This is a genomic window from Pelotomaculum isophthalicicum JI (assembly GCF_029478095.1).
Lineage (GTDB): Bacteria > Bacillota > Desulfotomaculia > Desulfotomaculales > Pelotomaculaceae > Pelotomaculum_D > Pelotomaculum_D isophthalicicum.
In genome coordinates, this window is the sequence record NZ_JAKOAV010000025.1 from 1 (window position 1) to 54402 (window position 54402).

At 44.4% G+C, this 54402-nt stretch carries 51 protein-coding genes and 1 tRNA gene; 8 read left to right on the forward strand and 44 right to left on the reverse strand.

Annotated elements, in window-relative coordinates:
• The coding region (locus L7E55_RS12460) for an acyltransferase family protein (protein WP_277444600.1) at positions 1-264 on the reverse strand (264 nt) is incomplete at its 3' end.
• Between the two features lie 246 nt (positions 265-510).
• Here L7E55_RS12460 and L7E55_RS12465 point away from each other — a divergent pair.
• The 5 genes from L7E55_RS12465 (at position 511) to L7E55_RS12485 (ending at position 6020) form a co-directional block, all read left to right on the forward strand.
• On the forward strand, positions 511-822 hold the full coding sequence (locus L7E55_RS12465; RefSeq protein ID WP_277444601.1) for a hypothetical protein: 312 nt from the start codon (positions 511-513) through the stop codon (positions 820-822).
• A gap of 639 nt (positions 823-1461) precedes the next feature.
• Entirely contained in the window at positions 1462-2844 is a 1383-nt protein-coding gene (locus tag L7E55_RS12470) for an FAD-binding oxidoreductase (RefSeq protein WP_277444602.1), read from the forward strand.
• Positions 2845-3274: 430 nt separating this feature from the next.
• Complete coding sequence (locus L7E55_RS12475; protein WP_277444603.1) at positions 3275-3586, forward strand: NHLP leader peptide family RiPP precursor; 312 nt, start codon at positions 3275-3277, stop codon at positions 3584-3586.
• Positions 3587-3814: 228 nt separating this feature from the next.
• Positions 3815-5125 carry a radical SAM/SPASM domain-containing protein gene (locus tag L7E55_RS12480; RefSeq protein ID WP_277444604.1) on the forward strand — a complete coding sequence of 437 codons (1311 nt, stop codon included), beginning with the start codon at positions 3815-3817 and terminating at the stop codon, positions 5123-5125.
• A 184-nt stretch (positions 5126-5309) separates the two neighbouring features.
• Entirely contained in the window at positions 5310-6020 is a 711-nt protein-coding gene (locus L7E55_RS12485; RefSeq protein ID WP_277444605.1) for a rolling circle replication-associated protein, read from the forward strand.
• Between the two features lie 729 nt (positions 6021-6749).
• On the opposite strand, the gene L7E55_RS12490 is transcribed toward L7E55_RS12485, so the two are convergent.
• The 29 genes from L7E55_RS12490 to L7E55_RS12625 form a co-directional block, all read right to left on the reverse strand.
• A tRNA-Pro gene (locus L7E55_RS12490) sits at positions 6750-6826 on the reverse strand.
• Positions 6827-6884: 58 nt separating this feature from the next.
• Entirely contained in the window at positions 6885-8237 is a 1353-nt protein-coding gene (locus tag L7E55_RS12495) for a 5'-deoxyadenosine deaminase (protein WP_277444606.1), read from the reverse strand.
• A gap of 27 nt (positions 8238-8264) precedes the next feature.
• The gene (locus L7E55_RS12500) at positions 8265-8783 is read right to left on the reverse strand and encodes a methylated-DNA--[protein]-cysteine S-methyltransferase (protein WP_277444608.1); all 519 of its coding nucleotides are present in this window, start codon (positions 8781-8783) and stop codon (positions 8265-8267) included.
• Positions 8784-9506: 723 nt separating this feature from the next.
• Complete coding sequence (gene groL / locus L7E55_RS12505; RefSeq protein WP_277444609.1) at positions 9507-11156, reverse strand: chaperonin GroEL; 1650 nt, start codon at positions 11154-11156, stop codon at positions 9507-9509.
• 24 nt (positions 11157-11180) lie between these two features.
• A complete protein-coding gene (gene groES, locus L7E55_RS12510) occupies positions 11181-11468 on the reverse strand; it encodes a co-chaperone GroES (RefSeq protein ID WP_277444610.1) in 288 nt (95 codons plus the stop codon).
• Positions 11469-11747: 279 nt separating this feature from the next.
• Positions 11748-12251 (reverse strand): MogA/MoaB family molybdenum cofactor biosynthesis protein, encoded by a 504-nt coding sequence (locus L7E55_RS12515; protein ID WP_277444648.1) that lies wholly within the window; start codon positions 12249-12251, stop codon positions 11748-11750.
• Positions 12252-12376: 125 nt separating this feature from the next.
• Positions 12377-12871 carry a cyclic pyranopterin monophosphate synthase MoaC gene (gene moaC / locus L7E55_RS12520; RefSeq protein ID WP_277444611.1) on the reverse strand — a complete coding sequence of 165 codons (495 nt, stop codon included), beginning with the start codon at positions 12869-12871 and terminating at the stop codon, positions 12377-12379.
• Positions 12872-12901: 30 nt separating this feature from the next.
• Entirely contained in the window at positions 12902-14854 is a 1953-nt protein-coding gene (locus L7E55_RS12525; RefSeq protein ID WP_277444649.1) for a molybdopterin biosynthesis protein, read from the reverse strand.
• A gap of 46 nt (positions 14855-14900) precedes the next feature.
• Positions 14901-16142 (reverse strand): molybdopterin molybdotransferase MoeA, encoded by a 1242-nt coding sequence (locus L7E55_RS12530; protein WP_277444612.1) that lies wholly within the window; start codon positions 16140-16142, stop codon positions 14901-14903.
• A gap of 32 nt (positions 16143-16174) precedes the next feature.
• Positions 16175-16351 (reverse strand): hypothetical protein, encoded by a 177-nt coding sequence (locus L7E55_RS12535; RefSeq protein ID WP_277444613.1) that lies wholly within the window; start codon positions 16349-16351, stop codon positions 16175-16177.
• Positions 16352-16354: 3 nt separating this feature from the next.
• The gene (locus L7E55_RS12540) at positions 16355-16798 is read right to left on the reverse strand and encodes an MOSC domain-containing protein (RefSeq protein WP_277444614.1); all 444 of its coding nucleotides are present in this window, start codon (positions 16796-16798) and stop codon (positions 16355-16357) included.
• 33 nt (positions 16799-16831) lie between these two features.
• The gene (moaA, locus tag L7E55_RS12545) at positions 16832-17809 is read right to left on the reverse strand and encodes a GTP 3',8-cyclase MoaA (RefSeq protein WP_277444615.1); all 978 of its coding nucleotides are present in this window, start codon (positions 17807-17809) and stop codon (positions 16832-16834) included.
• 75 nt (positions 17810-17884) lie between these two features.
• Positions 17885-18577, reverse strand: a complete 693-nt coding sequence (locus tag L7E55_RS12550; protein ID WP_277444616.1) for an ABC transporter permease — start codon at positions 18575-18577, stop codon at positions 17885-17887.
• A gap of 302 nt (positions 18578-18879) precedes the next feature.
• Positions 18880-19662 (reverse strand): nickel pincer cofactor biosynthesis protein LarB, encoded by a 783-nt coding sequence (larB, locus tag L7E55_RS12555; RefSeq protein ID WP_277444650.1) that lies wholly within the window; start codon positions 19660-19662, stop codon positions 18880-18882.
• Positions 19663-19703: 41 nt separating this feature from the next.
• Complete coding sequence (locus L7E55_RS12560; protein WP_277444617.1) at positions 19704-20630, reverse strand: polysaccharide deacetylase family protein; 927 nt, start codon at positions 20628-20630, stop codon at positions 19704-19706.
• Positions 20631-20684: 54 nt separating this feature from the next.
• A complete protein-coding gene (locus L7E55_RS17760; protein ID WP_420852046.1) occupies positions 20685-20888 on the reverse strand; it encodes a 4Fe-4S binding protein in 204 nt (67 codons plus the stop codon).
• A gap of 104 nt (positions 20889-20992) precedes the next feature.
• Positions 20993-21577 carry a 5-formyltetrahydrofolate cyclo-ligase gene (locus L7E55_RS12565; protein WP_277444618.1) on the reverse strand — a complete coding sequence of 195 codons (585 nt, stop codon included), beginning with the start codon at positions 21575-21577 and terminating at the stop codon, positions 20993-20995.
• 61 nt (positions 21578-21638) lie between these two features.
• Entirely contained in the window at positions 21639-22991 is a 1353-nt protein-coding gene (locus L7E55_RS12570) for a DUF512 domain-containing protein (protein ID WP_277444619.1), read from the reverse strand.
• A 150-nt stretch (positions 22992-23141) separates the two neighbouring features.
• Positions 23142-24194: a tRNA (adenosine(37)-N6)-threonylcarbamoyltransferase complex transferase subunit TsaD gene (gene tsaD / locus L7E55_RS12575; RefSeq protein WP_277444620.1), complete on the reverse strand. Its 1053-nt coding sequence runs from the start codon at positions 24192-24194 to the stop codon at positions 23142-23144.
• A 267-nt stretch (positions 24195-24461) separates the two neighbouring features.
• On the reverse strand, positions 24462-25223 hold the full coding sequence (locus tag L7E55_RS12580; protein WP_277444621.1) for a lipase family protein: 762 nt from the start codon (positions 25221-25223) through the stop codon (positions 24462-24464).
• Between the two features lie 459 nt (positions 25224-25682).
• Positions 25683-26240, reverse strand: coding sequence for a rhomboid family intramembrane serine protease (locus L7E55_RS12585; RefSeq protein ID WP_277444622.1), 558 nt, complete (start codon positions 26238-26240; stop codon positions 25683-25685).
• Between the two features lie 316 nt (positions 26241-26556).
• On the reverse strand, positions 26557-27657 hold the full coding sequence (locus L7E55_RS12590) for an ABC transporter ATP-binding protein (RefSeq protein WP_277444623.1): 1101 nt from the start codon (positions 27655-27657) through the stop codon (positions 26557-26559).
• Entirely contained in the window at positions 27638-29035 is a 1398-nt protein-coding gene (locus L7E55_RS12595; protein WP_277444624.1) for a diguanylate cyclase, read from the reverse strand. The genes L7E55_RS12590 and L7E55_RS12595 overlap by 20 nt, the downstream gene beginning before the upstream one ends.
• A 48-nt stretch (positions 29036-29083) precedes the next feature.
• Positions 29084-31390 carry a hybrid sensor histidine kinase/response regulator gene (locus tag L7E55_RS12600; protein WP_277444625.1) on the reverse strand — a complete coding sequence of 769 codons (2307 nt, stop codon included), beginning with the start codon at positions 31388-31390 and terminating at the stop codon, positions 29084-29086.
• 18 nt (positions 31391-31408) lie between these two features.
• Positions 31409-33049: a methyl-accepting chemotaxis protein gene (locus L7E55_RS12605; protein ID WP_277444626.1), complete on the reverse strand. Its 1641-nt coding sequence runs from the start codon at positions 33047-33049 to the stop codon at positions 31409-31411.
• Between the two features lie 31 nt (positions 33050-33080).
• Positions 33081-33680 carry a chemotaxis protein CheW gene (locus tag L7E55_RS12610; protein WP_277444627.1) on the reverse strand — a complete coding sequence of 200 codons (600 nt, stop codon included), beginning with the start codon at positions 33678-33680 and terminating at the stop codon, positions 33081-33083.
• Positions 33681-33739: 59 nt separating this feature from the next.
• On the reverse strand, positions 33740-35023 hold the full coding sequence (locus L7E55_RS12615) for a CheR family methyltransferase (RefSeq protein ID WP_277444628.1): 1284 nt from the start codon (positions 35021-35023) through the stop codon (positions 33740-33742).
• A gap of 182 nt (positions 35024-35205) precedes the next feature.
• On the reverse strand, positions 35206-35664 hold the full coding sequence (locus tag L7E55_RS12620; protein ID WP_277444629.1) for a chemotaxis protein CheW: 459 nt from the start codon (positions 35662-35664) through the stop codon (positions 35206-35208).
• Between the two features lie 4 nt (positions 35665-35668).
• The gene (locus tag L7E55_RS12625; protein ID WP_277444630.1) at positions 35669-36424 is read right to left on the reverse strand and encodes an SIR2 family NAD-dependent protein deacylase; all 756 of its coding nucleotides are present in this window, start codon (positions 36422-36424) and stop codon (positions 35669-35671) included.
• Positions 36425-36684: 260 nt separating this feature from the next.
• On the opposite strand from L7E55_RS12625, the gene L7E55_RS12630 reads away from it, so the two are divergent.
• A complete protein-coding gene (locus L7E55_RS12630; RefSeq protein ID WP_277444631.1) occupies positions 36685-37536 on the forward strand; it encodes a polysaccharide deacetylase family protein in 852 nt (283 codons plus the stop codon).
• Positions 37537-37582: 46 nt separating this feature from the next.
• Here L7E55_RS12630 and L7E55_RS12635 read toward each other — a convergent pair whose 3' ends face one another.
• Complete coding sequence (locus L7E55_RS12635; RefSeq protein ID WP_277444632.1) at positions 37583-38542, reverse strand: restriction endonuclease; 960 nt, start codon at positions 38540-38542, stop codon at positions 37583-37585.
• Between the two features lie 144 nt (positions 38543-38686).
• On the opposite strand from L7E55_RS12635, the gene thrC reads away from it, so the two are divergent.
• Complete coding sequence (gene thrC / locus L7E55_RS12640; protein ID WP_277444633.1) at positions 38687-40192, forward strand: threonine synthase; 1506 nt, start codon at positions 38687-38689, stop codon at positions 40190-40192.
• A 137-nt stretch (positions 40193-40329) separates the two neighbouring features.
• Here thrC and L7E55_RS12645 read toward each other — a convergent pair whose 3' ends face one another.
• Complete coding sequence (locus L7E55_RS12645; protein ID WP_277444634.1) at positions 40330-40656, reverse strand: hypothetical protein; 327 nt, start codon at positions 40654-40656, stop codon at positions 40330-40332.
• A 308-nt stretch (positions 40657-40964) separates the two neighbouring features.
• On the opposite strand from L7E55_RS12645, the gene L7E55_RS12650 reads away from it, so the two are divergent.
• Positions 40965-42110 (forward strand): HD-GYP domain-containing protein, encoded by a 1146-nt coding sequence (locus L7E55_RS12650; RefSeq protein ID WP_277444635.1) that lies wholly within the window; start codon positions 40965-40967, stop codon positions 42108-42110.
• Here L7E55_RS12650 and L7E55_RS12655 read toward each other — a convergent pair.
• The 12 genes from L7E55_RS12655 to L7E55_RS12710 all read right to left on the reverse strand — a co-directional run bounded on the left by L7E55_RS12655 (position 42098) and on the right by L7E55_RS12710 (position 54166).
• Positions 42098-43162, reverse strand: a complete 1065-nt coding sequence (locus tag L7E55_RS12655) for a C40 family peptidase (RefSeq protein WP_277444637.1) — start codon at positions 43160-43162, stop codon at positions 42098-42100. The two genes, L7E55_RS12650 and L7E55_RS12655, sit on opposite strands and share 13 nt — an antisense overlap.
• Before the next feature lie 393 nt (positions 43163-43555).
• Positions 43556-44767, reverse strand: a complete 1212-nt coding sequence (locus tag L7E55_RS12660; protein WP_277444638.1) for an aspartate kinase — start codon at positions 44765-44767, stop codon at positions 43556-43558.
• A gap of 65 nt (positions 44768-44832) precedes the next feature.
• The gene (thrB, locus tag L7E55_RS12665) at positions 44833-45735 is read right to left on the reverse strand and encodes a homoserine kinase (RefSeq protein ID WP_277444651.1); all 903 of its coding nucleotides are present in this window, start codon (positions 45733-45735) and stop codon (positions 44833-44835) included.
• Positions 45736-45743: 8 nt separating this feature from the next.
• Positions 45744-47036 carry a homoserine dehydrogenase gene (locus L7E55_RS12670; RefSeq protein WP_277444639.1) on the reverse strand — a complete coding sequence of 431 codons (1293 nt, stop codon included), beginning with the start codon at positions 47034-47036 and terminating at the stop codon, positions 45744-45746.
• Entirely contained in the window at positions 47029-47157 is a 129-nt protein-coding gene (locus tag L7E55_RS12675; RefSeq protein ID WP_277444640.1) for a hypothetical protein, read from the reverse strand. The genes L7E55_RS12670 and L7E55_RS12675 overlap by 8 nt, the downstream gene beginning before the upstream one ends.
• 188 nt (positions 47158-47345) lie before the next feature.
• On the reverse strand, positions 47346-47516 hold the full coding sequence (locus tag L7E55_RS12680; protein ID WP_277444641.1) for a hypothetical protein: 171 nt from the start codon (positions 47514-47516) through the stop codon (positions 47346-47348).
• Positions 47517-47522: 6 nt separating this feature from the next.
• Positions 47523-48794 carry a Ger(x)C family spore germination protein gene (locus L7E55_RS12685; protein ID WP_277444642.1) on the reverse strand — a complete coding sequence of 424 codons (1272 nt, stop codon included), beginning with the start codon at positions 48792-48794 and terminating at the stop codon, positions 47523-47525.
• A complete protein-coding gene (locus L7E55_RS12690) occupies positions 48781-49878 on the reverse strand; it encodes a GerAB/ArcD/ProY family transporter (RefSeq protein ID WP_277444643.1) in 1098 nt (365 codons plus the stop codon). Before L7E55_RS12690 ends, L7E55_RS12685 begins: the two co-directional genes overlap by 14 nt.
• On the reverse strand, positions 49871-51697 hold the full coding sequence (locus L7E55_RS12695; protein ID WP_277444644.1) for a spore germination protein: 1827 nt from the start codon (positions 51695-51697) through the stop codon (positions 49871-49873). The genes L7E55_RS12690 and L7E55_RS12695 overlap by 8 nt, the downstream gene beginning before the upstream one ends.
• Positions 51698-51918: 221 nt before the next feature.
• Positions 51919-52962: an NAD(P)/FAD-dependent oxidoreductase gene (locus L7E55_RS12700; protein WP_338091223.1), complete on the reverse strand. Its 1044-nt coding sequence runs from the start codon at positions 52960-52962 to the stop codon at positions 51919-51921.
• A 94-nt stretch (positions 52963-53056) separates the two neighbouring features.
• A complete protein-coding gene (locus L7E55_RS12705) occupies positions 53057-53509 on the reverse strand; it encodes a hypothetical protein (protein ID WP_277444645.1) in 453 nt (150 codons plus the stop codon).
• 180 nt (positions 53510-53689) lie between these two features.
• Positions 53690-54166 carry a hypothetical protein gene (locus L7E55_RS12710; RefSeq protein WP_277444646.1) on the reverse strand — a complete coding sequence of 159 codons (477 nt, stop codon included), beginning with the start codon at positions 54164-54166 and terminating at the stop codon, positions 53690-53692.
• Positions 54167-54402: the final 236 nt, after the last annotated feature.

Genomic DNA, 54402 nt, shown 5'->3' on the forward strand with positions numbered 1-54402 from the left:
AAATATTGTTGTTGCAACCACATAAGGTATTAATATTTTAAGTAAGCGAGCACTTAAAAAACTCCAAGTTAATCTCTCCTGACGATTATATGAAATATAAATATTTACTCCACCCATCAAAACAAACAATGGTACATTAAATAAGGTTTGTACTGAAATAATAATATCAGTAAAGACAAATTTCCATAAATGGCATACGACTACAGCAATTATGGCCAACCCTTTCGCAAAATCAATCCAATATAGTCTTTTTTCAAAGTCCATCTATTTATCCCCCAAACATTATTAAATTTAAGAATGCTATAGTAAGTTTACTCTAATGCTCTATATAAGGTTACAGTTTTCATATAGGCATTACATCCTTATTTCCAATTATGTTTAATATTAACACCATTATAAATCTATAATTAATTTAACGTAAGGTTATTTTATCTACTTATAATGGGTTGCTATTGACGCTAGGGGATGTATTTGATACCATATCAAAAAAAGATAAGGGGAGTCCAGAGAATGATAGAGAGGGTAAATTTATACGTCGATAAAGATGATTGGAAAGTCTTGGGGGAAATATCCCGGCTGTTGGACAAAAATCGTAGTGAAGTAGTACGTGACGTTATTTCTTTGTTTCTAGCAAATTTAAAAGCATCATTCGGAGATGAACTAAAAATAACAAGGGAAAATCTGTCCGGGTTCTACCAAGCAATGTTGGCAGTAGGGAAAAAGGATATTGTTAAAGAAAATACATCCGAAGAAATAAAACTTACGGAGCAGTACCAAACTACAAAGAATAAGAACAAGAAGAAGAAAAATAAACGCAAATAACGTATAAAACAGTCTCAAACACAGTTAGCTTCCATTTTAACTAAGTGAACCATTTTCACTATAATAATCTCAATCAATATGTTCCGAAACTAATTAAAGGTAGGTCAGACCCGGAGCAGGAGGGCACGGTTTCAAGTAGTTAGACCGGCTGATTAGTCAAAGTCGGTAGGACAGGGCGGCCTCCGGACATGATCCGGTCTGAGTGACCTGCTGCGGAGCCCGACCGGCTAGAAAGCAGAAGCGTTTCTCTTACAGCCATGTTCGGAGGTGTTAAACATAAGGAAAACCTGTTAGAAACAAGCTTCCTTCGAGATTATTCATAGTCGTTGTCATTATAGCCATAAGCCGGAGTTCCTTAGTGTACAGGAAATCCGGCTTGTTGCTTCATTGTATTGCTTAGCGTACGAAGTATTGCTTAGCGTACTAAGTATTGCTTAGCGTACGAAATCCGCGTTTTGGCGGCGGTACCCCTAAATATATTATTCGCGAGTACAGTAAAGAATTAATAAAATTATAAAAAATGGATGAACAAAGAAAATAGAAGCACTGTCCATAGCACTCAAAAACACGTATTACACACCTTTTCCATTAATGGAATATTATATCATACACCGATTTCAGATAGGGAGAGATGTGTGCATGTCCCACAAAAAGGAACCTGAACTAACTGGACGTATCGTTTTACCAAATGACCCGCAATACGACGCAGCGCGCCAGGAGTTCAACACCTTTTTCAACAGGTTCCCGCTGGTCATCGTCTTTGCCCAGGAGACGCAGGACGTAGTCAACGCCGTGCGCTGGGCGCGTTTTTATGACGTGCCGATCCGCATGCGCTCCGGCCGTCACAACTACGAGGGCTTATCGGTCGTCGACGCCGGTATCGTGATCGACATCAGCGAAATGAAGCGGGTGGAGGTGGATCGTAAGCGAGGCACCGCCACAGTGCAGACAGGCATACGGGACTTCGCGTTTTACGAGGCTCTTGGATCCGAAGAGTTGGTAGTACCGGTCGGTCTCTGCCCCACCCCGGGCATCGCCGGACTCACCCTGGGCGGTGGCGCAAGCATGCTAGTTCGGCTGTATGGTCTAACTATCGACAGTCTGCTTGAGCTGGAGATGGTCGACGCCAAGGGCCACTTGCTCCACGCCAATGCCGACCACCACTCCGATCTGTTCTGGGCCTCACGCGGGGGTGGCGGCGGCAACTTCGGCATCTGCACCGTCTTTCGTTTCCGCACGCACCGCATTGAGACTGTCGCTTACGTCGAAATCGGCTGGGATCTGCGGGACCTGGAGCCGGTGCTGCAAACCTGGCAGGACTATACCACCCCCGGTGCCGACGAGCGGCTCACCCCCGTCCTCACGGTAGCTTCGGGACTGCAGCCGATGTTTCCAGCCCACCAACCTCAGGAGACTTTCCCGCTGTTGATGCAAGGGGTCTTCCTGGGTCCCGCTGAAGAACTGCGCCACCTGCTGCGGCCTTTGCTCCGGGCGGGCACGCCACAGAAGGTGACCATTGAAGAGATACCCTGGCTCGAATCAGTTGCCCGGGTAGCTGCCACCCAGCCGGGTTCTCCTCTGCCTTTCAAAAGCGTGGTCCCCTTCATCCATGAACGGCTGCCCGGCACCGCCATCGCCGTGATCCGGCGCTTCATCGAAGCTCCACCCACCTCTATGGCCGGTGTCTTTTTCCACGGCCTGGGTGGGGCGGTGGCCAGAGTGCCGAGTCAGGCTACGGCCTACTTCTACCGCCAGGCCCGGTTTAATATGTCCATCCTTGCTTCCTGGAACGTGCCGGAAGGGGCGGCCCTTGGCATCCACTGGGTGGAGGACTTCCGCCGGGCGATGCTCCCCTTTACCCGGGGTGACTACGTCAATGGACCGGACCTATCGATCAAGGACTGGCCCAAGGCCTACTATGGTAGTAACTTTAAACGGCTAACCGAGGTTAAGGCCAAATACGACCCGGAGAACGTCTTCAATTTTCCACAGAGCATCCCTCCCGCCTGCAAAGATGCGTAAACAGGCGATATGCGAAACACACAAACCTAGGCAACGACGCTAATAATGAAGCAAAATACACTACCACGCAAAGTGTAGTGTATTTTTACGCCTGGAATAATGAACCCAGCACTTTGCCATGTTGAGCGTGGAATACTGGTTGTTAGACGTTGGCGTTAGTGATGCCTCCTGCTATTGTTTCAACTCTTTGGACATTGCTACAATTAAAAAATTTAACATATATGTCATATATAAAAATATATTATAAAATATCAGCTTTCCACAAGCTTCTAGCCTGTGAGATCACTCTTCTTAGAGAATGCAGAAATTTGTATTTTGGCAATGATTCCACTAGCTCAGATGGAAATTAATTTTGGATTATCTCGGGGATATAACGATAGAACCAGCTATAGAAAAACAATAATAATCAAAAAAAGGAGGCATAAAAAATTTGAGTAAAAACAAGCAAACTATGACTCTAGGGGAGGAGGTAAAGGAAAAAATCAAAGCGGTCGTACAAGACACAGACTTTAGGAAAGCACTAGTGAACAATCCAAAAGAAGCTCTTGCCCAAATAGGTATTCAATTCCCTGAGGAAGTCGACATTAAAGTCGTTGAATCGGCAAAATCAGAAAGTAAAGTAACATACCTGGTATTGCCAGTTAATCCTGACGAGTTAACCAATGAACCCAGGATTTCAAAGCACGATTGCCGTGGCCCCTCCCTTCCGCTCGTTGTTTGTCTTTATTGTCCCTTTCATTAAGAACCATACATACTAGTCTGGTCGAATTATTGCCTTAGTTTCGCTATCATGTTAGCTAGAATGAAAATACGGGCAATCTCGGTAACTTTGGGCTCATCCATTACCTGACACACTGTTCTGGCCACTCCGGTGAGTAATTACTCCATAGAGACATGCCCGGAGGGGAGGCTTTCTTCTCCGGGTCTCCTTTTGTCCATAGTTGACGAGCAGTTTAAGGAGTTGAAATAAATGATACCGTCCAGGTACAACTTTATCTGGCCCACTGATGACTCTGAGAAGGTAATGATCTTTAATAGTCTTACAACTTCTTTGGCCGAGGTAGAGAAGACCTATATAGACTTACTGAACGTTCAGCAATTTGATTATGATGCCCTGCCTAAAGATAAAAAGCAGTTTATCGACGAGTTAATGCTGGGAGGATTCGTCTTAGAACACGCAGCCGATGAACTAAAAATACTAAAGTTTGCATATAACAGCAATAAATACGACAGGATTGGGCTGGGATTTACCATCGCTCCCACCCTAAGGTGCAACTTTGATTGCACCTATTGCTATGAACAGTCTGGAATAAGCCAGGACAAGCGAAACGGGCAAAATGCTTTCATGCCTGAAAATGTACAGCAAAAGTTGCTGAAGCTTATTGAAAAGGCTGCTAAGACAGTAAGGTTCGTATCCGTCACCTGGTACGGTGGAGAGCCGCTTTTGGGCAAAGATATTATCTTCGATTTATCTCAAAAAATACTCGCTATTACTAAGGAGAACAAGATAGGCTATTTTGCCGATATGGTTACCAACGGTTACCTGCTGACCGGCGATCAGGATATAGTGCAAAAGCTGAAAGGCAGTCGAATTGGGACTTTTCAAATTACTCTTGACGGGCCGCCTGATGTACATAACAACCGCAGGATGCTTAAAGGCAATAGCGGCCCAACATTCGACCGAATCCTGGAAGGCATCCATCTCTTGACTGCCAATGATTTAAAAGTTAACCTTCGCATCAATGTAGACCGTTACAACTCGGACGAGGCGTTAAAACTTTTAGATATACTGGAGGACAACAATCTTAAAGACATCTCCATCAACTTAGGCCATGTTAGCGCAATCACAGCAGGATGCAAGTCTATTTACGAAATCTTAAGGCAAAGAGGCTTCAAAACAGGCCAGACGCCCTATTACCCCCGTATTGCCCTTGCCTGTGGCGCTGTACGGATGAACACCTTTGTGCTCGATCCGGACGGCGACATGTACAAGTGCTGGTCAGAAATCGGCGATAAGCCCGCCCGCATCGGTAATATTGTAGACTTCCAGCAACTAGCCAAAGATGAACGCATGCACGAAATACGCTGGTTGACCTGGGAGTCTTTCGAGTATGCCGACTGCGTGAAATGCAAGATGCTGCCCATTTGCATGGGAGGCTGTGGCTATCGGGCCATGTTCGTCAACAAAGACAGGCCCGATTGTGTGGAATGGAAATACAGCCTGGAACATTACGTCAGGGCGCGCTACCGCAGAGAGATAGAAAATAATAATAAAATTTAAAAAAATGAAAGGTAGGTGAACAGCCCTTAGCTGTTTAAAAATAATATCCTCATGGAAAAGAGCAGGGCAAAGAAAGTCCCATTAAACGCATAGGGCGCAATAAAGACCCATTAAAGCTTGAAAAAGTGAGGGAATGGATAACTTATTCATTCGTTTTTGTCAAGCAGTGTATGGGTTTTTTATTATGTCCTTTTCTAATGCCCGTATATATGATTTGGATGGGGACTTTGAAGCAAAGTTTTTTGATGCAGGTTGGTCAACCAGCGAGCTAAAAGAAAAAACTAAGATTACGGAAAGAAGAAGAAAATTATCAGCAAAAGGTGAATCACCTGATTATGAAAAGAACAGTCAAAAAAATGTTACTAAAGCAAGGGGAAATGTCAGGCGCAGAATAAAGAAATATAAGCTGATTCGCAAGTGGGAATTAACTTTTGCTGATAATATCCAGGAAGTCAAAGAAGCCGATTATTACTTTCGTAACTTTATGAAACGAATAAACAGGAGATTTCCGGGGTTCAAATATGTTGCCACCAGAGAATTCCAAGATAAAAACGGTAGGGGAGCCGTTCATTATCATATTGCCGTAAATATGTTCATCCCTAAAAAAGAACTGGACGAAATATGGGGGCAGGGTTTTACCTGGGTGAGAGCCTATATAAAAGACGAAAAAGCAGGCCGGAAAAACATTTATAACTATCTTACCAAGTACCTTACAAAATACAGCAACGACGAAAGATTAAAAGGGTATCACCTGTATCTGTGTTCCCAAGGATTGAATGTCCTTTTTACCGATATGCACAATTTGAAAGCGCGGAAGCCTTTTTACAATACCTTTTTCAGAATTACAAAAACGCAGGGGAAAAATTCATTAAATATTATGAGGATACTGGCTTAACCATTGTAATCTGAATGCGGGCGGCTCTGAAGGTAACACTACCGTTCCTAGGAAGCACCAACGGGAGCTACAATCCTTTTTCGGGCACTCCTCTTTAAACAAACTGCTGCCAGCCACCGTCAGGCACAATGATTAGCGACGCCGCGCCGGATGCGGCGAAGTAACCTATGCAAGAGAGTTTGCGGGTTGGCGCTAGTTATGTAAACTTACCACTTTCACCGCACAGGCCGCCCAGGGTCCCGGCATAAGGGGTTCTCAGGGGTCCCTGTGCCGGGTATGGACGGCCTGCCGGTGAAAAGGTAAAGTATATCATAACACCGCCAGGTCCAAAACTATCACCGAAGGAAACACCACCGGACCGGGTAGCAAGCTGACGCCGTAGTGTTTTTCTTTTATGCAGAAGTCCCTTAAATATTATGTAATACCCGCTGCGGTACAATAACACCTAAGAAACCAGTACGGGCGACGATAAAATTTTACTCAAATGTAACGTATTTTACTCAATGTATCTAATCGGCACCCAAGGTAACGCACCGCCCAGCGTGAAGGCACAAGGCCGTAGCCTACCTCTCAGCGAAAGGGCGGGTTTACATAATATCTATTATCGGAACATAGATACTTGGTGCCGTTGGTAAGGTAATATGGTTATACTGGTTATGATATAAAAAAATAATTCCTGAAGTCCTCTAAAACTTCAAGAATTATATTTAGTATTCCGGTGTTAATTTCTGGTCGGGATGACACGACTTGAACGTGCGACCTCACGGTCCCGAACCGTGCGCTCTACCAAACTGAGCTACATCCCGTCAACAAACTATATTATGCAATAAGTTATAAACGTTGTCAAGCTGGATTTCGTTCAATCTATGATAACCCAATCCTACTATTAACTCGCTTTGTGGCAATATTTGCTTGTTTAATTGTGTCATCCTCATCAATAGTAGTTAGGTTACCTTTTTCATAAACCACCCGCCCATTCACCATGGTAAGGGTTACATCACTACTTCTTGCCTGGTAAACTAACTGAGAATAAATATCAACATTATCACTAGGACTGCAATGAATCTTGTTAAGATCAATCATAGTTAAATCAGCTTTTTTGCCTACTTCCAATGAACCTATTTCCTTTTCCAGTCCCATGGTTTTGGCTCCTCCCAAAGTTGCTAGTTCAAATGTTTGCTTTGCGGACATGGCTGTAGGTCCATATAATGGCTTCTGTATCAATGCGGCAATACGCATTTCAGTGAACATGTCAAGATTATTGTTACAAGGGGCACCGTCAGAGCCCAAAGAAACATGAATATTTTTAGATAACATTTCCGGAATTCTGGCAATGCCAGAGCCAAGCTTTAGGTTGCTGACAGGACAATGAACTACCCTCACTCCACGTTGGCGCAATATCTCCATTTCTTTATCGTCCAACCAGATACAGTGAGCCATAATTAAATTTTTACCGGTTATTCCCAGATGATCGTAGTAAACAATATTTCGCATCTTTCTTTCCTGCTGTATAAGAGTTATTTCTGTTGTATTCTCTGAAGCATGAGTATGGATTTTGACATTATATTTTTGAGCCAAATCCCTTACTTGTATTAATAATTCTTCGCTACATGAAATAGCGAAGCGGGGCGCAAACGCATAATGCAAGCGGCCATTATCACTACCATGCCATTTTTCTAACAGATCCACACTTTTCTGAAGAGACTCCCCTGTACTTTCAATTAAACTATCCGGTACTATATCGCTACTATCCATCATACATTTGCCGCTTATTGCCCTGATTCCAGACGTAATAATTGCTTGAAAATTTGATTCAGTGTAATTCACCGTTCCCATGTCAATAATTGCAGTGGTTCCATTTCGGAACAATTCCCCAATTCCTAATAATGCTGAATAATATAAAGAATCATGGTCGTGGGCTCCTTCCAAAGGCCATATACGTTTTTTTAACCAGTCTAATAACTCAAGGTCATCAGCCTGGCCCCTGAATAGAGTTTGACATAGATGAACATGCGATTGTATGAATCCTGGGATTACTATCTGTCCCCTTGATTCAATAACTTTTGATGTATTTAGATCAAATATTTGCACAATACGCTGGATATCTTTTTCAATGGCTTTAATTGTATCATCTTCAACTAATATATTACCTCGAAAAATATCCCTGTTTGGGTTCATTGTTACTATCAAAGCATCCTTTATTAGGATAGATGACATATTTTATCCTCGCTTATCGATTGTAAATCAAAATGCAGGTATCATTTCTAACTTTAATAAATCTTTTTTTAATTCTAGTCCATCGCTAAAACCGCCCAAGGAACCATCAGAGGCGAGAACACGGTGACACGGGATAACTAAGGGTGTGCGGTTTGAACGCATAACTCCTCCCACAGCCCGGGCTGCCTTAGGAAAACCAGCTTTTATGGCAACTTGTTTATAAGAACTGACCTTACCATACTTTATTTGCTGTACTACCGATAGAACGCGTTGTTGAAAAGGGGTATAACCAGCCCAGTCTATCTTAGCTGTAAAACTGACAACTTCACCTCTAAAGTATCTTTCAATATCTTGGATAAGTTTCTTTTCATCACTTCTTAACTGTTCAAATATATGCATTGTCAAAGATTCAGCCTGCAATCTAACCGCCAATTTCTCCAAAGCTTTTTCATAACTTTTCTGAGGCAAGACTAATCCCCTTAACCCTTCAATGGACCATCCGGCAGCCAGCCAACCATGTTTGGTATGAATGGTGACAATCTTCATAAATCTACACTACCTGTCCGATAAATGTCATTAGATCTCAATGCTCATATTAGATTAAAAAGAAATGCATGACATTATATTTAAGAATTCTTTTTTATTATAGTAATATTCTCCGTAGAGCGTGATTAACCTCCTGGAGATATACTTGATATGGAAATATAAACCACTTAAAAATATGCGCTGTGGCAATTTATTAATATCTTTAATTTTACATATTATGTTATTAGGCATTCTGCCTAATAAGGTCAGAAAATATTTATTATCCACAGAAATATTAACAATACATAAGGATTCTGTTGATAAATAGTTCATTTATCCTAGAGATAGGTCATTTGTCCTGGCCGCAATCAGGACCGTGAAAGATAGAATATGGCTTTCGCCATAATTTGTTTCAAATGCTTTTGTGCATAGTGATTAATAAAATGGGGACAATTTATACCATGGAGATCAGAGATAACATCAAAATTTATTTGGGGTATGGAAATTTTGTACGTATAGATTAAGACAACCGCAGAATTATGCTCCCGATAAATACTATAACGGCGATGGCCAAATAAAGGAAAACGATAATCATATTAAAGAGAAATCAATACAAAAGGACAATAAAAGTAATAAAAACTGAAGCTCCTCAAAAGTTCTGATAACCAATGAGAAACTTCAGTTTTGATATTTTTTTATATAGGTTTTACAGGCTCTTATAATCAGGGCTTATCGGCAATTCTATTACATCATGCCGCCCATGCCACCCATGCCGCCCATGCCACCCATAGCTGCCGCTGCCGCCATGGCGTTATCCTTATCAACTTTTTCAGCGACCAGAGTCTCGGTAGTTAAAATCATGGCCGCGATGCTCGCTGCGTTTTGCAGAGCCGACCGGGTTACTTTAGCAGGGTCAACAATACCTGAGTCGATCATATTAACAAACTCGCCAACCAGGGCATTAAAGCCTACACCTGGTTCAGAGTTCTTTACTTTTTCGACAATGACAGAGCCTTCGAGACCGGCGTTGTTAGAGATTTGACGGAGAGGCTCTTCCAGTGACCTGCGGACGATATCTATTCCTGTCTTCTCGTCAAGGTTATCGGATGTAAGGCTTTCCATACCTTTAACTGCATTAATAAATACTACACCACCGCCGGGCACAATTCCTTCCTCGACTGCCGCTCTGGTTGCGTTTAATGCGTCGTCGATACGGAGCTTTTTCTCTTTCATCTCGGTTTCGGTAGCCGCGCCGACCTGGATTACCGCTACACCGCCAGCTAGTTTGGCCAAACGCTCCTGCAGCTTTTCTCTATCGAAATCAGAAGTGGTATCTTCTATCTGGTTTTTAATTTGGGCAACCCGTTTGGTAATATTATCAGTATCGCCTGCCCCACCAACGATAATTGTTTCTTCTTTCTTGACGCGGACTTTGCTAGCCCGTCCAAGTTGTTCAATCGTAACGCTATCAAGCTTCAAGCCAAGATCTTCTGTAATCACACTACCACCGGTGAGGATAGCAATATCCTCCAACATTGCCTTGCGCCTGTCACCAAAACCAGGAGCTTTCACCGCAACACACTGGAAGGTGCCGCGCAGTTTGTTCAGCACCAGGGTGGCTAACGCTTCCCCTTCCACATCCTCAGCAATAACTAAGAGCGGTTTGCCGGTTTGTACGATTTTTTCCAGAACCGGCAGGAGATCCCCAATAGCCGAGATTTTTTTGTCAGTGATCAGTATGTAGGGATCATTTAAATTAGCTTCCATCTTGTCTGTATCAGTAACCATATACGCGGAAGTATAACCCCTGTCAAAGTTCATGCCTTCCACAACTTCCAGGTTGGTTGTAGTCCCTTTTGATTCTTCAACGGTAATAACACCGTCTTTGCCAACTTTTTCCATGGCGTCGGCAATCAAGCTGCCGATTACTTCATCGTTGGCTGAGATTGTGGCAACTTGGGTGATTGCTGATTTGCTTTCAATTGGCTTTGCCTGTTCTTTAATTACTTCTATCGCTTTTTCAACAGCTTTTTCAATACCGCGTTTAATAATCATCGGGTTAGCGCCGGCAGCCACGTTCTTTAAGCCTTCCCGTACGATGGCTTGAGCCAGCACGCAAGCGGTTGTAGTACCGTCACCAGCGACGTCGTTAGTCTTGGTGGCAACTTCCTTTACCAATTGAGCGCCCATATTTTCAAATGGATCAGCCAGCTCTATCTCTCTGGCAATAGTAACTCCGTCGTTTGTAATCATCGGAGAACCAAATTTTTTCTCCAATACGACGTTCCGTCCTTTGGGACCTAAAGTAACCTTGACGGCTTCAGCCAGGGCGTTAACACCCTTTTCCAGAGCGCGCCTGGCATCTTCCCGGAAAATAATCTCTTTGCCTGCCATTTTTTCGAACCTCCTTTTAATATCCTATTTCTCGATTACGCCGAGAATATCGGCTTCACGCATAATCAAGTATTCCACATCATCAATTTTAACTTCGTTTCCGGCGTATTTGGAGAAAAGGATTTTATCTCCCGGTTTTAAATCAATAGGCACACGCTGGCCGGTTTCCAACAATCTGCCGTTGCCAACTGCCACAACTTCGCCCTCCTGTGGCTTTTCTTTGGCGGTATCAGGTAAAACAATACCACTTTTGGTTTTTTCTTCACTCGGCATCGGTTTTACAACGATCCGGTCGCCTAAAGGTCTAATCACATAAACCCCTCCTTACTGGTTAGTCTGTTTATTGTTAGCACTCATTGTTAACGAGTGCTAATATCAACGTAAATATAATATAAAATAAGAAAATCAAAAGCAAATAACACCATCGCATAATTTCATTCAAAATATATAAAATAAAGAAATTAGCAGGATCTGCCTTTAATTATCTCCCTCTAATTTAATTTTACCTTGGTTCCTGGTCTTTCTTCAGGCCACCTAGAAATATTTTCCCACTTTATAATGTTTTTATACATGTTTATCAATAAATTCCTATTAATTTTGCTCACTATTATTTTCGCCACAATCACTGGCCCTGCCGGATAAAATTTCAAGTCCATGCGGCAAAACGGGCATGATTACCCCCAGGCACTCCCGGACAGCTTTAACGCTGCCAGGAAGGTTGATAATCAAGGTGCTCCGGCGCACTCCCGCTACAGCCCTGGTAAGCATAGCCCTGTTGGTCTTTTTTAAGCTTTCCATTCTCATGGCTTCGGCCAGTCCAGGCACTTCACGCTCTATAACCGCCAAGGTAGCTTCCGGCGTGCTGTCACGAGGGCTCAAACCTGTCCCGCCAGTGGTTAAAATTAAATCTACTTTTTCCATATCAGACAAGCTAATCATCAATTCTTGAAGTATCTCAGGCTCATCAGGAACCACGTGGGAACTTACAACCTCGCCCAGGCCTCCAATCATTTCGCAAATTGCCGGGCCGCTCTCATCCTTGCGTTCTCCGCGCGAGCCTTTGTCGCTTACGGTAATGACAGCTATTTTATACAGGTTCTTTCACCTCTTATGCAATTCAGTTTACATTACTCTTCGGTATTCAGGGTTTAGTAGCCGGAATTCATCATACTGCGAGACGATAAAACATGTTATCATTTTTACACCGGACTCCTGAACAGTTACTGGTTTTCTTTAATAGGCTCCCGCTCAAAAACACCGCTTTTACCACCGCTTTTATGAATCAACCTGATTGCGCCAATTGTCATCGCACGGTCAACCGCTTTGCACATATCGTAGATTGTTAAAGCGGCGACTGATACAGCTGTAAGCGCTTCCATCTCCACGCCGGTTTGACCGGTGATTCGCACACTGGCTTCTATTTCTATCTTATTATTATCCTGGTCGGGACGGAATTGGACGTCAATTCCAGTAAGATTCAACGGGTGACATAGAGGAATCAGGCTTGATGTCTGCTTGGCAGCCATAATTCCTGCTACTCTGGCAACGCCAAAAACCTCTCCCTTGGTCACTTTACCAGAGATGATCATGTCTAGCGTCTCTGGACGCATGACTATCTCACCACGGGCCACTGCCAGCCTGCGAGTAATTTCCTTGCCGCCGACTTCAACCATCCTTGCTTGTCCTTGATCATCTAAGTGAGTAAAATTATTCAATAAAACGCCCCCATCAGATATACATACCTGTCATACTAACAGCAAATTTTCTCTTGCTTTATTGCTGTGCCACATCACTTTGCCACAATCACGCAGGTCATATCCTCCCAATTTTACAACTTCCTCTTTAAATTCAGTCAGAGAAATCACTTCCAGTAGCCTCTGTATATATGGTGTTTCCATGAATTCAACGGGTATACATAAATCATAGCGTTCTTCGGCAATGCCAATGAACTCCAGTCCAAGGGCTTGTGCCGCGGCGCGTATACCCAACCCCGCATCAGCCGCTCCTGCTTTCACAGCCGCTGCCACGGCCATATGAGTGTATTCCTCATGCTCGTACCCATGTATGTTATCATCGTTAATTCCAAGTTCTGACAAGTGGTAGTCAAGTAAGATCCTGGTGCCGGATCCACGCTGGCGGTTGACGAAGCTAATCCCATTGCCGGCCAGGTCCTCCAGCGTCCGGATATTTTTCGGATTCCCTGCGGCTAATATCAGCCCTTGCTCGCGGTATACCAGGTTCACCAGCACAACGTCACGGCCGGGCAGCAACTTTTTCACATATGTAGTATTATAATCCCCTGTCTCCTCGTCCAGTAAATGTATCCCGGCACAGTGCGATTCACCACGTTTTATTGCTGATAATCCTCCCAGGCTGCCGACGTGGGCGGAAGACAGTGATGAAGACGGGTACTTTAAACGGAGGAAATTTGCCAGAACATCCAGTGTGATATCATGACTGCCGATAATCACAGTAGTATCCTTTATTTCTTCAAGAGGCCTGAACAGCTCCACTAATGCGATATCTCCACCGTTATATCCCTCCGACAACCGCGGCACCCGGATCATCCCGTCCGCCCTGACCAGGGACATCAGGATGCCGGCGCCACGGGATACGGGTGTGGCGATGATCTTATCACTCACCTGCCCCAGCTTAACCCTTACAAATTCTTCAACACCCATCGGTGAAACCAATTTCCTTGATACGGTGGCCTCGACCTTTTTTATGTCAGGTGGATGCAAACCAAGTTTCCGGTAGACAAGCGGTTTAACAAATAGTTCCATAACCAAATAAGCGGAAACAGGGTAGCCTGGCACTCCGATCACCGGCTTGCCTTTTATTTCACCCAGAATTACCGGCTTACCCGGCTTTGTGGCTATGCCGTGCACCAGCACTTTGCCCAGCGACTGGATTACATCGGCGGTATAGTCTTCACTGCCCGCGGAAGATCCTGCATTTACTATAACGATATCGGCTTCATCAACCGCAGATGATATTACTGTTTTCAGACTATCAAAATCGTCAGCCGTTATATCCCTGCGTAACGCGACAGCGCCCCACTGTTTTGCCATTGCGCCAAATATCCGTGAATTAAACTCGACAATGTCCCCCGGAAGCAACTCAGAACCGGGCTGCACCAGTTCAGTGCCGGTGGGCAAGAGGGCAACTCTTGGGCATGGGTGAACATATATATCATTCACTCCACCGGCCAAAAAGGCGCCGATGTCGACAGGCCGCACCTGGTGGTTGGCAGGTACAATCATTTCTGTGGCGATAATGTCCTCCCCTACCGCGCGGACATGCTGCCAGGGCGTCGCGGGATGGATAATCTCAATCAAGTCTGGTTGAACGTAATGAATATCTTCTATCATTATCACAGCGTCAAACCCGGCAGGCACCGGATCTCCCGTGTCAACCAAAACAGTTTCTTCGCCTACTTTCAACTGTACGGGCGTGCTTTCCGACGCTCCATATGTACTCGTAGAATGCACAACAAAACCGTCCATAGCCGAAGCGTGATAATGCGGGGAAGAGTTCCTGGCATACACGGGTAATGCCGTCACCCTGTTTAATGCCTCTTCTGCCGGTATCAACTCCGGCGGCCCTGGATTCAACGTTCCAATTTCTTGTAGATGCGCGAAATAACGCTCTATAGCCCTCTCCAAAGGCAGGTCATCAAGATAAACCTTCCGCTTCAGATGATCAACTCCTTTACATAGTAAGGAATGAAATAATAATCCAACTTTAAAAGGGCTTTACTCTAACAATCTCCCCCGCTTCCACACCTTCTTTTCCGGCAGGAATATATGCCAGTCCGTCTGCTTTAACCATAGTGGCAATCAGCCCGGACTTACCAAGCACAGGGTCGGCGCAAAGCCTGCCTTCCCGTAAAAAAAGCCTTACGCGAATAAAATCCTCACGTCCAGCCGCGGAATGGAGATTGCGGACAATCTCCGCTTGTAACGGGTAATCCATATATATATCTTTTTCCAAGACTGAATACTCACCGGAACGAATCAGCGGCGCAACCAGGAGGTCAAAGACCACCATGGCTGAAGCGGGGTGGCCGGGCAGTCCAAATACAGGCTTGTCGCCTACCATGGCTCCTATAGTAGGTTTCCCCGGCTTGATGGAAATACCATGAAAGAGCACACCCGGCTCACCCATCGAATCAATTACTTCCGAAGCAACGTCACGCGCGCCAACAGAGCTTCCCCCGGAAAGCAGCACCATGTCGTTATCGGCGATTACTTTTTCCAGGACATTTCTTAATTCTTCATGATTGTCCCTCACAATACCATGGTATTGTGGTACCCCGCCGCACGCGGCTACTGCTCCAAACAAAGTGTACGAGTTGATGTCACGGACTTGTCCAGGGGCTGGAGATTCAAACGGTGCAACCAGTTCATCACCGGTGGAAATAATTCCGACTCTGATGGGAAGGATAATGTCAACCTCCGTAACACCGATAGATGACAACATGCCCAGATCTTGAGGCCTGATCCGATGATAGGCCGGCAAGGCAATCTCACCGGCGGCAATGTCCTCGCCTTTGCGGACGACGTTTTCCCCCGGTGCTACCGCCTTTGTGATTAAAATCGATTTTTTGTCCAGTTCTTCGGTAAACTCTACCATTACAACAGCGTCAGCACCGGAAGGCAACATACCGCCCGTTGAAATGCGCCATGCCCGCCCGGCGCCAACTTTACCTTGCGGCATATGCCCCATCAGCACTTCGCCGCTGATATCCGCGTATGCCGGTAAACTCTCCGAAGCTCCATATGTATCCTTAGCCCGCACAGCAAATCCATCCATGGTAGAACGGTCAAAGCCGGGAACATCCTCGGCCGCCCGGACATCTACCGCAAGTAGACGGCCGAGACTCTCCAGCAAAGGGACTTTCGTTACGGTTTTTTTAGTCGGCAGGTATCGTGTTAATACAGCTCTTGCTTCTTCCACAGTCAAAGCTTTAAATAATTCTGCCACGTACTCACCTCGTTAAAAGGGTTGCTTCTTTCTTAAAAACATCCCAGTTCACATGCTTTGATTTTTATTTTTAATTTATTGGCAGCCTCTCCAATAAGCCTGGGTGGTACTTTTAACTCCTCCGCCAATCTCCTGGCTTCAGTGCAGCTTATTCGTTTATCTTTCGAAGTTTTTTCAACCGCTTCTAAAATCTCTGAACTAACTTCCACTGCTTACACATCCTTTTTTATAATATTAATTTGGTCACCCACTTTAATTGTGCCGCCGCCAAGGACGCGGATAAAAATACCTTCCCTGGGCATAACACAATCTCCGGCCTGATAATAGATTGCGCAATGGTTATGGCATTCCTTGCCGATCTGGGTTACCTCACCTATTGCCGAATCGCCTATTCTCAGACGGGTACCCAATGGGAGATTAACAAGATCAATACCTTCAGTGGTGAGATTCTCGGCAAAGTCACCAGGCCCCACTTCCAGCCCCAGCGCCCGCATTTTATTGATGCTTTCGATGGCCAGCAGGCTGACCTGGCGATGCCAGTCACCGGCATGCGCGTCACCGTTTAAACCGTGTTCTTCGATTAAAAGCCCCTGGCCGATATTTTTCTTGCGCATACCTTTGTCGGGACTGGCGCATACTGCTTTTATTATTCCCATAATGTCACTAAATCCTCCTATGTGTATTGATGATTATCCGCCAATCTGTGACATCACCCGGTTGTCTTGCCAGCCATCAAGCATGTGGTGCTGATCTGCTTTTAAGCTTACCGCTTTCTTGATTAGAGCGGCTATCTCTTTGATGCCCGCGCCATTGCGCAGCGGAGCCTTTAAGTCTACCTCGCAGCTGTCATACAGGCATGGCCTCAAGCTTCCTGTCGAGGTCAGCCGCAGGCGGTTGCAACTGCTGCAAAAATGTTCGCTCATTGATGTGATGAAGCCGACGGTACCCTGGGCGCCTTTAAGACGGTAGTATTTTGCCGGCCCGCTGCCTGCGGGTATTTTCGCCGGAATCAGTGGCCCCAGCTTATTTTTGATTAATGACATTATTTCTTCCGCGGGCACGAAACGGCCGGTAGCCCAAGCATTGGAGGAACCTATGGGCATAAATTCGATAAAACGTATGTGCAATGGCTTCTTTAAGGTTAGCCTGGCTATGTCCACTACCTCGTCATCATTAAAACCGCGAATTACGACTGTATTCAATTTAACCGGATGAAAACCGGCATCCAGAGCGGCGACGATCCCTTCCCAGGCCCCGGACAATTCGCCAAAACGGGTTAGTTCACGGTAGCGTTCGCTGTCAAGGGTGTCGAAACTGATGTTTACGCGCTTCAACCCGGCATCTTGCAAAACCTGAACATGTGGCGGCAAAAGCAAACCATTTGTAGTCAGGGCTATATCGTCTATCCCTGGTATGTTGGAAATGCGTCTTATCAGGTTTTCCAACCCCTTGCGCACAAGGGGTTCCCCCCCGGTCAGGCGCACCTTTTTCACACCGATAGAAGCGGCTGCCCGCACAACGATCTCGATTTCTTCAAAACGCAGGATTTCTTTATGATCAACAAACTTTACACCTTCCGGCGGCATGCAGTAGACACATCGCAAATTGCACCGGTCAATGACGGAAATCCGCAAATAATTTATCTCTCGCTGGTAGTTGTCCTGCATTACACTATCACCTTCTCGATTATATGTCAAAATCATTTCTTATCAACTAATCAACATAAAAAACTTGCAGGTATTCTACCTTCCCCGCTGCTGGCCTACAGTTAGTACTACAGTTACACCGAAGGCCAGTAAAAGGAGGATAATGCTTAACGCTGTAGCCATTTCGTAGCTCCCTTTGTTGACCGATAAAACTGTTGCTGTTGTAAGGACCATTGTTGAACCCTTCAAGTTGCCGCCTACCATCATGGAAGCGCCCACTTCAGAAATAGCCCCTCCAAAACCCGCGATTATGGCCGCAAGAAGCCCCAATCTAGCCTCTCTTAGCAGCAACAAGAGCAATTGCAGCCGTGACGCCCCAAGAGCAAGAATCTGAAGTTTTATTTTAGGGTTTAAGGATTGAATAGCCGCAATTGTGAATCCGGCAATAATCGGCGCGGCGATAATTACTTGGGCTGTAATCATTGCTGTGGGAGTATAAAGAAGGCCTAACAGACCCAAAGGACCATACCGGCTTAAGGTCAGCCATACCCACAGGCCTACCACAACCGGGGGCAGTCCCATTCCCAAGTTGATTATACTAATCGTCAAACGTCGTCCTGGAAAAGAAACAAGGGCTATAAAAGTACCCAGAGGAATACCGATCATTACACCGATAATTGTGGCCGTTCCGGAGACATGAAGGGTTCGCAGGATTACTTCCAAAACCTCACGGTCCCCGCTCAGCAACAACCGGATTGCTTCTACCAGGCCTTGCCAATAGACACCCAAGACAATCACCTTTACATATAACAGTGCTTAAATAATTATTTTTAATAAAAATCCAATATTATTTTGTTTAAGCAGGTTGTCCAAACAGGTTGCCCTGTATTAGCTTTTTAGATCTAAAATAACTATTTAAACAACTTACATAATGACAAACCTTCTTAAAAACAGTGTTTATTCCGAGCAGGATATTATTTATTATAACAAATTTCATCTTGAACAGGCAATTTCTATAAATTACCATTATAGATCCCTATAATTAGCCTGAAAAAGATATACGCTTCATAACCTTTTTTCCATGCCATATGTTATTTTTTAAATTTATCTTCGTGTGCTACCTTTTCAATCATCCGCGTGATTGTGTTGGCCATCGCGCCGGCGCCAAAACCGTTATCTATGTTAACAACACTAATACCTGATGCACAACTGTTAAGCATGCCTAATAAAGCAGAAAGTCCATTAAAGCTGGCGCCGTAGCCGGTGCTGGTCGGTACGGCAATTACCGGCTGGTCAGCCAGTCCGCCGATTACACTGGGTAGCGCTCCTTCCATACCAGCTACAACAATAATTACATGCGCCCAACGAATCAATTCAAGTTTGTCCAGGAGCCGGTGGAGACCTGCCACCCCGACATCGTAAGCTTTTCTGACATGATTTCCCATTACCTCAGCAGTTACGGCAGCTTCTTCCGCAACCGGCAGATCAGTAGTACCCGCGCTCATGACCAGCACGTTACCAGTTTTATTTGAATCCTCACCCTGACTAACCACTATCGTTCTGGCTAATTCGTTATATATAGCTGCAGGGTATAATTTTTGCACCGACAAGAAAACTTCCATTGAAGCCCTGGTTCCCAGGATGTTTCTGTTTTCCTCGCCAAGTTTTGAAAATATCCAAACAATCTGCTCAATTGTTTTTCCTTGGCAAAAAATCACTTCCGGAAAACCTTTGCGCAGGGTACGATGATGGTCAATCACCGCAAAGCCGAGGTCTTCGAAAGGCAAGTATTTCATTTTTGTTAATGCAACATCTATATCAGTAGCGCCGTTTTTTACATCTTCAAGTAGTTTGCGCAACGTATTTGGTTCGATTAAAATCAACCCCGCATATCATTGAATTGTTGGAAATAGTTTTAATTATTATTCTGCGCAGAGTATTTTTCCAAAACCGCTATAGTTTCTTCAGCATTACGGCCAGCGCTGATGCGGCAAATGTAAGAAGGGTCTTGACCCGGTTCGTTTAAACCGGGAATATTTGTATACAGGTATGTGTAGCCAGCTTCATTAAGCATTTTCACCAGGTCAGCGTTAAAAGCACCATAAGGAAAGGCGAAGTCCTTCGGTTCAGTTACACCGGCCAGTTTTAAGGCAATAGTGTTTAGATTAATATCCTGCCATACCCTAGCCCGGTATTCCGCTTCAGATTCCAGACGAAAATCTTCTACCACCAATCTACGGGTTACTAAATAAGCGCCTGCTTCACTATGCGAACCTATAATCAACCGGTGTCCATCATAGCTGTGACCGCCGATTTGCCATAAGCCTGAGCTTAACAGTTCCTTAGCTTCTTCCACACTCAGGTGCTCACGGCTGTTCTCCGGTCTCGGGTACCGGTCAAACCACTTAGAAACGGCAAATACCACGGCAGGGTAGTTGTAACGCTTTGTAAGCGGGAGAACTACTTTGTAGACATCGCTGTACCCGTCATCGAAGGTTAGCAACACTGCCCGTGGTGGCACTTCAGCCTGTCCTTTTATAAAGGCGTGAAATTGTTCCAGGCTGATCGGGTGATAACCACCATCCATTAACGCTTGAAATGTTTCTTCCAGATCTTTCGGCCGCATAGTATTCGGATTAGCCGGTTCTTCCGCAACCGCGTGGAACACCAACACTGCTACCCGCTGGTCTGTCGTCGTAGACTGATTTGCTTGCGCACTAGCTTCCATAGAAACGCTTGAACCCGGCAAAGCTAAACAAATCAATAAGCAAAAGGTAAATAATCCGGTTCCTTTAATTATTGCCATCAGCGTGTGTTTTTCTAATAATTTAATTATTAACATTATTTTTACTCCTATTCAATTAATATAAAAATACCAGACTCTAAGGCCTGGTATCTAAATAAATATATACAAAACTGCGTAAGCTCGCGTCCGAACACCTCGATGGGCCATAAACCAATTTATAATATTATGCTTAAGAGGAATGATGGAGCCGGTTTTGCATTCAGCCAGGCATTCGCCACAATGTATGCATTTTTCCGGATCGGCTTTTTGATATTCTTCTTTCTCGCTTGATGCTAAATCTCCCCTATTCGTCATGTATATTTAAAAATTTCCAACAATATATTATTTCGCCAAACAAACTAATAAACCTTCTCAGTTTATAAAGTTTATGTAAGTAAACCATTAAAAATCTTATTTAATTATTTCACCCGCGGCATAGTTCTGAGCAACCGTTTTTCGGTAACCAGGTAGTGCACTGGTATATCGTGAGCGGCAGGATATACATATCTCCGTACCTGGAGCTCAAAGGCCAGGGCGATAAAAACCGAATGGGAACTGAGCCGGGCTAAAAAGCGGTCATAGTAACCGCCGCCATAACCTAATCGATTACCATTAACATCAAAAGCAACCCCAGGTACAAATATTATATCAATATCGCCTGGTTCAACCGGCCTCAGGCATTGTGGCTTGGGCTCAAGAATACCCCAGTTGCCAGGTTGGAGGTCGCCGGGATAGTCCACAATTAGTGAAGGTATCAATTTACGTTCTTTCACTTCAGTTACTGGAACTACGACTCGTTTGCCGGCTTTCATAGAATGCGACACCAGGGTTCCGGTTTGCACTTCGTTCCGAAAATCCAGGTATACCATTACAGTAGCAGCCTGTAAGTATTCTTCCATCGTCAATACTTTATTTACAATAAGATTGCTTTTCCCGGTCACTTCAGCACGACTTAAAGCTTTTCTTTCTTGAAGCACCGCTTTTCTTAATATATTTTTAGACACTCCCACACCTCGTCGGGTTTTATTGCAAGATTGTATTGTGGTATTAAATTTGTTAAAATCACTATAATGTTTCAACCACCAGGTTGTACTTTTCTGCCAAATCCATATATGAACAGCCGGTAAGATCTCTACCCAGATGGTCAAATGCCAGCCCCGGCAACATTATCAGATCCGGCCGCCATCCCGAAGCGTCATTTAGGAAACCTTCCAAAGCAATGATGAAATCTTCAATTGTCAGCAAGCCGGCTGCCTTAATCGAACCCCCGAAAAATTTATTGCGAGCTATTAATACCTGGATTTTCGCCGTGCCACGATAAAATTGTCGCAGCGCCATATTGATTACCGGACCGGCAAATTCGGAAGTCATTATAAGCGCTTCAGACGCCCGCCGGCGTCTTATTACCCGGTTAATGTCCTCAATTAGAGCCGGATCTATGTCATAATCCATCACCAGGCCGGAACTTTCAAGCGATTTTTTATTTAACCACACTTTAATCTGTTTATCTCTTCTTTTTATTGTGAGAACCGGTGAAGCAGTTCTGTAGACTTCTCTAAAGGCTTGAACACGGGTTAAAGGATTTACTGTATTAACAGCCACTATCAAATCTCCCGTTTGAATACCAGCCCGACCGGCCGGAGTATCGGCGATTACCCCGGCAATTCGTGGTTCCAGGTCTTGTATAACCGGTGGTTCGCAGATTAAAGGCGTAGATATTTTCTCCCTGAGCCGGGCTATGAATAAATGCAGTTTATTTAAAATAGAAGGCTCAAACCGTAAAGCAGGCGGCGCCAGCTTTGAATAGCCAGGCAGGAATATTCTGATGGTTTGCGCTCCACATTCAGATAAATATTTAATTGTTTTGCAAAGATCCTGCCACCCGACTAGATGAGGCATGGCTACGACACTACCATGAAAAGGAACGCCATGTTTTTTCAATAAAAGGGGGCATTTAATTGAATTTTGAGCATTCACGTCTCCCATTAATAATGCGCGGCCCTTTTCCGAGGCACTGTTCAAAGAGAGGTTAATCACGACCCTGCCCAGTGCTCTCAAACCCTCAACCTTTCTCTCATCCAACAGACTGCCGTTAGTGGTGATCTTTATTGTCGTACCTTTGAATCTGTTACGAACCAGTTGAAGAATTTCTTCTATTTCTGGATGGGTAAATGGCTCTCCTTCTATAACCCTGGTAACTGATTCGCCGATTATAACCGGATATGCCCGATCCATAAATGAAAGTGTTCTTTCAACTTCCACCCTGCTGCGGGGTGCGATGCGGCATACTTTCACACATGATGGGTTTTGGCTATGTGAGCAAAATACGCAACGCATATTACATGACGATGTTAGAGGTAAAATGTTCCCGCTTATTGCTCCGTGCAAGATTAGGCTCTCGACATTGTTTTCATTCATATCTCAAAATGATTTCCCACAGGGTAACCCCTTTATTTACAAGTTATTAACAGACTTATGCACAGTATCCACAGAATTATTAATTAACAAAACTATTTTCTAAGCAAAATTAACACCTTTTAAAATACAAATTAATCATACGTATTTAGTTTATTGCATGATTTTACCTCTAAAGCGACCTTCATACCTTTCTTCACCTAGTTTCAAATCAGGAACAGCGTTTAAAGTCAAGGGGGCGAAAGCGCTTCTAAGGTATTTGTAATAGGCTGCACCAGCAATCATAGCCGCGTTGTCAGTACATAGTACAGGTGGCGGGTAGATCACCCGGTGGTTTGTTTTGGCGGCCTTAATGGATAGGTCTGTTCTCAGGCGTGTATTTGCGGCTACTCCTCCGGCCAGAAGAATGGTTGACACTCCTGCTTTCTTGGCCGCATTCAATGTTTTGTCAATTAATACATCCGTCACCGCCTTTTGAAATCCAGCAGCCAAATCTACTTTATTCACTTCTTTATTGTTTTGATCAGCCCGGTGTATATAGTTAATCACGGCTGATTTCAAACCGCTAAAGCTAAAGTCTAAACTACCTTCTTCTAAATAAGCCTTTGGAAAAGTAATTGCATCGGGATTTCCTCCCTTGGCCAGGCGGTCGATTAACGGTCCCCCCGGATAACTGAGCCCCATAGAGCGCGCTACTTTGTCAAACGCCTCGCCCGCCGCGTCATCTCGTGTTTTTCCTTCAACATGATAACAACCATGTTTCTTTAACAGTACCAAATCAGTATGACCTCCTGATACAACTAAGCAAATCATGGGAAAAGCGATATTGGGTTCAGATAAAAAGTTGGCATAAATATGCCCTTCTATATGATTAATACCAATCAAAGGCAGGTCCAATCCATAAGCGATAGCTTTAGCGGCCGATACTCCCACGAGAAGCGCGCCAACCAGACCCGGCCCATATGTAACCGCTATCGCATCAAGATCTTTAAAGGAAAGCCCGGCTACTGACAACGCTTCGTTGATCACGTGGTTAATCAGTTCCAAGTGTTTACGTGAAGCTTCTTCAGGAACGACTCCGCCAAATTTGCCATGTACATCCACTTGAGATGAGATTATATTCGACAATATTTCTGTACCGTCGACCACTACTGCGGCCGATGTATCATCACAAGATGTCTCTAAAGCAAGGATCACAACACTCAAAAAAACACCTTCTTTACGCTATAACTTGCTTGCTTGAACATAACAATCTTGTATTAACCTTAGCTGCTTGCCGGAAAATCATGCATAATTTTTCTGATCGTCATTATAACATAAAAAAAACGAAATATTTTCTAAAGAAAGAACAAATTCCCCATTAGCGTCCTTTGGGCGTATAACGCACCTCATGTTCGGCCCTAATAAATTCGCCTTAACAAAATGAAAACCGCCTGTTTTAAAGGCGGTATATCTCTTCGATGTCGCATATAATTAAACCCATCCTCTAACAATTTCAGACGCTATCGCTTGCAAACCTTCCCCCCTATAAAAATATTCCTGGTGACCTTTTATCGGATTAAAGGGATTTATTATAAACTCAAGATTACTGTCAAGGCCAGACAGTATTTTCGGTACCATCTGCGGCCAAGCTATATCGATAGTTCCGGCGATGTTGGTGAAGCGACCAACAAGCGGCCTTGAGTCAAGATCAGCGTGTCGGGCCACTCCCTGTTTGAACCAAAAAAGAGGGCTTCCGACCAGCAACAGGTGGTTTACCTTCTGCGCGGCTGTCTGATTTTGCATAAGGGCGCAAAAACTGACAATCGAACCAAGACTATAGCCGATTAAGTGCACCGGTTCCTTACTTTTATCAATCATCTCGTAAAGACGTTTATTAACCTCCTGATGGGTCTTCTCCAAGTATAAATAGGTAAAAATATCTCCGAAGTTATCCACTATTGAGTCTGATAGCTTGCGGATTGCGCCAATCTCTTTAGCGTAAGGTGAGCGAAGTGAACCTAGTTCTTCTTCAGCTCTCTTTTTTAAACCGATTATTTGTATTTGTAAAACACCTTCAGCTTGCCCCTTACCATGTTTAGGGCCGGGAACAAGATCATAATAATAAACTCCGTCAAATTGCTCATCCGTTAATTCAAGACTTTGTTTTGCCAGTTCATTCTGAAGAGGAACCGCCCAATCCTTCCAATAATTTCTATCACTACTAAAGCCCATACCATGGACAAACAATATCATCCCAATGTCCTTACCCCCGTATATAAATTTTATACATTATATTCCGGGGAATGACAGACAGCTACGCTCATTCAAAGTTAAAATAAGCCCGGTTCAATAGTTTTGTCAACCATTATAATGTTATTGTATCTCTGTAACAGGCCACAAGTTCTACTATCGTGTAGCCACACTGCCTGCATATGACAGTAAGAACATCACACAAGTCAATTTGAGACACGTAAACATCAAACCCTTCCTGGTCGTTATCATTTCCGCAATCACAATTGAACCGGATCATCAATATATCACCGTCCTTCAATGTGCAACGTATATAATATCATATATTCGCTTATATATTTCTACACTATGATAAGCAAAACCTTTTAACAATAAATAGCATATATCTAAGCGGGAAGCCCTCCATAAACTGGAGGACTTCTCAACAATACTGTGTTAGTCATATCTAGGTGTTAGTCATGCCTAATAGTTAGCATAATCTCTGCGCTGTGCAAATAGCTTTACCAGCAGTATACCGGCAATAAAACCGCCAATATGCGCCCAGAAAGCGACACCTTGAGCAGTCTGATCCGTTAAGCCGGCAACTCCGTTAAGAATTTGCAGGACAAACCAAAGCCCTAAAAATATTACTGCTGGAATGGGTATGATCTGAATAAATATAAACAGAAATACTAATGTAAGCACTTTAGCACGCGGGTATAGAATCAAATAAGCCCCGAGTACTCCCGCTATAGCACCACTGGCGCCAATTAATGGCGATTTTGAAAGCGGGTTGTAAAGAACGTGGGTAATAGTGGCTATATACCCTGTTAACAGGTAAAACACCAGGTACCTCACATGCCCCATGCGACTTTCAACATTATCCCCGAAAATCCATAAATAAAGCATATTGCTCAATACATGAAACCATCCTCCATGTAAAAACATAGTCGTAGTTAGCCTGATCAATTGGTCCGCGGTCATGCCTACAGATGCAAGCTGGAGCGGAATTACCGCATGGGAAAAAATAAACTCATCCAAATGCCTTCCCAACTGCACTTCATAACCAAACACTAAAAGATTGACTATAATCAAGAACACATTTATTATCGGAAAACCCCGGGAAGGTATATTATCTTTTAAAGGGATCGTGGCCGGTTTCCTCCTTTATATTCTTATTTTAATCATTATTATTATATTCTAATTAATTTTCCTGCTTACCGTTCTCTTTTATTTTTTCCGGTTAAACGCAGATTAAAGTAGGTGAATATTGGTTTATGATTTTATTTTGAGGAAATCTGGTGGGATAGGAAATAATAAAAAGATTAAATAGAGATATGGAGTTGATGAGTTTATCCTATTCTGGTGTTATCGCTTGAGCATTAATAAGGTGGACTCTATCCGGGCTAAAACTAATCCACACATCACGACCTATGGTTAAATCTCCATGCAGTGCTTGTTCATGGCTTATAGTGGCGGTGAATGGTATCCCGCAATCCACTACCGCTGTAAACATATTGCCATAAGGCATCAGCTTGCCAATTCTCCCACGCATAGTATTAGCTTCGTTCTTTTCGAGTGTCACCATCATTTTTACATCCTCCGGCCTTAGCAGGATATAAACTTTTTCGCTATTAGGCGGAGTAAAAACATTAGCGACAATATCGTGCTGTCCGGCCTTTACAAATACTTTACCGTTGTCATTGTCATACCCGGTAATCACGCCCTTTATTGCGTTTTTTATTCCCACCAGGGAAGCGACACCAAGGCTGGCCGGGCGTGTCAGGATCTCCCAAGGTGTGGCAACCTGAACTATTCTGCCTTTGTCCATCGCGACTGCCCTATCGGCCAGAACAGGAATTTCAGCGTAATTGTGGGTTACAATGATACTACTAACACTGGTGTCCCTTAATATATCTGCTAGATCAGATAGAAGAGTATTACGCGTTGGTTCGTCAAGAGCGGCAAAGGGTTCATCAAGAAAAATTACTTCCGGTTCCAGCACCAGCGCCCTGGCCAGACTAACCCGTTGCGATTCCCCGCCAGACAGGCTACGTGCCGAACGATATGACAAATGTTCAATACCTAGCCTAACCAACCATTTCTTTACGCGTTCTTGAATTTGTTCCTTTGGAAAGCCCCTAATCACCAGACCGGAGGCAACATTATGATAAACTGTTGTTTCAAGCAGCAAAGCTTCCTGAAAAACCATAGCCATACGGCGGCGGTAGCTAAGGGAGTCCTCCCATCTGACTTTTTCGCCTCTAAAATAAAAATCACCTGCTGTGGGACGCTGCAATAGCATTAGAATCTGCAATAAAGTGCTTTTTCCCGCTCCGTTTGGCCCAATTAAGACTATAGTTTCACCTTGCTCCAGGTAAAAAGTGTCAATATCCAAAATAGTATGTTTTTCTTTGTTTAAGACGAGGTTGCTTATTTCAATTATTTTCCTGTTCATATATACTTTTCTCTCCTGTTAAATGTCTTTTATCACGTTTTTGCTCATACATTAACTTGTCTGCTTCAATTAACATTTTATCAATAGTATAGTTTGATTCAGGATCATAATGAACAATACCGACGCTGATAGACAACCTGTAGTGAACTGTCTGCGCGTTGCGGCCAGCAAGTTTTTCACGCAAGCGTGTAATTAATGTTTCAGCGCTGGAAACGGGCGCTTCAAGCATAAGAACAGCAAACTCGTCACCACCGATACGGCCGATGATATCAGACTCTCTAAATGTGCTTTTTAAAATATTGGCGGTCTCGATCAAAGCCCGGTCTCCTTCATGATGGCCAAAATTATCATTGATCCACTTCATGTCGTCCAGGTCTCCATATAACAGCAAGACTTCCCCTTTGGAGCGGTTGGCTAATGCCAGCTGTTGTTGAGCGAGGGTTAAAAATCCGCGCCTGTTGCATAGGCCGGTAAGTTCATCCGTTAGGGATATACTGATCAATTTTTCTCTTAATTGCACATTATCAGTAACATCCCGGAGTGTTGCGATGAGGGCGCTGTCACCTTCCCAATTTGTATCCGCCACACGTACCTCCGCGGTAAGCTCCGCTCCGTCCTTGCGGGTTATATTAACCTCTCTTGTTTCACCAGCTTTAACAGGAAAATCAAACAATTCACCCAGCAAATCTTCTTTATTGCGGCTAAAAAGGGTTTCCGCAGCGGGATTGAGATAACGAATCACTCCTTCAGAATCTACAACAATCATGGCATCAGCATTCCTTTCAAGGAGCGCGCGGTAATCAGCTTCCAGAATCTTAATAGTTTCAAACGCTTTTGTCAATTCCTTGTGTGATTGCTCAAGCTCAATGTTTTTTTGAATGGCATTCTCAAAAGTGGAAAGAAGCAAGTCTATAATCTGGATACGTTCTGAATTAAGATAATGCTTTTGCCCTGCAAAAAAAACCTCAATACCCATTTCCGCAGCGATCCCGTTTTTTCTCAGCTCCATGTTAGCCAGTATGTAGCGGATGCGGGAGATAAGAAATTGCTCATTATAAGGCTTTATAATAAAGTTATTTGCGCCGCATTTCATCCCGTTGATAACATCAGTTGGCTCGGACAGCGATGTTAAAAGTATAACTGGAATGTCTTTAAATCTTTCATCAGATTTGATCAGCCTGCAGAGTTCATAACCATTCATTTCCGGCATGACCACATCACTGATCACTATCGTCGGTTTTTTTACCTTAATATTTTCAATTGCTTCCAACCCATTGTGTGATACTGTCACATTATATCCGTACTGTTCGAGAGTATATCTCAGTTGCTCTGCTTGGGTTAGACTGTCTTCCACAATCAAAATATTGATATCGTTCATAACATTTCCTCCCCTAACGACATAACAAAAGAATAATATATCATGAAGTTAGATAAGTTTATTTATTACTTCTAACAAATTACCATGGTCGAAACTGCTTTTCACAATATAAGCGTCAGCTCCCGCGTCTATGCCGCGCTCCCGGTCTTCCCGGGAATCAAGCCCGGTCACCAAAACAACGGGCAACCACGCATATTTTTTATCCATACGTATCCTGGATGTGAGTTCAAAACCATTCATTCTCGGCATTTCCACATCTGACACAACTAAATCATAGTCCTCCGTTTTCAGCGCTGTTAACGCTTCAATACCATCAACAGCGGTTTTGACACTGTACCCTGATGACTCCAGAATATTCTTTAGTAACATTCTTGAAGTAATTGAGTCCTCCACTACTAGAATTGATTTTTTATTTAAACCTGCTATCCCTGTTGCTGAGGCCGTTTCAAAAGTTGCATTTTTAATTTTTATTGTTGATCTCAACAAATCTGGAACATTTAAAACAGGTACTACCTTTCCGGAGCCAAGTACAGTGGCGCCGCTAATATTCCTTACCCGTGAAAGCTGTTTGCCAAGACTTTTGACCAGTACCTCCTGCTCACATACAATCTCGTCTACAGCGAAGGCGATTCGTTTTTCCGCAGTGCCTAGCAGCAGCACCGGGATATATCCTAAACTATTGTTTTTGTTTTCTTGAAGGGCAAGTTCCAACACATCAGCCAGTCTGACGAAGGAAAAAGCGCAACCCTTTAGTGAAATGATTTCTTTATTCTCGATCGTTTTTATCTCATCTTGTTTAATTCTCGTAACTTTATCTACGTTAATTGAAGGTATTATAAACAATTGTTCAGAAACTCTAACGAGTATCCCCCTGAAAGTAGCCAGTGTCACCGGAATAATCATTCTGAATGATGATCCGTTTTGAGGTTGGGTTTCCACTGTGATAACCCCGCCAAGCTGTTCCACTTTTTCGCGCACTATAGCAAGCCCGAGTCCCCTGCCGGAAATATCGGTAATTATCGGACTTGTAGAAACTTCCGATTGGAATATCAGCGCCAGCGCCTCTTGTTTACTGAGCTTATCACATTCTTTTTCTGTTAATATTCCCTTGTTTATAGCAGATTCTATAACTCTATCTAAATTGATACCAATTCCGTCATCTGAAACTAGGATCTCAACTTTATGCCCACTCAACTGTGAAATAGTCACAGTAATCTTCCCGCATCGCGCTTTTTTGCTTCTTTCCCGTTCCTCCGGTGTTTCAATGCCATGATCGATACAATTTCGCAGTAGATGAATAAAAGGATCTTTTATATCTTCAAGGATGCGCTTGTCAATTTCAATCTCACTTCCATGCAAAATTAACTCCACTTCTTTGTTCTGGGCCCGGGACAAGTCACGAATCATCATGGGGAAAGTTGATAATAAGGAGGAAAAGGGAAGCATAAGCGCTTTTCTTATATCTTTTTGGAAATTATCAACGACTGCGCCAATTGATCGTCGATCATGTTCAGCTAATTTTATCATTGTTTTTACTTTGCTTTCCAGTAATCTAAGGCAGTTTTGATTTCGATCGAGAAACTCCATCAGTTTGTCAAACTGTAAATTGTTCTTATCTGTTTGCATACCCGGATGATTTTTATCACATTCCTTATCCCAGTAGCCAAGGATATCCTGAATATTCCGCAAGTCGGCGGCATGTCGGTCCATTGTCAGTTTTATTGACAGCATTTCCTCAGCTTGCAGTAATAGTGAATCCAACTTTTCTGTGGAAATCCGCACCGTTCCTGATACAACCTGCTTGTCCACAATACTTGGCTCAGCCTGACCGGCGGTATCGTTGCCTATTATTGGTGATAAAAAGTAGTTGTTGCCCGGTTGAGCCGTCGGGATGTTTCTTTTTAATTTGGGTAAATGTTCTTCAGTTTGGGTACTGCCTGACTGCTTGCCGGTTTCCAGGTCGGCTAACTGCTGAATGAGTGTCGTAATAAGAACTTGTCCTCCTTCAGCAGTAGAAAGCAGCTTATTAATTGTGTCGACTGCGTTATGTAGCTTGTCAAAAAGTCCGGGTGACGGGTTAATCGCCTTGCGCTTCAAGACGGCCAGGACGCTCTCAAGTGACTGGCAAATCGTTTCAATATCTGTCATGTTGACTGCCCGCGCCGCGCCCTTTAAACTATGCGCTTCCCGGAAAATAGCTTCAACCACTGCGTTTTGACTTTCAGCATCCGGTGTTTTCTCTAATTCAAGCAGTCCCGCAGACATTGCTTTAAGTCGTTCTTCCGCTTCTATTTTAAAAAGTGAACGAAGTCTTTTCAGTAAATCGTTATCTTTTTTATTATCTTGCATGGGCATGTTAGCTCCCCCGATTCTTTAAACCTGGTATTGCTCAACCAACTCCTTCAGCCTCCGTCCCAATTCGTCTAATTTCAGCGCCGCTGTTTCCAGTTGTCTAGCGCTGTCAACGTTCTGATTGCTTGCTTGCTCAATATTATTCATCGCTATAGCTACCTGATCAATTCCGGTCAACTGCTGCTGGGCGGTAACCGCAATTTGAGTTAACGCCTGCGTTGCTTCCGTAATCGTATTCGCCATAGTCCGGATCGACTCGCTTGCTTCAGTGGATTGTTTTACACCGGCATCAACCGCTTTACTACCTTGTTCAGTAGCCATTACCGCCGCGCTGGTGGCTTTCTGGATGTCATTCAAGATTCTCCGCACCTGAGCCGTCGCCTGTTTTGACTGTTCCGCCAGGCTCTTGATTTCTTGGGCGACCACGGCAAACCCTTGCCCGTGTTCCTCCGCCTTGGCCGCCTCGATCGAAGCGTTGACCGCCAGGAGGTTTGACTGTTCCGCCACGTCATCGACAATAGAAATAAGTTCCCCTATGGCCTGGCTCTGTTCACTAAGCCGGACAATACTTTCAGCAATAGAGACCATCTGTTCTTGAATTAGATCCATCCTCTTGATCGTTTCATTCACCGAATCCTGACCATCTTGTGAAGCTTGCATTGCTTTAGGGGCTATCTCCGACATATATTTGGCTTTTTGACTGGAAACTTGTACTGTCTGTCTTACTTCTTCCATAGTGGCGGTTGTCTCACTTAGCGCGGCAGCCGATTCCGCCGCGCCGGAGGCGAACTGAACGGTTGAGGCTGATATCTCACTGGCGGAGGAAGCTAGAACGTTTACCCCTTCCATAATCTGCCTGGTTTCTTCTCTTAAATTCTCCACCATCCTGTGGAATGATTGAATCAGGAAACCTATTTCATTACGGCTATTATTGACAGGCACATCAACCCTTAAATTCCGGTCTGCAATTTGTTCAGCCACGTCTACCGCGATTTTCAAGGGATTTGTGATGCTGCGCGTGATAATGAAAGTAATCAGCCAAGAAATAAATATCCCCAATATTATCGCTATACCACTGTTAATTAACATAAACAAACGGGTTCTGGCATATAATTGAGCCGCCTCGTTAAAACGCGCTTTACTGCGTTCTTCCTGGTAATTGACAACGTTTTTCAACGAATCTTCAATTCTAGCCATGCCAGGCATAGCTTCTTTATTAATCACAGAAACTGCCTCAGCGTTATTACCCGCCAAACCTAAAGTAACCACTTTATCGTTGGATAGTTTGCCGGATTCGATAGCCTTTTCAACATTTGCCAGTAGAGCCTTACCTTCAACAGTATTGTCCATTTCCCTAAGCTTGGCAAAGTCCTTATTATATCTAGCCCGTGCCTCTTCAATCTTGTTGCTGGAATCCTGCTTCGCGTTAGAATCCTCTAATAAAATAATAGAGCGTGTTTCCCGCGAGATGACGGCCATTGAATCCAACATATCATAAGCCAATTCCATACTGACAACGTTAGTATTATAGATCTGATTCATATCGCCCTGAATCTTCCCCATACTACTGTTTCCTACCAGCGTTGAAATAACGAGCAGGATCAAAATTAGCCCAAAGCCCAGCCCCAGTCTTGTTCCAATTTTCATGTCTTTAAAATTCATTTTGTCACCCCTATGTATTCGTTTTACCGTTTCACGCTTCTCCCTCTTCATTAACAACAATCCGTTTGTCGGATAGAATCCTTGCCATATCTAGTACGATGAATTGTTCCATTGTCATACCTTTCAGATATTCCGCGCGTATGTTGGTCAAGGTGGGCGGCAATGGTTGAATCTTATCCTGTGGAATGTAGCTAACACCGGTAATGGTTTCCGCGGGAATAGCAAACTCCATTTCATTGTTATGAACAATTATGGTCTTATTGAGAACGTTGGTTCCCTTCCCTGTAATACCAAAAAACTTATTTATATCAACTACTGATAATATTTGTCCTCTGATATTGATTATCCCAAGAATAAACGGCGGTGTGCAAGGTAACGGAGTCATTTCTTTTAGTGGGCAGACCTCGCGGATAAACACCGACTCAACCGCATATTTTTCACCGTTCAAAAAGAATCCAAGGATCTTTAGATGCGTTTCAGTTGATTCTTTATTTTTGGGCACTTGGGCAAGTGTTTTCGCTCTGGCTCTGAGAATCAATTTCCTTTCTTCAGGAGATGGTGTAAATCCCCTCTCAACAGCTGCTCTGGCATTTTCTAAACGATTGTATATATCATTCCAGACAACCTTCATAATTCTTGCACCGCTCCTATTGTTCATAAATGGGAAGCACTCACTGCGTGATTTTTTACTTATCTCAAAATTCTGCTTCCAATTATACCGGCAATAATTTCTGATAGCCTGCCGGCGGTAATGCCTTCCGACTCCGGTAAGATATCTTCTTGAGCATATTTAGTTAAAAGCGTTAGAGCATTTTTATAGTGTTTCTTCGATTCAAGATGATTTCCCTGCCGCATGGTGATGTTTCCCAATGCAAAATGAGCTAGAACAAAATTGGGGTCAAGGTAAAGCGCGCGCTTTAATGATACTATCGCCTCTTCTACCTGCTCTTTTTCTTGCAGGATTGTTGCGAATAGATAATGCAAGCCGGGATTAAGTTTATCTGCGCAGATAGCCTTTTCACAACACTCCAGCGCCTCATCAAGTTTTCCCTGATTAGCGCAAATCCGCGCTAAATAAGCCATTTTACTGTCGTTACGTGAATCTTCATTGGACGCTTGGGCATCGATTAATACACCATCATCAAAAGACTGAACGGTGGTTTTTTCTGATAAGTCAGCATGAAAAACGTCTGTATATTTAGGTTGATATTCAAGACTGGAGTCACCCGGTAGATATTTTTCTGTTTTTGACTGTATTGTAGCAAAATTATTTATTAAATTAGTCTGCAAGTCATTTTTTTTAAATAGAATCGTTCCATCATAATTTAATTTTGTAAATTGGGAATATAGATCGGGCGCAGCTTCGGCTGGACTGGTGATTAGCCACCCGCCGGGCTTAAGAGAGCGGAAAAGACGTTGAATGACTTTTTCCTTTTGTTCATGTGAAAGGTATATAAGCACATTGCGGCAAAAAATCACATTTACCGCACTGGTGTTGTTTAACACTGACGGGTAAGTTTCCTCTGCCAAATTGAGTTGCGCAAACTGCACCATTCTTTTAATATGAGGGAGAACTTCAAAGCGGTTATCTTTTGAATGCTTAAAAAATCTCTCCTTGATCCATGCGGGTGTGTCACGAAACGACCATTCACTATAAATACCCTCAAGCGCCTTTTTTAAAAAGTTTGAGTTAATGTCTGTGCCAAGGATGCTAATATGCCAATCCCTTAAATAATAGTTCATTTTATCCAGCAGTATCGCGATTGAATATGGCTCCTCGCCTGTACTGCAGCCAGCGCTCCAGATCCTTATTGGTTGCCTTTTTTCTAAAAGATTATAAGAGTTTATCAATTCGGGGATAATATGCTTTTCGAGCACATTAAATATTTTTTTATCCCGATAAAAATAAGTTTCACCAACGGTCAGGTGACTTGCCAAAATATCTATTTGATAATTAGACAAATGCGATGACATTAACCACCGGATGCATGATTCCATGTCTTCAAAGCCAAAGGCAAAAGCGGCGGCACTAATCCCACGCTTTAGCTCATGCCGGCGCTTCTCCGGAAAATACAAACCTAACCGCTCGGCAAGAAATTCATTGAGTTGAGCAAGGAGGAAATCAGAGATACCGGCAGATATATTTCTTTCCTGTTTCACTTCTCCTCCATTAAATTTATTAAGATTTGTTCTTCTTCGTGGAAAAGTAGCCTGCCGAGATCAAGTATGAGAATCATACCGTCCTCAAGTTTTATTACGCCTTCAACGTACTCTATATCCGGCATGATCTTCCCGGCTGCAACGATTTCATGTTCCGGCCTTTCAACAACATCTCCTACCGCGTCCGCCGCCAGGGCTACAGTTCGTCTAGACGTATTGGCAATGATGAACTGGTCACTTAAACCAATTTCCCGGTCGGGTAAACAGAATCGTCCCCGTATATTAACAACTGGAATAATCCTGCCCTGCACGTTGATTACGCCAAGTACAACTTCCGGCGCTTGAGGCAATGGTGTTACTTCTACCGCTCGAATGATTCTTTCCACGTTGAGAAGATTAAAACCAAACCATTGTTCTCCAATTTTAAAAGTAAGATATTTATTCAACCTGTTCATAAAATTACAATTCCTTTTTCAACCCCAGCGCCGCCAGTGTGTCTATAAATACTTGTCCGGATTTCTCATGAATAACCAGATCCGCCTGGCTGTCCCTGGGGGTGTCGTCCTGATTGATGATTACCAGTTGTCTGGCGTAGTCCGGGAGCGAAGCAACCGGATAGACCTGCAGACTGCTTCCGACAACGATAAGAAGCTGGCAGCCTGAAATAGCTTTCGTCGCCTGAAAATAGTCATCACCCATCGAATCCTCGAAAAGAACAATATCAGGGCGCAATACACCGTTGCACTTATCACAGCGGGGCGGGTTTTTCCCGGCATCAAATTGGTTGATTAAATATTCAAAAGGGTAACTATTTTTGCAATCAAAACAATGGCAGGTGCGTAGATGGCCATGCACTTCCCATACTTTTTGCGAGCCGGCCTTGCGATGCAGCCCGTCAATGTTCTGAGTGATTACCCCAATCAAGAAACCTTCCCGTTCCAATTTAGCCAGGGCATAATGCGCCGGGTTAGGTTCAGCTCCTGAATATGTTATCCACCGTTTTAAGTTATTTTGGTAAAATGCCGCCGGATCACGTCGTAGTGCTGAAGTACAGGCAACTTTCATCGGGTCGAACTTATTCCACAGACCTGTTCCTGGACTGCGGTAATCCGGTATGCCGCTCTCCGTACTGATCCCGGCGCCAGTCAATGCGAAGGTGCGGGAAGACCCTTTTAACAGATTAACAAATGCATTAATTTTTTCTTCGTATTTCATTATCTCACCTCGTTTTAATAAGTTCACTTATATTCACAGGCATTTTACATTGTATAAAAAAAACTTGCAATAATACTTGATTATATTTTACACCCTTTTTCTCCTAGATAATAATATAAAATCTCTATTCATAATGACAAGTCCCAACCGGCCGGGTAATAATCAGCCTTCATGTTGGAAATATTATATTGCACAATTCGACAACCAGGAGTATATTCAATTATATTGCTAGATGACTAAATAGACACAAGGAGTACCCAATGTTTTATAAATGTTCCATTACATTGCTTATTGGTTTAATATTCCTGGCTAATTGCGCAAATACTCCACTGGTTGCCATAGTTAGTCAAACAGGTAATTCAGACAGTGCTGAAGCGTCGAATCAACCCTTAACTCCTGTTCAAGTCCCAACCGATCCGCAAACTGCCGGCAAATCGCAGACTGAACCTGCAAAATACGTCTATCTTACTTTCGATGACGGGCCCAATTCGTATTATACAGGCATAATTTTAGACATTTTAAAGAAATATGGTGTAAAGGCAAGCTTTTGTGTCATCGGCAACAACATTGAGAAAAATCCTGAAGTATTAAAAAGAATTGTCAATGAAGGACATGGTGTGGTCAACCACACCTATTGCCATGATTACGATAAAATTTATGCCAGTCCCAAAGCCTACCTGGGAGATCTACAAAAGTGCAACCAGGCAATCGTCTCGTTAACAGGAAAAAATGTTAGAGTGTACCGCGCTCCCGGCGGTGATCCTAAATTAAATAAAGAAACTTATAATCTGCTAAGCAGAGAAGGTTATACCTCGCTTGGCTGGAATGTTACCTCCGCAGATACCGATCCCAACGGCGCAACACCGGAGCAAATTTACGGCAATGTTGCAAATGGGGTTGTTAAAATGGAAAAAATGAATAAGGCGCCAATTATCCTTATGCATGACGGTACCGAAATCAATCGCAGTTTAAGTTCGCCCGGAACAGCGACGCTTAATTACATAAAGAACCGCGAAAGCGATGTCGCGGCTCTGCCCAAAATAATTGAGTTTTTACAAGCAAAGGGTTACTCCTTTGCTGTCGTTGACGAAAAAACACCGCCGGCTTGGTAACGGATTCGCCTCCTGCAGCCTGTGGGCGGTCATGCGAGACTCATGCTTATCGCTTGTCCGGCTCAAAACCTTTTAGAGGGTCATTTCCCACAACATTCCTGCCTAAATAAAGGCATACGGCACCCATTAAGATATTTAACAGCGCAAAAGACAGGTAAAACAAACTAAGAAAAGATGTGCCGCGCATCAATAAATGCCCTCCATATAACATCAGTCCAAATAAAAAGTAGCTCTTTGCCTTTTCGAAACGAAAAACAGAATTCCATATCAAGATAAATATTGTCCGCTTATCATTCACTGCCGGAAAAGATACCCCGGGGGTTGCATCTTTTTCCTGCAATCCTCCTAAGCCTGCTCGCAGAGCTAAATTCATCATCCCTGACCGGTCTATCAATTTTATATTGATACCTTTACGGGATATTTCTTTGATTATACGTGTCAAACCAGGCGCGTATTCCCCGGTTGTAACAAATAAGCCGTTTTTATAACCCCCATGGCTCAGCGCGCCGGCAAATGTCCGGATATCAGATTGATTTATTCTATTACCCCCCTCTGTGCGCATACACAGGATTGCTACTGGCACACCCTGATAAATACCGATTAGATCAATTCCTTTTTCTTTATCATTGTCATCGCACTTTCTCGATGTATTTAAACTCAAAGTCTGAAATTCAGGTATTTTTGCAAATAACTCCAGCACTGTAAGTATAAATTCGTTCCGTGAATTGATTTTCGAGATATCTTCAATAAACTTTTTGCCGGCCAGCCAAAACCTTCTCTGCTGTTGCCGCTTGCGCCCAATAATATTTAAAAATATCCGCAGCGCCACAGCTTCCAAAACTAGAAGCGGGATAGAAAACATCAAAGCAGTAAGCAGCTTTTCTACAAGACTTGCAACAAAAAGAAAGTTTACCAACCATAAAAGAAAAAGCCCGCATAATCGATCAAATCGGCGCCCTAAAACACTTCTTGTATCTTCCTTCGGCTCTTTTTTATTATAGAGCATTTATAACACCTCAACGTTTTACTATTATCTTGCCCAATAAAATGGAAAAAGTAACATGCCGACTTTACTAAACTTGTCAGTTCAGGTTATTTAGGTTACAATTCGTTATATAATGTGTAATCAGTTATCACAGGAGGACTTACCATGCTATACGAAAGCACCAGGGGCCAGTTCAAAAAGATTTTATCAGCTGAAGCAATCAAACTTGGTATTTCACCTGATGGAGGGTTATTCGTTCCTTGTGAAATACCAATGATCTCCATTAACAGGTTAAAGGAAATGACCAATCAGGACTATCAAGCCCGGGCAGCTGTTATTTTAAAAGAGTACCTCACAGATTATAGTGAAGAAGAAATAGATGAGTGTGTTTCATTATCATATAACCAGGAGAAGTTCGATTCGCCAGCTATTGCTCCGGTTCGCCAATTAGACGATTCTCTCTATATTTTAGAGTTGTGGCATGGTCCTACTTGCGCTTTCAAGGACATGGCCCTGCAAATTCTGCCCCATTTATTGACTAAAGCAGCGGTCAAGACTGGTGATATCTCAACCATTGTGATTCTTGTCGCTACTTCTGGCGACACGGGCAAGGCTGCCCTGGAAGGCTTTAAAGACGTACCGCGCACAAGGATTATTGTTTTTTACCCGGAACAAGGAGTAAGCGCAATGCAGCAACTGCAGATGATTACTCAGGAAGGCAACAATGTGGATGTAGTGGCCGTACGGGGCAACTTTGACGACGCACAAAACGGAGTTAAAGATATTTTTGGAAACACCGGGTTCAACCAGGATTTGCACAGGAAAAACTACCGTCTTTCTTCTGCCAACTCAATTAACTGGGGACGCTTGGTGCCACAGGTTGCATATTATTTTTCAGCTTACCTGGACCTGGTAGCCAAAGGAAATGTGACCCTGGGAGAAAAAATAAACTTCGTGGTGCCGACAGGTAATTTCGGCAATATTTTATCTGCCTATTACGCTTTGGAGATGGGCTTGCCAATAAGCAGGCTAATTTGCGCTTCCAATGCCAACAATGTCCTCACCGATTTCATTAGGACCGGTGTATATAACCGTAAACGGCAGTTCCGGAAGACTATTTCGCCCTCGATGGATATCCTTATCTCCAGTAATCTGGAGCGTCTGCTATATCATCTGAACGGTCGCGACCACACCAAAACCAGTGAATGGATGGCTAGTTTAAAAGATTCGGAGAAATACCATGTTGATGAGCTGACCTTCGCACGGATAGATAGACTTTTTTGGTCCGGATTTGCAAATGACAGCGAAACGATAGAAACAATTCGCTCAATATTTCAAAAATACAGTTACGTAATAGATACTCATACCGGTGTGGGCATAAATGTATATAAGAAATACCTTAAAGCCACAGGCGATAAAACAAAAACAATTATAGCATCAACAGCCAGTCCTTTTAAATTCAACACAAGCGTAGTCCAGGCCGTCCTGGGAGATGACGCGGTACAGAATAAAAACGAGTTTGAACTGTTGGAAATGCTCTCTGTTTTGAGCGGTAATGAAATCCCATTTGGGCTCAAAGACCTTGACAAGAAAACCATACTACACCGAAGAACGGTATCAAAAAATAATATGCGTGATGAAGTCAATAATATCTTGCAATCAGCCAATTAGCTAATTGCAACTACCCTATCGCAGTTATTAAGAAACAAACTAGTGTTTTAAAATATATTACAAGTATCGTATAGCAACACATATTTTATTGATCATTTGACTGAATATGACAATAAATAATATAAAAGGACCCTAAATTATTGTGGGTCCTTTTGCATCTTATCAATATTGACATACAAAGCTCTTTCTTTTTCGTCATATTCAGCATGGAATTTACCTTTCGCAGTAATTCCAAAGTGATTAAAAAACCCCCTGCCAAATACCTTGGTCTTCTTTATGTTTTGACCTTCACTACTGGCTTTTATCCTGATAACATTAGATTCCGGGTCAAAAGCCAGTTCAACTTTGCCGACACTCAGTTTTTCACGGGCATATTTGTTCAATACCATAGAATTCTTTGAAATCGTGACCAATGGTAACTTAGGCACTCGCTCGCCACGTGGTTTATAAATTTCAAATGCCATATTTCACACTCCTATTTTTTACATCAAATAAATTATAAATTGAAAACTGGTAATTGTCAATCTTTATGTAAAATAAAGAATTAAATTATCTTTTTAGTATAAATATCAATATATTTATCTGAGTATAAAATAAATCCTTTTCAATGCAATATTATGATTGTCAATTGGTAACCTGTTATACTTATGACCCATATTAATATTTATTTTTGCTGACAGCGGAAAACCGACAATAATCAGGTTTTTTATGAATATTGGCAGGAAATTAGACTTTTACGGGGAAGTTATTCTATAATAGAGGTGTTTAAATTATGCGTAGAGTTCCGAGTACTGCGCTTCGTCCAGGGATGAGAGTTGGTCATGCTATATATAACAGCAATGGCGAAATACTATTAAACAGTCATGTTATTTTAAAAAAAAGTTATATTGATAGTTTAATAAAAATGGGTATACCCGCCATTTATATTATCGATGAAAGTCTGCCGGACTTTTATGTGGAAGATATTATTGATGAAAAAACCAGAGTTGATACAATAAGGTTAACCAAAAATATTCTTAAAGACACGGACTTTGCCAAGTCACCCTTGAATAAAGCGCATCTTTCCGAAGCGAGAAAAAACATTGTTGATATTATCGACCAGTTACTGGAGAAGCAATATTTAATGGTCAACATGGTTGACATACGTAGTTTTGATGATTATCTCTTTGGTCATTCAGTCAATGTTTGTGTACTTTCACTGATTACAGGCATATCACTGGGATATAATAAAACGAAATTAATGCTCCTGGGTATGGGCGCCCTGATGCATGATATCGGTAAAACCTTGATCCCGGCAAAACTACTAAACAAACCGGGCACGCTAACAACTGATGAATTCAATGTAGTTAAACAGCATTCAGAGTTAGGTTATACGATTCTATCAAATTGCGAACCGCATATTAAAAAAATATCTGCATTGATCGCGTTACAGCACCATGAACGATTTAACGGTGAAGGATATCCGCAAGGTCTCTGCGGGTTAAAATCAGAGATTCACGAGTTTTCTCAAATTACCGGAATAGCGGACGTATACGATGCCATGACTGCAGATAGGGTGTACCGGAAAGCCCACCCGCCATATGAAGCTTACGAAATGTTGGCCGGTTCGGGGAATTTCTTTTTTGATTATAAACTTGTCAGGTCCTTTCTCTCCAACATAGCCGCTTACCCCGCGGGTTCGCTGGTGCGCCTCAGCACCAATGAAATCGCCATGGTTACTGAAACTGCTAAAGGATATTCTTTATACCCCAAAATAATAATAATATTTGACGCTGAGGAAAAACGTTTAGAAAAACCAGTTGAGATTGACTTGTCAAAACAAAATACTGTAACAATAACCAAAGTACTGGAATATGAAGAAATTCAAGGATTTAAAATACAGGATGAAGGGCAATTTGACAAAGCTTACGGGATATAGCGTTTTGCTCCCCAATATTCTCTAATGTAAGCTCCACTGTCTATTGCGTCTATCTGCACTGAAGAACTGCTGTTGGGTGAATGGATCATCATACCGTTGCCGATATACATAGCTACATGATGGATTTGCCCCTGTCCTTCTTTGGCCGCGAAAAAAAGCAGATCGCCCGGTAAAAGGTCGGATTTATCTACCATTTGACCTTCCCTTGCCTGTTCGTGAGCATCCCTGGGAATGGATATGCCTTGAGACTGGTAGAGGCGCATGGTATATCCGGAACAGTCAAAACCGTAAGAAGATGTACCGGCCCAAATGTACCGCAGTCCGAGAAAGCTCATTGCCTCATTTACAATATCCCCCGCGGAAAAAGTCAATTCACTTGTTTTCTTAACATCCTGGCGCGGCAGGTATCCGGTACCGCCATCGGGTAGCCGAACCGCAACATTATATGTTTTCTCTTCCAGCAACGGAAGCCTGGTCTGGTAACAGAGTTCTGTAACAACCTCGGTTAATTCTTGATTTGCATAAAGTTTGGTCAGCGGTTTTGCAACAACAATATTGGGCCGGGTTTCTAAATCGCTTAGATAAGACTGCTCAGTGATAACATGAACTGCCGGTACCCAGCCAGGATAGCCCAATTCGTTGAGGCTGCTTTTTTGTTTGGCAGCCGCTACTCTTAGCCATTCACCGCACCGCTCCAAGATTACTACCGGCTCCCCATAAAGCGCCTGGGTTTCTGCCTTTCCAACCAGCCATAACCGCATCTCGGTGTCCATACCGGCTGCCCAAACAGCCGGGTTGCTGGGTTTTTCCAGAAGAAAGTGATCATAATCGCGGAGTTGGCCAGGATTTGACCAAAGCATGGTGACCGGCTCAGTTATGGCTCCACGCGAAAGCCCTGCCTGAGTGTCTGTTCCCGACATTTCGACAGGCGCCACCGGTTTGGCTGGTACAACGTCTTGTCCCGGCTCCGGACCCGGCGTCAACCTGCATGACATTAACATTAATAATGTCATGGTAGAAAGCAATAAAATACCTCTGCGAGGATATTTCATTTAATATTGCACCTGCTATCCTGTTTGATGATAATTTAAAACTATTATATACTGAATAAATGCGTTTCAGTCCTAAACCTCTCTTCTTAGTAGTCAGGAGTCAGGAGTCAGGAGTCAGGAGTCAGAATAAAGAATGGTTTATTATCCCGGAATATTAAGGCTACTGAATTCTGAATACCTGAATATTTACTAGAAATTGTATTGCATAATGAAGCAATCTTCCGGACATGTCGTAAGGACAGCGCCGCAGCAATTAAGCTGCGGCGCTGTCCTTACGTTTATTTTCATTGGTAATTTGTAACTACTCATGAGTCGGAATGAGAGGATGATTTATCGTCTTGAAACTTCTGAATTCTGACTCCTGACTCCTGACTCCTGAGTACCCAAAAATTTTTATTCTGCCAGGTTGAATTTATTGTGCAGGGTTTGTACAGCCTTTTTTGCCTCACTTGCTTCGATAACACAGGATGTTTTAATTTCAGAAGTACTAATCATTTCCAGGTTAATTCCTTCTTTCGCAAGCGCTTCAAACATCATGGCGGCCACACCCGGGTTGCTGACCATGCCGGCGCCCACGATGGAAACCTTGGCCACGCTGTCTTTGCTGGTAACTCCACTGGCGCCAATCTCCGGCAAGAGGCCTTCAACGACGGACAATGCTTTCTTTAAATCGCTCTGCGAGCATGTGAAGGATATATCATTCCTTTCGTCCCTTGTAGCGCTTTGAATAATCATATCGACGTTTATTTTTTCATCAGCTAGCGACTTAAACAATTTATAGGCAATACCTGGCTTATCAAATACATCATACAACCCTATCTTGGCAACATTTAGATCATACGCCACACCGGTAACCACAAGTGATCTCTCCATACTGTCTACCTCCCTTACTATTGTCCCTGAATTAAGATTAAAACTTGAACGCACATGCAGCGGTATCCCGTATTGCATAGCCAGTTCCACCGAGCGTGGGTGCAGCACTACCGCTCCCAGGTTGGCAAGTTCCAACATTTCATCATAAGAGACTACGTCAAGCTTGCGGGCTTCTGTGACAATCCTTGGATCCGTGGTGTAAACCCCGTCAACGTCAGTATAAATCTCGCACAGATCAGCCTTTAAAGCAGCGGCTAGAGCCACTGCTGTGGTGTCCGAGCCACCACGGCCGAGAGTAGTTATATCATTCTTTTCATTTATTCCTTGAAAACCAGCTACTATAACAATATTGCCCCCGTCAATTTCTTTTTGCAACCGGGCAGTATTAACATCCAATATTCTAGCCTTTGTATGTGCATTATCAGTCATAATACCTGCTTGCGCCCCGGTAAGAGAAATTACCGGCGCCCCCAGTTCCTTGACGGCCATGGCAAGAAGCGCTATTGAAACCTGCTCCCCCGTTGATAAAATAACATCCATTTCCCTTTCCGGCGGGCTGTCGGTTATACTCTCGACCAAATTGATTAAATCATCAGTCGTGTCGCCCATCGCTGATACAACAACTACTACACTATGACCTTCAGCCCGTACATCATTAACCCGCCGGGCAACCCGCCGGATTCGTTCGGCGTCGGCCACCGAACTGCCCCCGTATTTCTGCACAACTAACAATAATATCGCCTGCCCTTTCAGTCCGGTGTTTTAGCCGGACGTTAATATGATTGATATCAAAAATTTTATTTTACTTCAAGTGCTCTCGCACCTATTGGACTTGGTTTCAGAACTAAAGTCCTGCATTTCACGCCATTTTGACGAAAAGTATCGCCCATCACCCGGGCTATTAAATCAAAGTTGCCGTCAGCAAGAGCAATCACGGATGGTCCCGCGCCACTCAGAGTAACCCCCCTGGCTCCGGCTAGTTTTGCCGCAGCCAGCACCTTTTTCATACCAGGAACCAGAACTGAACGGAAGGGTTGATGAAGGTGGTCCTCCATCGCTGTCCCCAACAAGGAGAAATCACCGCGCTGCAAGGCGGCGACTAAAAGGGCAACCCTGCCCAAATTAAATATAGCGTCTTGAAATGCTACTTGAGACGGCAGAACATCCCTGGACGTTTTTGTCGCAAGTATAAAATCAGGTACTGCCACCACGCATCTGATGCCTTGAGGCGGCTGGATTTTCATATTTTTTAGTTCCCCGTCGGCCTGAACAGAGATCACTATACCTCCCAGGACCGCAGGCGCGACATTATCCGGATGGCCCTCTATCGAACTAGCTAAACTGATAATATCTTTTAAAGAAAGCCGTCCCCCGGCGAGTAAATTAGCAGCTATCACTCCACCGATGATGGCGGCGGTACTGCTCCCTAAACCACGGGCAACCGGTATCTGGTTAATCAGGCGTATTTTCAAACCAGTGGGCTTAAAGTCCACTTGTTCGAAAACACGCTGCGCAGACTTAAATACGAGGTTGTCCACATCCCTGGGAATATCAGCCGTACCCTCGCCGGTCACCTCGATGGTCAGGCCATAAGGAACCTGGACCAACTCCACTATGTTGTATAATTCCAAGGCCATTCCCAAGCAGTCAAAACCAGGCCCAAGGTTGGCCGTGGTAGCAGGCACCTGCACACGAATCATTTGAGGCATTAATCCCCCTCAGTGCGAATCACACTGGTTATTTCATAGACAGCAGACAGTTTTCTTATTGATTTCAAGGCTTCTTGAAAATTTCTTTCCAGCACTTCATGTGTTACCAGCACAATTTCCGCAGAATGCCCGGAAGTATGCCTTTGGATTACAGAAGACAGGCTAACTTCATTATTGCCGAAAATCAAAGCGATCCCCGCCAATACTCCGGGCTTGTCGGCAACATTCAAGCGCACGTAATATTTTGTCGAGGTGGAGCCCATCGGTTTAACCGGTTTCTCCTCAAAACAGGTACAGCTAATAATACCCGGCACATTTCGCAGCAAGTTGCGGGCCGCATTCATCACATCTGCCACTACGGCGCTGGCAGTTGGCATCTCACCTGCGCCGCGGCCGTAAAACATCACGTCGCCAACCGCGTCGCCCCTTATAAAAATAGCGTTGTACACGTCATTTACCGAGGCGAGCGGGTGGTGTTTCGGAAGCAAGGCCGGGTGTACCCGCACCTCGATACCTTCATCTGTTTCCTTTGCAATCCCAAGCAGTTTGATCACATAATTCAGTTCATTGGCGTAAATGATATCTTCGGCGGTAATCCCGGTAATACCTTCAACAAATACTTTATTTAACGGCACTCTGGTGTTAAAAGCAATTGAGCTGAGGATTGCCAGTTTACGCGCCGCGTCATAACCCTCCACATCGGCGGACGGATCGGCTTCGGCATACCCGAGAGCCTGCGCTTCCTTAAGCACCTGTTCAAAGTCCAGGCTTTCCTTGGTCATTCTGGTCAGCATGTAGTTTGTTGTTCCATTGATGATGCCGATAACTTGCCGGATCCGGTTAGCGGCCAAGCATTCTTTCAACGGCCTGATAATTGGTATGCCCCCGGCGACGCTTGCTTCAAAAAGGACATCAGCATTATTTTCATCTGCAGCTTCAAAAAGCTCTTTACCGTGTAACGCGATCATGTCTTTATTCGCGGTAACCAGGCTTTTGCCCTTTTTTAGCGCCATCATTGAATATTCAAAGGCCGGGTTAATTCCGCCCATAACTTCTACCACCAGGTCAATCTCAGGGTTTTCAACAATATCGCCGACATTGGCGGTCAGCATATCTTCCCGCAAATCGATACCCCGGTTTTTCGCCGGTTCCCGCACTAATATTTTTTTTATCTCAACCCGGGCGCCCACTTTTTGCTCTATTCCCGCACTATTATCTTTCAGGATGCGGTATACGCCCCGGCCTACGGTACCAAGGCCCATCAGGCCGACGCTAATTACCTTATCAGTCACTCTCAATCCCTCTTTCCTTAAACATATAACAGCAACTGTCATTAACTAAAGTATTCCGGTCTTCCGACAGCAGGCGGTAATCCCCGTAGTTTAATTTAATATGCGAGTTTACTACGGTCATTTGAATTCACCCCTGGTGACATTATACCGTCTCTTTTTTCCAGGTGTCAAACAATGCTTCATTAAATTTCGGCAAGTGACTTGACAGCTTCGCGAATCAGTTGGTTAAACCTTCATTCAGATACGGGCAAGTATACTATTATACTTGCCCCGCTTCAGTTCTCACCATTCCGCGCTGCACCCTGCCTGCTAAAACTCCCGCTTGAAAAACAGGGCAAACACGGCCAGGGCCAGGACAAAGGCGGCCAGGAAAAAGACCCCGACCCCGCCGCGCCGGTATCCGTTTTTTAGCGCCCACCGGCCGTAAGTGCAGGTGTAATAGGCAACGGCCAGGGGTATCAGCAGCAGCAACCATTTCATGAGCAATCAATCCTCCTTTGACGGAGACGTTTTCAACATAAGACCGGTCCGCCTGACCCTGGTATGCACCGTGACACTGACCTGCGCTTCCGGGTATCTCTCCAGCCAGTTAAAATCGTGCCAGGTTTGCACAGTCCAAAAGTGACGCTTCAACCGGTAGCCGAAGTTGAAGATATCAGCTTTATACTCCTCCTGGGTGCGTTTAATCAAGTTCTGGCACCCCTGCTGGACATACATTGAGAAAGCTTCTTCAATAACTGGTTTGAGGTCCGGGTTCTCGTAGTTGATGCCTTTCAACATCGCTGAGAGATCAGCTTCCAGGTAAATGTCAACATCAATCGTTACAGTCCCGTCTTCATTAATACTGGTTACATATTTGGGGCTGCGCGCCTGGTGAACGGTGAAACCAATCAGCGCGGGCTCATGAAGAACAGGGTCTACAAAAGAAAAGAAACCATTTTCGAATTCGCCCCGCAGCATCAGGTAATACCTGGTTTCCTCGCCGCTGATAGCACCTACCATTTTACTTCCCCGGAACACGGCGGTACCCATAATCTGGGCCTTATTCGCCCCGCTGACCGGTAATTCCCCGGCGAAATACCGGCCAGGCTCATAGCCCCCCCCTTTTTTCAACCCCGGCTTGGCTGTTTCCAGCCCGCCCTCGTGGATGGCCACCAGCGGCAGGCTGGGCTCGGCCGACCAGCTCTTTACATCCTGATGAAAGTTCAAAAACATAGCGTTTTTATAAAATCCATGAGCTCTGGACAAACTCCCGATCAGCTCGTATTGTTTAGTCGGGCTTAATTCAAGGGGAGGCTGGTTTTTTTCCAGGAAATCTTTCGCTTTTCCACGGCAGACAAATACATAGGAAGTTGCCCGGAGTTCGTAGTACCGGCTCATGGTGCTAACCCAGTCCGCGAGGCCTTCTTTGGCCAACTCTTCAGAAAATATATACGCCTTCGTATGCAACAGCGACAAGTGCCTGCCGGTTACCGAGCTTAATTGTTCCAGCCCGGCAAGCGGGCCATAGGTCTCCACACTTTGCACCAGAACATTGCGCCCTTCCTCTTTAGCCCCACCCGCTCCGCCGGCCATTCCGGCGATAACCTTCGTGTTGGCAATGCTGACGGTCACGACCATGTTGTCTTTTTCTCCCTTGTCGAAGCCCATGGCCAGGACATAGGCAGTCTCGTCGGTCTCCCTGCTCCCGAAACAGCCGGTCAATAATAAAACAGAGAGCGCTGTCAGAAATAAAGCGCCCAACCTAGCTGCCCGCACGCCCACTCCTCCCTTTCAGCCAGTACGCGGCGAGAATAAGCAACGGTAACAGGTAGTCGGGAATAAAGACAAGCCTCCTGACAATAATGTCGAGATTCACGGCGGCAGGCATATCCGGCGGCAGGAGGCCAATAATGAACATGGCCAGGCCCAGGGGCCAGATCAGTGGCCGGTAGTCAGGCAGCTTCAGCGACCTGGCCAGGGAAACTGCCGCCCCGTAAAGCACCAGGGAGATTTTCAAGGCTCCGACAATAGTCCAGATCAGGATAAAAATGGCTTCCGGCCGCTGAAAAAAACGTCCGAGGTAAATAGTCCTGGACAGCCTTAAAAAAGGGAGGGTGAATTCTTCGCTGACAGGCCAGTTGTAAGTTAGAACAAGGGTTGCCAGGAGCACGATCAAAATCCCGAAGCTGATCAGCATGGAACGGTAACCAATCCTGGTAAAGTATGTGACTCCACCCATGGCCTGTACTATTACCGCGGCTAAAATTACTTCAGTTATTCCGGAGGTAGCATAAGTGCCAAGGAAAAAATCTCTCGACGCTCCTTTCCCAAACATTGGCAACAAATTGCAAAACTCCCAAAGTGGTATTAAAGAAAGGATCGTAACAAGCAGCCCGACTAATACATACAAATAAATAAGGCGGGCTGTCCGCGCCAGGGCCTCAACACCCAGGTACGCCCCTAACAACCCCATCGCCAAAAAAGAAAAAGCTATTATGCTGATAGGCGCAAAACGCAGGGTGGTGTTCAGCATTGCTTCACTGAACTCCCTGAGAAAAAGGGCGCCCAGCATTTCGAAAGCTGACACCACAATAAGAACATTCACTGCCGTTCCGATAAACGGGCCGAAGGCCTGCTCGGCGGTTTCGATAATGGTATAGCCGGGGTTTTTTTTGAGGACCAGCGATATCAGATATACCCCCACCAGGGTTACGGCCAGCCCGCCAACCGGCGTCATCCAGGCAGCCGGGCCGGCAATTTCCACCAGAAATCTCGGATAGGACAAGAAGCTCCTGGCCAGGCTGGAGAGGGCCAGCAGGGCGATCGCCTCAGCCGGGCCAAATGTGCCTTCTTTAACCATTTTTACCACCATTCTCAGGCCCAATCCAGCTTCTGGAAACATCCGGCTGGCGGTTAATATCCTGCGGGTTCAGGTAGTCCGGCCGCTTTTCGTGAAAGAACACCGGCAGCCGGGTAACCACGTCCGCGCCGGCGACGGTCCTGGGCCCGATTGGGGCCAGGTACGGCACGCCGAAAGATTTTAAATTGGCTGTCAAAACGATCTGGCTGAACAGCCCGACGGCGATCCCGAAAAAACCCATTGTCGCTCCCAGCATGATGTAAAAAAAACGGTAGATCCGCAGGGTGAAAGCCAGGGAAAAGTATGGAATGGCAAAGCTGGACAGCCCGGTTACGGCTACCAGGATCACCAAAACTGGATTGACGATGTTGGCCTGAACGGCGGCCTGGCCTAAAACCAGCGCGCCGATGATGCCGATGGTCGTACCCATGATGCCGGGTATGCGCAGCCCCGCCTCCCGGATCAGCTCAAAGGAAATTTCCATCAAGAGCACCTCGACCAGAGAGGGGAAGGGGACTTTTTCACGGTTCCCGGCGATGGCTAGGAGCAGCTCTGTAGGGATCATTTCGTGGTGGAACAGCACAATAGACAGGTAGACCCCCGGCGCCAGGAAAGCCAGGTAAAAAGCCAGGGCGCGCAGGTAACGGATGAAAGTGCCGAGCTGCCAGCGGCTGTAGACGTCCTCACCGGTTTGCATCATTTCATACATGGTGGCAGGCACAATCAGGACGAAGGGGCTGCCGTCGACGATGATGGCCACTCTTCCCTCGACAATGCTTGAGGCTACACGGTCGGGGCGTTCCGTGGCCAATATCGTCGGGTTTAAATTATAGGGGTTGTCCTGGATAAATTCTTCGAGCACCCCGCTGTCCACAATGAAGTCCGTCTTAATGCTTTCAATTCTTCTTTTCACCTCCGCCACCAGAGCGGGGTTGGCCAGGTCGCGCAGGTACATAACCGCCACATTAACCCGGTTGCGGGCGCCTACCTTTAATAATTCCGTGGTCAGGTTTTCGTTTTTGATTAATTTCCTGATCAGGGCCGTGTTGGTGCGCAGGGTTTCCCCGAATGCTTCTTGCGGCCCGCGGAGTACTTGCTCGATAACGGGCTTTTCCACCCCCCGGTGCTCCCATCCCTTGGTTTCAACCAGCACCGCTTCGGCGCATCCTTCCAGAAACAAGGCCGTATCGCCGTAGTTCACCGCGTCCAGAATATCACGGAACCGTGACTGGACAGAAACCTGGTTGCCCGGCAGCAGCCTTTCTTTAACATATGAGGACAGCTTGCCTTTATCCGGCGGGGCGGGCCGGGCGGCAAAAAGCATTAAAGCCTGAAACAGCAAGTCCTGGACAGACTTGTCCACCAAACCGTCAATGAAAACGACAAAGCCGTCAATCGACGGGTTTGTTCCGATGACAATATCTCTTATTATGATATCTTTATTTTCCGGCATCCCGTATAATTCCTCGATAGTTTCCCGGTTTTCCGCAAGCGAAGCGCTAACCGGCAGGTCGTCTACCACCGGTTTTCCATGCGCTTGCCCGGAGGTTTGCCCTGTTTGAACATCTCCCGCCTTACCGCTGTCTTTGACCTTTTTGGGTTTTTCCGTAAGTTTACCGGCGGGACGGACGGGCTTTTTAAAGGAGCGGCGGCCGGCCGGCGCTTTTTCTTGATCGCCGGGGGCGGCTTCACCACCAGAGGGGGGTTCGCTCTTCCGGGTTGTTTGCTTTTCTTCAGCCGTTTCCTCCAGGACAAACCCTTCGCGGTCGGGGTTTTCCTGGTAGGTAATCAACTTGAGTAAACTTACAAGAATGCTCATGCCACACCTGCCATTTTCAATCATTTGGTAAATATGTTGCCCTAATTGGGATTTACTATCCTGTTAATTTTTACTAAGCAAGCAAGCTATTTTTACGAATCAAGGACAAATAAGAAACTTCTTGTCCAATTATTTAAAAGCGTAATTTACCGTGTTGCTTTCAGACCGCTGAAGACCGTTGCGGTTCAAATATTGTCGCTATTGCCACGACGCCTGTCAAGCTAAAGGATTCCCGCCAGATGCTTGATAATGTCCAGGTTGGTATTGTAGACAAATTGCTTAATCCCCGGCGCGGTTAAAATAGCGATAAGGTGGTCGTAATCTTTATTGGTGAAACGGTTCAGCACTTTTCTCAACTTAATGGAAGCCCAGATGTTTTCTTTTAGACGCGCCAAGTAATCCTCATATTTTCCCCCTTCGACTATTGACCTGGCTGCATACACTCCGCTTCTGATTGCGTCAAATAACGCGAACCCCAATACCGGTTCCATAAATCCCCCGGCGTTGCCGGCAAAAAGAATATTGCCAACCTGGTGGGGATAAACAAATCCGGATACGTGTTCCCAATCCCAAAGCGAGCTAATTTTAAAAGTAAAATTTTCTATTTGCCAGAATTTTTTCCAATAATCAACGATGTTTTTTCTGTTGGCGTTGGATACAACCAAAATCAGAGAGGCACTCTCGTGGTTAAATGGCGTGAGGTAGGCGTACCCGCTTTTTGCGTACTCCGTATTAAGCCACATTTTTATTTCATCAGTTTCAAATGAACCTAAAACTGTCGCCCCCATCAGCCAGGTTTTATAAACATCCTCCCAGCAGCCTAGTATTTTAGTAATGTCATAAGTACCCGAGGCAACAATTACATAATCGTACTTCCGGGCGAGAGCCGCGCAATCAGCTCTGAAATTATATCTAACGGGCGTTTTTACCAATGAGAAGAGCTGATTTTCAACAGCATCAACCCCTTGCCCTCTTTTGATCAAGTAGCCCAACTTTCCACAAATAGAACCTGAAGCCCGGGGAGCGTACATGGTAACCTTATTAACCAAATTCAACGGTTTAATGGAAATATGGCAGCTTTCCTTAATTTCCTCAATCTGGTCTTTTACCGGCCTGTTCATGACCTGCAAGAGTACGCCAACGTGTTCAACAAGGTCCCCGCTGCGGGGCCGCTGTTCATATATATCCGGTTTAACCCCGTGCCGCTCCAATTCATGAGCGCAGGCTAAACCACTAACACCGGCGCCGATGATGGCGACTCTCAATTTTTTAACCCCTTTCATCTTTGACATAAAACTTTTGCGTTTAATTTTGAATCGTAATAATGCATTAAATAGCCAGGTACACTAATAATAATCACTAATTTTTCTTAAGGGCTAATTTGGAAGGGCGGGTCGTGACACTATAGAGAAAAGCAAGCATAGTAAGGCCCGCAATTAGTAAAAAATAACTGTACCCCAGTTTCCAGTTCGGGTAAGCAATGCCGCCCAGGCTGTAAACCGCCGCCTCGACGGCAAGATAAAAAACCGCGATATATGCTGTATATAAGAATCTGTCCTTCCACCGCCCGGGTAACCGGCACAGATAAATGATTGACATCGCATAAGTACCGAAATACTGAAATAAGGGTATCCCTCCGATATAAATAATCCCGTCCGGGTAATTGTACAGGTTTAGCTTAATCGCGATGTAATCTATGGAGGCCATCATGGCAACACCGATAAAACCAGCCAGCCAAAACTCAGGATAACGTTTTTTAACAAAAACCAAGCATATTGTCCAGGCGAAAAGCGCAAAAAGTATATGGGACATAAACTTAACCTTTCTCAATTATTACAGTATTATTACAGTATTATTACAGTATTATTACAGTAACCATACGGGCATGAGCGCTGCTCAATTTGATGAGCTATCGTATTTTGGTTAAAAATTTAAACCAGGAAAAAACCAACAAACCGATTAGCAGCGAGTACAAAGTAAATTCAAGCAGGTTCAAATTATCGAACCTCCTTTTTCAATACGGCCTACCCGGTTCAACTTAAGCGTATCCACCAACCAGGTGAAGCCGGTGAATACAAGCAAATTTATAAAAATACTGGCCTGGTGATTCCAATGGTTATACTCCAACACGCCAATTTTTACATAAAGATGCTCTTCAATGGAAAAAAGGGCTACTACAACCAGGATGTTCAAGGCTTGCATCCAACGTGACACCGGCATGGACTGGGTAAACAAAACGCCAACGGTGAAAACCACCCCGAAGGTAAAATAAACAGAAGAACCCAGGATATGGGTTATATTTTTTACATGATACAAATCCATCTTCATTGCCGCGGTATCCACCAGTATTTGCAGGATGGAAGCAATAGCCCCGCCCCATATAGTGTATTTAAGCCGGGACCAGTCCACCAGCAGGAAAAAAATAATCCAGGCAATAACTAAGCTGATCGGCCAGGCGTATTCAGGCAAATATTGCACCCTCCCTTCAAGCGGCAAGTGACAAGACTTATATATTGATTAATGTTTCCCCCATGAGTAAAAAATATGAACAGATGCTCAAGTACGCCTGAACAAGAACAAAAAGCCGCCCTATCGGGCGGTTCTTCCTTTTCTAGAAGATATCTTCTAAGCTGTTTTGCCATGGCTCTTTAGGACGCATTTCTCCTCCGCATTTTTCGCAGACAAACCTGGGAGGTACCGTCGGA

Bases quoted from the DNA above. Each gene is read 5' to 3' on its own strand.
- L7E55_RS12465 (WP_277444601.1), top strand. From the start codon at position 511: ATGATAGAGAGGGTAAATTTATACGTCGATAAAGATGATTGGAAAGTC.
- L7E55_RS12470 (WP_277444602.1), top strand. From the start codon at position 1,462: ATGTCCCACAAAAAGGAACCTGAACTAACTGGACGTATCGTTTTACCA.
- L7E55_RS12480 (WP_277444604.1), top strand. From the start codon at position 3,815: ATGATACCGTCCAGGTACAACTTTATCTGGCCCACTGATGACTCTGAG.
- L7E55_RS12485 (WP_277444605.1), top strand. From the start codon at position 5,310: ATGTCCTTTTCTAATGCCCGTATATATGATTTGGATGGGGACTTTGAA.
- L7E55_RS12495 (WP_277444606.1), bottom strand. From the start codon at position 8,237: ATGTCATCTATCCTAATAAAGGATGCTTTGATAGTAACAATGAACCCA.
- L7E55_RS12500 (WP_277444608.1), bottom strand. From the start codon at position 8,783: ATGAAGATTGTCACCATTCATACCAAACATGGTTGGCTGGCTGCCGGA.
- groL (WP_277444609.1), bottom strand. From the start codon at position 11,156: ATGGCAGGCAAAGAGATTATTTTCCGGGAAGATGCCAGGCGCGCTCTG.
- L7E55_RS12540 (WP_277444614.1), bottom strand. From the start codon at position 16,798: ATGGGAATAATAAAAGCAGTATGCGCCAGTCCCGACAAAGGTATGCGC.
- moaA (WP_277444615.1), bottom strand. From the start codon at position 17,809: ATGCAGGACAACTACCAGCGAGAGATAAATTATTTGCGGATTTCCGTC.
- L7E55_RS12560 (WP_277444617.1), bottom strand. From the start codon at position 20,630: ATGTTAATAATTAAATTATTAGAAAAACACACGCTGATGGCAATAATT.
- L7E55_RS17760 (WP_420852046.1), bottom strand. From the start codon at position 20,888: ATGACGAATAGGGGAGATTTAGCATCAAGCGAGAAAGAAGAATATCAA.
- L7E55_RS12570 (WP_277444619.1), bottom strand. From the start codon at position 22,991: ATGAATGAAAACAATGTCGAGAGCCTAATCTTGCACGGAGCAATAAGC.
- L7E55_RS12580 (WP_277444621.1), bottom strand. From the start codon at position 25,223: ATGATATTGTTTGTCCATGGTATGGGCTTTAGTAGTGATAGAAATTAT.
- L7E55_RS12590 (WP_277444623.1), bottom strand. From the start codon at position 27,657: ATGAACAGGAAAATAATTGAAATAAGCAACCTCGTCTTAAACAAAGAA.
- L7E55_RS12595 (WP_277444624.1), bottom strand. From the start codon at position 29,035: ATGAACGATATCAATATTTTGATTGTGGAAGACAGTCTAACCCAAGCA.
- L7E55_RS12600 (WP_277444625.1), bottom strand. From the start codon at position 31,390: ATGCCCATGCAAGATAATAAAAAAGATAACGATTTACTGAAAAGACTT.
- L7E55_RS12605 (WP_277444626.1), bottom strand. From the start codon at position 33,049: ATGAATTTTAAAGACATGAAAATTGGAACAAGACTGGGGCTGGGCTTT.
- L7E55_RS12610 (WP_277444627.1), bottom strand. From the start codon at position 33,680: ATGAAGGTTGTCTGGAATGATATATACAATCGTTTAGAAAATGCCAGA.
- L7E55_RS12615 (WP_277444628.1), bottom strand. From the start codon at position 35,023: ATGTCATCGCATTTGTCTAATTATCAAATAGATATTTTGGCAAGTCAC.
- L7E55_RS12620 (WP_277444629.1), bottom strand. From the start codon at position 35,664: ATGAACAGGTTGAATAAATATCTTACTTTTAAAATTGGAGAACAATGG.
- L7E55_RS12625 (WP_277444630.1), bottom strand. From the start codon at position 36,424: ATGAAATACGAAGAAAAAATTAATGCATTTGTTAATCTGTTAAAAGGG.
- L7E55_RS12630 (WP_277444631.1), top strand. From the start codon at position 36,685: ATGTTTTATAAATGTTCCATTACATTGCTTATTGGTTTAATATTCCTG.
- L7E55_RS12635 (WP_277444632.1), bottom strand. From the start codon at position 38,542: ATGCTCTATAATAAAAAAGAGCCGAAGGAAGATACAAGAAGTGTTTTA.
- thrC (WP_277444633.1), top strand. From the start codon at position 38,687: ATGCTATACGAAAGCACCAGGGGCCAGTTCAAAAAGATTTTATCAGCT.
- L7E55_RS12645 (WP_277444634.1), bottom strand. From the start codon at position 40,656: ATGGCATTTGAAATTTATAAACCACGTGGCGAGCGAGTGCCTAAGTTA.
- L7E55_RS12650 (WP_277444635.1), top strand. From the start codon at position 40,965: ATGCGTAGAGTTCCGAGTACTGCGCTTCGTCCAGGGATGAGAGTTGGT.
- L7E55_RS12655 (WP_277444637.1), bottom strand. From the start codon at position 43,162: ATGAAATATCCTCGCAGAGGTATTTTATTGCTTTCTACCATGACATTA.
- thrB (WP_277444651.1), bottom strand. From the start codon at position 45,735: ATGATTCGTGTGCAGGTGCCTGCTACCACGGCCAACCTTGGGCCTGGT.
- L7E55_RS12675 (WP_277444640.1), bottom strand. From the start codon at position 47,157: ATGACCGTAGTAAACTCGCATATTAAATTAAACTACGGGGATTACCGC.
- L7E55_RS12680 (WP_277444641.1), bottom strand. From the start codon at position 47,516: ATGAAATGGTTGCTGCTGCTGATACCCCTGGCCGTTGCCTATTACACC.
- L7E55_RS12690 (WP_277444643.1), bottom strand. From the start codon at position 49,878: ATGGTTAAAGAAGGCACATTTGGCCCGGCTGAGGCGATCGCCCTGCTG.
- L7E55_RS12695 (WP_277444644.1), bottom strand. From the start codon at position 51,697: ATGAGCATTCTTGTAAGTTTACTCAAGTTGATTACCTACCAGGAAAAC.
- L7E55_RS12705 (WP_277444645.1), bottom strand. From the start codon at position 53,509: ATGTCCCATATACTTTTTGCGCTTTTCGCCTGGACAATATGCTTGGTT.